At 36.0% G+C, this 55,873-nt stretch carries 74 protein-coding genes (2 of these 74 only partly in view); 13 read left to right on the top strand and 61 right to left on the bottom strand.

The window, feature by feature from the left end; all coding sequences use genetic code 11:
• On the top strand, positions 1-2,202 hold the final stretch of the coding sequence (locus AC2IP4_RS21385) for a primase/helicase family protein (protein WP_486317167.1). 3,096 nt of this gene lie to the left of the window's left edge; only the last 2,202 of its 5,298 coding nucleotides appear in the window; the start codon falls outside the window, past its left edge; its stop codon occupies positions 2,200-2,202.
• Positions 2,203-2,266: 64 nt separating this feature from the next.
• Here AC2IP4_RS21385 and AC2IP4_RS21380 read toward each other — a convergent pair whose 3' ends face one another.
• The 38 genes from AC2IP4_RS21380 to AC2IP4_RS21195 all read right to left on the bottom strand — a co-directional run bounded on the left by AC2IP4_RS21380 (position 2,267) and on the right by AC2IP4_RS21195 (position 26,092).
• Positions 2,267-4,330, bottom strand: coding sequence for a hypothetical protein (locus AC2IP4_RS21380; protein ID WP_486317166.1), 2,064 nt, complete (start codon positions 4,328-4,330; stop codon positions 2,267-2,269).
• Positions 4,331-4,742: 412 nt separating this feature from the next.
• Positions 4,743-5,732: a hypothetical protein gene (locus tag AC2IP4_RS21375; protein ID WP_486317165.1), complete on the bottom strand. Its 990-nt coding sequence runs from the start codon at positions 5,730-5,732 to the stop codon at positions 4,743-4,745.
• A gap of 383 nt (positions 5,733-6,115) precedes the next feature.
• On the bottom strand, positions 6,116-7,072 hold the full coding sequence (locus AC2IP4_RS21370) for a DUF932 domain-containing protein (protein ID WP_486317164.1): 957 nt from the start codon (positions 7,070-7,072) through the stop codon (positions 6,116-6,118).
• A gap of 311 nt (positions 7,073-7,383) precedes the next feature.
• Positions 7,384-7,713, bottom strand: coding sequence for a hypothetical protein (locus AC2IP4_RS21365; RefSeq protein ID WP_486317163.1), 330 nt, complete (start codon positions 7,711-7,713; stop codon positions 7,384-7,386).
• Between the two features lie 79 nt (positions 7,714-7,792).
• Entirely contained in the window at positions 7,793-8,887 is a 1,095-nt protein-coding gene (locus AC2IP4_RS21360) for an LPD29 domain-containing protein (RefSeq protein WP_486317162.1), read from the bottom strand.
• A 227-nt stretch (positions 8,888-9,114) separates the two neighbouring features.
• Complete coding sequence (locus AC2IP4_RS21355; protein WP_486317161.1) at positions 9,115-9,438, bottom strand: hypothetical protein; 324 nt, start codon at positions 9,436-9,438, stop codon at positions 9,115-9,117.
• A 36-nt stretch (positions 9,439-9,474) separates the two neighbouring features.
• Positions 9,475-9,819 (bottom strand): hypothetical protein, encoded by a 345-nt coding sequence (locus AC2IP4_RS21350; RefSeq protein ID WP_486317160.1) that lies wholly within the window; start codon positions 9,817-9,819, stop codon positions 9,475-9,477.
• 26 nt (positions 9,820-9,845) lie between these two features.
• Positions 9,846-10,436, bottom strand: coding sequence for a hypothetical protein (locus tag AC2IP4_RS21345; protein WP_486317159.1), 591 nt, complete (start codon positions 10,434-10,436; stop codon positions 9,846-9,848).
• 8 nt (positions 10,437-10,444) lie between these two features.
• Positions 10,445-10,906 carry a hypothetical protein gene (locus AC2IP4_RS21340; RefSeq protein ID WP_192957924.1) on the bottom strand — a complete coding sequence of 154 codons (462 nt, stop codon included), beginning with the start codon at positions 10,904-10,906 and terminating at the stop codon, positions 10,445-10,447.
• Positions 10,907-11,093: 187 nt separating this feature from the next.
• The gene (locus AC2IP4_RS21335) at positions 11,094-11,462 is read right to left on the bottom strand and encodes a hypothetical protein (protein ID WP_486317158.1); all 369 of its coding nucleotides are present in this window, start codon (positions 11,460-11,462) and stop codon (positions 11,094-11,096) included.
• A 167-nt stretch (positions 11,463-11,629) separates the two neighbouring features.
• Entirely contained in the window at positions 11,630-12,352 is a 723-nt protein-coding gene (locus tag AC2IP4_RS21330) for a hypothetical protein (protein ID WP_486317157.1), read from the bottom strand.
• Between the two features lie 12 nt (positions 12,353-12,364).
• A complete protein-coding gene (locus AC2IP4_RS21325) occupies positions 12,365-12,931 on the bottom strand; it encodes a hypothetical protein (RefSeq protein ID WP_486317156.1) in 567 nt (188 codons plus the stop codon).
• A gap of 210 nt (positions 12,932-13,141) precedes the next feature.
• On the bottom strand, positions 13,142-13,411 hold the full coding sequence (locus AC2IP4_RS21320) for a hypothetical protein (RefSeq protein WP_192957961.1): 270 nt from the start codon (positions 13,409-13,411) through the stop codon (positions 13,142-13,144).
• A gap of 114 nt (positions 13,412-13,525) precedes the next feature.
• Positions 13,526-14,251, bottom strand: coding sequence for a hypothetical protein (locus tag AC2IP4_RS21315; RefSeq protein ID WP_486317155.1), 726 nt, complete (start codon positions 14,249-14,251; stop codon positions 13,526-13,528).
• Between the two features lie 22 nt (positions 14,252-14,273).
• Positions 14,274-14,510, bottom strand: coding sequence for a hypothetical protein (locus AC2IP4_RS21310; protein ID WP_130066507.1), 237 nt, complete (start codon positions 14,508-14,510; stop codon positions 14,274-14,276).
• A gap of 8 nt (positions 14,511-14,518) precedes the next feature.
• Entirely contained in the window at positions 14,519-14,752 is a 234-nt protein-coding gene (locus AC2IP4_RS21305; RefSeq protein ID WP_486317154.1) for a hypothetical protein, read from the bottom strand.
• Between the two features lie 241 nt (positions 14,753-14,993).
• Entirely contained in the window at positions 14,994-15,191 is a 198-nt protein-coding gene (locus AC2IP4_RS21300; RefSeq protein WP_486317153.1) for a hypothetical protein, read from the bottom strand.
• A gap of 95 nt (positions 15,192-15,286) precedes the next feature.
• A complete protein-coding gene (locus AC2IP4_RS21295; protein ID WP_486317152.1) occupies positions 15,287-15,658 on the bottom strand; it encodes a hypothetical protein in 372 nt (123 codons plus the stop codon).
• Between the two features lie 52 nt (positions 15,659-15,710).
• Entirely contained in the window at positions 15,711-16,010 is a 300-nt protein-coding gene (locus AC2IP4_RS21290; RefSeq protein ID WP_486317151.1) for a hypothetical protein, read from the bottom strand.
• Between the two features lie 20 nt (positions 16,011-16,030).
• Entirely contained in the window at positions 16,031-16,270 is a 240-nt protein-coding gene (locus AC2IP4_RS21285; RefSeq protein WP_130066503.1) for a hypothetical protein, read from the bottom strand.
• A gap of 51 nt (positions 16,271-16,321) precedes the next feature.
• Positions 16,322-16,522 (bottom strand): hypothetical protein, encoded by a 201-nt coding sequence (locus AC2IP4_RS21280; RefSeq protein WP_130066502.1) that lies wholly within the window; start codon positions 16,520-16,522, stop codon positions 16,322-16,324.
• Between the two features lie 25 nt (positions 16,523-16,547).
• The gene (locus tag AC2IP4_RS21275; protein ID WP_486317150.1) at positions 16,548-16,994 is read right to left on the bottom strand and encodes a hypothetical protein; all 447 of its coding nucleotides are present in this window, start codon (positions 16,992-16,994) and stop codon (positions 16,548-16,550) included.
• A 9-nt stretch (positions 16,995-17,003) separates the two neighbouring features.
• Positions 17,004-17,492, bottom strand: coding sequence for a hypothetical protein (locus tag AC2IP4_RS21270; protein ID WP_274440667.1), 489 nt, complete (start codon positions 17,490-17,492; stop codon positions 17,004-17,006).
• An 83-nt stretch (positions 17,493-17,575) separates the two neighbouring features.
• Entirely contained in the window at positions 17,576-17,827 is a 252-nt protein-coding gene (locus AC2IP4_RS21265) for a hypothetical protein (protein WP_486317149.1), read from the bottom strand.
• A 1-nt stretch (position 17,828) separates the two neighbouring features.
• Positions 17,829-18,113, bottom strand: a complete 285-nt coding sequence (locus AC2IP4_RS21260; RefSeq protein WP_486317148.1) for a hypothetical protein — start codon at positions 18,111-18,113, stop codon at positions 17,829-17,831.
• A gap of 12 nt (positions 18,114-18,125) precedes the next feature.
• The gene (locus tag AC2IP4_RS21255; protein WP_486317147.1) at positions 18,126-18,707 is read right to left on the bottom strand and encodes a hypothetical protein; all 582 of its coding nucleotides are present in this window, start codon (positions 18,705-18,707) and stop codon (positions 18,126-18,128) included.
• A gap of 180 nt (positions 18,708-18,887) precedes the next feature.
• Entirely contained in the window at positions 18,888-19,493 is a 606-nt protein-coding gene (locus tag AC2IP4_RS21250) for a hypothetical protein (protein ID WP_486317146.1), read from the bottom strand.
• 264 nt (positions 19,494-19,757) lie between these two features.
• Complete coding sequence (locus AC2IP4_RS21245; RefSeq protein ID WP_486317145.1) at positions 19,758-20,087, bottom strand: hypothetical protein; 330 nt, start codon at positions 20,085-20,087, stop codon at positions 19,758-19,760.
• Between the two features lie 18 nt (positions 20,088-20,105).
• On the bottom strand, positions 20,106-20,837 hold the full coding sequence (locus tag AC2IP4_RS21240) for a hypothetical protein (protein WP_486317144.1): 732 nt from the start codon (positions 20,835-20,837) through the stop codon (positions 20,106-20,108).
• 37 nt (positions 20,838-20,874) lie between these two features.
• Entirely contained in the window at positions 20,875-21,105 is a 231-nt protein-coding gene (locus AC2IP4_RS21235) for a hypothetical protein (RefSeq protein ID WP_486317143.1), read from the bottom strand.
• A gap of 26 nt (positions 21,106-21,131) precedes the next feature.
• Positions 21,132-21,746, bottom strand: a complete 615-nt coding sequence (locus AC2IP4_RS21230) for a hypothetical protein (RefSeq protein WP_486317142.1) — start codon at positions 21,744-21,746, stop codon at positions 21,132-21,134.
• Positions 21,747-21,810: 64 nt separating this feature from the next.
• Positions 21,811-22,281 carry a hypothetical protein gene (locus AC2IP4_RS21225; protein ID WP_486317141.1) on the bottom strand — a complete coding sequence of 157 codons (471 nt, stop codon included), beginning with the start codon at positions 22,279-22,281 and terminating at the stop codon, positions 21,811-21,813.
• Positions 22,282-22,613: 332 nt separating this feature from the next.
• Entirely contained in the window at positions 22,614-22,844 is a 231-nt protein-coding gene (locus AC2IP4_RS21220; RefSeq protein WP_486317140.1) for a hypothetical protein, read from the bottom strand.
• A 157-nt stretch (positions 22,845-23,001) separates the two neighbouring features.
• Positions 23,002-23,415 (bottom strand): hypothetical protein, encoded by a 414-nt coding sequence (locus tag AC2IP4_RS21215; RefSeq protein ID WP_486317139.1) that lies wholly within the window; start codon positions 23,413-23,415, stop codon positions 23,002-23,004.
• Between the two features lie 681 nt (positions 23,416-24,096).
• Positions 24,097-24,438 carry a hypothetical protein gene (locus tag AC2IP4_RS21210; protein WP_192957941.1) on the bottom strand — a complete coding sequence of 114 codons (342 nt, stop codon included), beginning with the start codon at positions 24,436-24,438 and terminating at the stop codon, positions 24,097-24,099.
• A gap of 329 nt (positions 24,439-24,767) precedes the next feature.
• On the bottom strand, positions 24,768-25,358 hold the full coding sequence (locus tag AC2IP4_RS21205) for a hypothetical protein (RefSeq protein WP_486317138.1): 591 nt from the start codon (positions 25,356-25,358) through the stop codon (positions 24,768-24,770).
• Positions 25,359-25,383: 25 nt separating this feature from the next.
• Positions 25,384-25,569, bottom strand: coding sequence for a hypothetical protein (locus AC2IP4_RS21200; protein WP_486317265.1), 186 nt, complete (start codon positions 25,567-25,569; stop codon positions 25,384-25,386).
• A 43-nt stretch (positions 25,570-25,612) separates the two neighbouring features.
• Positions 25,613-26,092, bottom strand: coding sequence for a hypothetical protein (locus tag AC2IP4_RS21195; protein WP_486317137.1), 480 nt, complete (start codon positions 26,090-26,092; stop codon positions 25,613-25,615).
• A gap of 320 nt (positions 26,093-26,412) precedes the next feature.
• On the opposite strand from AC2IP4_RS21195, the gene AC2IP4_RS21190 reads away from it, so the two are divergent.
• From AC2IP4_RS21190 to AC2IP4_RS21170, 5 genes are all read left to right on the top strand, one after another.
• The gene (locus AC2IP4_RS21190) at positions 26,413-26,649 is read left to right on the top strand and encodes an HTH-like domain-containing protein (protein WP_274440671.1); all 237 of its coding nucleotides are present in this window, start codon (positions 26,413-26,415) and stop codon (positions 26,647-26,649) included.
• 5 nt (positions 26,650-26,654) lie between these two features.
• Positions 26,655-30,026 (top strand): helicase-related protein, encoded by a 3,372-nt coding sequence (locus AC2IP4_RS21185; protein WP_486317136.1) that lies wholly within the window; start codon positions 26,655-26,657, stop codon positions 30,024-30,026.
• Positions 30,027-30,039: 13 nt separating this feature from the next.
• A complete protein-coding gene (locus AC2IP4_RS21180; protein ID WP_486317262.1) occupies positions 30,040-30,963 on the top strand; it encodes a DUF4391 domain-containing protein in 924 nt (307 codons plus the stop codon).
• 86 nt (positions 30,964-31,049) lie between these two features.
• On the top strand, positions 31,050-32,921 hold the full coding sequence (locus AC2IP4_RS21175) for a site-specific DNA-methyltransferase (RefSeq protein WP_486317261.1): 1,872 nt from the start codon (positions 31,050-31,052) through the stop codon (positions 32,919-32,921).
• A gap of 19 nt (positions 32,922-32,940) precedes the next feature.
• A complete protein-coding gene (locus AC2IP4_RS21170) occupies positions 32,941-36,105 on the top strand; it encodes a type III restriction-modification system endonuclease (RefSeq protein ID WP_486317264.1) in 3,165 nt (1,054 codons plus the stop codon).
• A gap of 527 nt (positions 36,106-36,632) precedes the next feature.
• On the opposite strand, the gene AC2IP4_RS21165 is transcribed toward AC2IP4_RS21170, so the two are convergent.
• The 9 genes from AC2IP4_RS21165 to AC2IP4_RS21125 form a co-directional block, all read right to left on the bottom strand.
• Positions 36,633-37,481 (bottom strand): hypothetical protein, encoded by an 849-nt coding sequence (locus tag AC2IP4_RS21165; RefSeq protein WP_486317260.1) that lies wholly within the window; start codon positions 37,479-37,481, stop codon positions 36,633-36,635.
• Between the two features lie 26 nt (positions 37,482-37,507).
• Positions 37,508-37,936 (bottom strand): ribosomal maturation YjgA family protein, encoded by a 429-nt coding sequence (locus AC2IP4_RS21160; RefSeq protein WP_242509775.1) that lies wholly within the window; start codon positions 37,934-37,936, stop codon positions 37,508-37,510.
• A 108-nt stretch (positions 37,937-38,044) separates the two neighbouring features.
• Complete coding sequence (locus AC2IP4_RS21155) at positions 38,045-38,383, bottom strand: hypothetical protein (RefSeq protein ID WP_486317259.1); 339 nt, start codon at positions 38,381-38,383, stop codon at positions 38,045-38,047.
• The gene (locus AC2IP4_RS21150) at positions 38,380-40,677 is read right to left on the bottom strand and encodes a DUF3289 family protein (RefSeq protein ID WP_486317258.1); all 2,298 of its coding nucleotides are present in this window, start codon (positions 40,675-40,677) and stop codon (positions 38,380-38,382) included. Before AC2IP4_RS21150 ends, AC2IP4_RS21155 begins: the two co-directional genes overlap by 4 nt.
• A gap of 40 nt (positions 40,678-40,717) precedes the next feature.
• On the bottom strand, positions 40,718-41,152 hold the full coding sequence (locus tag AC2IP4_RS21145) for a hypothetical protein (protein ID WP_486317257.1): 435 nt from the start codon (positions 41,150-41,152) through the stop codon (positions 40,718-40,720).
• A gap of 222 nt (positions 41,153-41,374) precedes the next feature.
• The gene (locus tag AC2IP4_RS21140; protein ID WP_192957797.1) at positions 41,375-41,773 is read right to left on the bottom strand and encodes a hypothetical protein; all 399 of its coding nucleotides are present in this window, start codon (positions 41,771-41,773) and stop codon (positions 41,375-41,377) included.
• A gap of 75 nt (positions 41,774-41,848) precedes the next feature.
• Positions 41,849-42,346: a hypothetical protein gene (locus tag AC2IP4_RS21135; protein WP_486317256.1), complete on the bottom strand. Its 498-nt coding sequence runs from the start codon at positions 42,344-42,346 to the stop codon at positions 41,849-41,851.
• 13 nt (positions 42,347-42,359) lie between these two features.
• Entirely contained in the window at positions 42,360-42,812 is a 453-nt protein-coding gene (locus AC2IP4_RS21130) for a hypothetical protein (RefSeq protein WP_274440685.1), read from the bottom strand.
• A 4-nt stretch (positions 42,813-42,816) separates the two neighbouring features.
• Positions 42,817-43,068: a hypothetical protein gene (locus AC2IP4_RS21125; RefSeq protein ID WP_486317255.1), complete on the bottom strand. Its 252-nt coding sequence runs from the start codon at positions 43,066-43,068 to the stop codon at positions 42,817-42,819.
• Positions 43,069-43,265: 197 nt separating this feature from the next.
• On the opposite strand from AC2IP4_RS21125, the gene AC2IP4_RS21120 reads away from it, so the two are divergent.
• On the top strand, positions 43,266-43,703 hold the full coding sequence (locus AC2IP4_RS21120) for a hypothetical protein (protein ID WP_486317254.1): 438 nt from the start codon (positions 43,266-43,268) through the stop codon (positions 43,701-43,703).
• On the opposite strand, the gene AC2IP4_RS21115 is transcribed toward AC2IP4_RS21120, so the two are convergent.
• The 5 genes from AC2IP4_RS21115 to AC2IP4_RS21095 are packed head-to-tail and all read right to left on the bottom strand — an operon-like array spanning position 43,696 to position 45,970.
• Positions 43,696-43,971, bottom strand: coding sequence for a hypothetical protein (locus AC2IP4_RS21115; RefSeq protein WP_486317253.1), 276 nt, complete (start codon positions 43,969-43,971; stop codon positions 43,696-43,698). The two genes, AC2IP4_RS21120 and AC2IP4_RS21115, sit on opposite strands and share 8 nt — an antisense overlap.
• Positions 43,972-44,006: 35 nt before the next feature.
• Positions 44,007-44,234 (bottom strand): hypothetical protein, encoded by a 228-nt coding sequence (locus AC2IP4_RS21110; protein ID WP_486317252.1) that lies wholly within the window; start codon positions 44,232-44,234, stop codon positions 44,007-44,009.
• 34 nt (positions 44,235-44,268) lie between these two features.
• Positions 44,269-44,703: a hypothetical protein gene (locus AC2IP4_RS21105; RefSeq protein ID WP_486317251.1), complete on the bottom strand. Its 435-nt coding sequence runs from the start codon at positions 44,701-44,703 to the stop codon at positions 44,269-44,271.
• 35 nt (positions 44,704-44,738) lie between these two features.
• Positions 44,739-45,074 carry a hypothetical protein gene (locus AC2IP4_RS21100; RefSeq protein WP_486317250.1) on the bottom strand — a complete coding sequence of 112 codons (336 nt, stop codon included), beginning with the start codon at positions 45,072-45,074 and terminating at the stop codon, positions 44,739-44,741.
• Between the two features lie 8 nt (positions 45,075-45,082).
• Positions 45,083-45,970, bottom strand: coding sequence for a ParA family protein (locus tag AC2IP4_RS21095; RefSeq protein ID WP_486317249.1), 888 nt, complete (start codon positions 45,968-45,970; stop codon positions 45,083-45,085).
• 210 nt (positions 45,971-46,180) lie between these two features.
• Between AC2IP4_RS21095 and AC2IP4_RS21090 the strand changes: the two genes are divergently transcribed.
• Entirely contained in the window at positions 46,181-46,621 is a 441-nt protein-coding gene (locus tag AC2IP4_RS21090) for a hypothetical protein (protein WP_486317248.1), read from the top strand.
• Here the strand turns inward: AC2IP4_RS21090 and AC2IP4_RS21085 are convergent.
• Positions 46,603-47,283 carry a hypothetical protein gene (locus tag AC2IP4_RS21085; protein WP_486317247.1) on the bottom strand — a complete coding sequence of 227 codons (681 nt, stop codon included), beginning with the start codon at positions 47,281-47,283 and terminating at the stop codon, positions 46,603-46,605. The two genes, AC2IP4_RS21090 and AC2IP4_RS21085, sit on opposite strands and share 19 nt — an antisense overlap.
• 185 nt (positions 47,284-47,468) lie before the next feature.
• Between AC2IP4_RS21085 and AC2IP4_RS21080 the strand changes: the two genes are divergently transcribed.
• Complete coding sequence (locus AC2IP4_RS21080) at positions 47,469-47,981, top strand: Fe3+-citrate ABC transporter substrate-binding protein (RefSeq protein ID WP_486317246.1); 513 nt, start codon at positions 47,469-47,471, stop codon at positions 47,979-47,981.
• Positions 47,982-48,165: 184 nt separating this feature from the next.
• Here AC2IP4_RS21080 and AC2IP4_RS21075 read toward each other — a convergent pair whose 3' ends face one another.
• The 7 genes from AC2IP4_RS21075 to AC2IP4_RS21045 all read right to left on the bottom strand — a co-directional run bounded on the left by AC2IP4_RS21075 (position 48,166) and on the right by AC2IP4_RS21045 (position 52,867).
• Entirely contained in the window at positions 48,166-49,413 is a 1,248-nt protein-coding gene (locus tag AC2IP4_RS21075; protein ID WP_486317245.1) for a DUF1173 domain-containing protein, read from the bottom strand.
• An 18-nt stretch (positions 49,414-49,431) separates the two neighbouring features.
• A complete protein-coding gene (locus tag AC2IP4_RS21070; RefSeq protein ID WP_486317244.1) occupies positions 49,432-50,502 on the bottom strand; it encodes a hypothetical protein in 1,071 nt (356 codons plus the stop codon).
• 238 nt (positions 50,503-50,740) lie between these two features.
• Entirely contained in the window at positions 50,741-51,037 is a 297-nt protein-coding gene (locus AC2IP4_RS21065; protein WP_486317243.1) for a BrxR family helix-turn-helix transcriptional regulator, read from the bottom strand.
• 93 nt (positions 51,038-51,130) lie between these two features.
• Positions 51,131-52,024, bottom strand: a complete 894-nt coding sequence (locus AC2IP4_RS21060; protein WP_486317242.1) for a DUF4942 domain-containing protein — start codon at positions 52,022-52,024, stop codon at positions 51,131-51,133.
• 66 nt (positions 52,025-52,090) lie between these two features.
• On the bottom strand, positions 52,091-52,309 hold the full coding sequence (locus tag AC2IP4_RS21055) for a hypothetical protein (protein WP_486317241.1): 219 nt from the start codon (positions 52,307-52,309) through the stop codon (positions 52,091-52,093).
• A gap of 70 nt (positions 52,310-52,379) precedes the next feature.
• Positions 52,380-52,598, bottom strand: a complete 219-nt coding sequence (locus tag AC2IP4_RS21050) for a hypothetical protein (RefSeq protein WP_486317240.1) — start codon at positions 52,596-52,598, stop codon at positions 52,380-52,382.
• Between the two features lie 83 nt (positions 52,599-52,681).
• Positions 52,682-52,867 carry a hypothetical protein gene (locus AC2IP4_RS21045; RefSeq protein ID WP_486317239.1) on the bottom strand — a complete coding sequence of 62 codons (186 nt, stop codon included), beginning with the start codon at positions 52,865-52,867 and terminating at the stop codon, positions 52,682-52,684.
• A 436-nt stretch (positions 52,868-53,303) separates the two neighbouring features.
• On the opposite strand from AC2IP4_RS21045, the gene AC2IP4_RS21040 reads away from it, so the two are divergent.
• The 4 genes from AC2IP4_RS21040 to AC2IP4_RS21025 all read left to right on the top strand — a co-directional run bounded on the left by AC2IP4_RS21040 (position 53,304) and on the right by AC2IP4_RS21025 (position 55,724).
• Positions 53,304-53,501 (top strand): hypothetical protein, encoded by a 198-nt coding sequence (locus AC2IP4_RS21040; RefSeq protein WP_130066435.1) that lies wholly within the window; start codon positions 53,304-53,306, stop codon positions 53,499-53,501.
• 31 nt (positions 53,502-53,532) lie between these two features.
• Complete coding sequence (locus tag AC2IP4_RS21035) at positions 53,533-53,949, top strand: DNA-directed RNA polymerase subunit omega (RefSeq protein WP_486317238.1); 417 nt, start codon at positions 53,533-53,535, stop codon at positions 53,947-53,949.
• Between the two features lie 40 nt (positions 53,950-53,989).
• A complete protein-coding gene (locus AC2IP4_RS21030) occupies positions 53,990-54,976 on the top strand; it encodes a DUF6685 family protein (RefSeq protein ID WP_486317237.1) in 987 nt (328 codons plus the stop codon).
• 61 nt (positions 54,977-55,037) lie between these two features.
• Positions 55,038-55,724: a hypothetical protein gene (locus tag AC2IP4_RS21025; RefSeq protein WP_486317236.1), complete on the top strand. Its 687-nt coding sequence runs from the start codon at positions 55,038-55,040 to the stop codon at positions 55,722-55,724.
• 5 nt (positions 55,725-55,729) lie between these two features.
• Here AC2IP4_RS21025 and AC2IP4_RS21020 read toward each other — a convergent pair whose 3' ends face one another.
• Positions 55,730-55,873: the 3' end of a phosphoadenosine phosphosulfate reductase family protein gene (locus tag AC2IP4_RS21020; RefSeq protein ID WP_486317235.1), read on the bottom strand. Its footprint extends 3,309 nt past the window's final position; 144 of the gene's 3,453 nt are visible here — the last part of the coding sequence; the start codon falls outside the window, past its right edge; its stop codon occupies positions 55,730-55,732.

The raw sequence follows: 55,873 nt of genomic DNA, 5'->3' as shown, positions 1-55,873 counted from the left end.
GAAGCAACGGAAGAAACCCAACCTGAAACCGAAACTGAGCAACCTGCCGTGGTGGAAACCACTGAGCCTGAAGCAACGGAAGAAGTTCAACCTCAAGCCGAGACTGAGCAATCTGCCGTGGTGGAAGCCACTGAGTCTGAAGCAACGGAAGAAGTTCAACCTCAAGCCGAGACTGAGCAATCTGCCGTGGCGGAAACCACTGAGCCTGAATTAGCAGAAGAGATCCAGCCTAAAGCCGAAACCGAGCAACCTGACGTGGTGGAAGCTACTGAGCCTGAATTAGCAGAAGAAACCCAGCCTCAAGTCGAGGCTGAGCAACCTGACATGGTGGAAACCACTGAGCCTGAAGCAACGGAAGAAACTCAACCTAAAACCGAAACTGAGCAACCTGCCGTGGTGGAAACCACTGAGCCTGAAGCAACGGAAGAAACTCAACCTAAAACCGAAACTGAGCAACCTGCCGTGGTGGAAACCACTGAGCCTGAAGCAACGGAAGAAGTTCAACCTCAAGCCGAGACTGAGCAACCTGCCGTGGTGGAAACCACTGAGCCTGAAGCAACGGAAGAAGTTCAACCTCAAGCCGAGACTGAGCAATCTGCCGTGGCGGAAACCACTGAGCCTGAATTAGCAGAAGAAACCCAGCCTCAAACCGAGACTGAGCAATCTGCCGTGGTGGAAACCACTGAGCCTGAAGCAACGGAAGAAGTTCAACCTCAAGCCGAGACTGAGCAATCTGCCGTGGTGGAAACCACTGAGCCTGAAGCAACGGAAGAAGTTCAACCTCAAGCCGAGACTGAGCAATCTGCCGTGGCGGAAACCACTGAGCCTGAATTAGCAGAAGAAACCCAGCCTCAAGTCGAGGCTGAGCAACCTGACATGGTGGAAACCACTGAGCCTGAAGCAACGGAAGAAACTCAACCTAAAACCGAAACTGAGCAACCTGCCGTGGTGGAAACCACTGAGCCTGAAGCAACGGAAGAAGTTCAACCTCAAGCCGAGACTGAGCAATCTGCCGTGGCGGAAACCACTGAGCCTGAATTAGCAGAAGAAACCCAGCCTCAAACCGAGACTGAGCAATCTGCCGTGGTGGAAACCACTGAGCCTGAAGCAACGGAAGAAGTTCAACCTCAAGCCGAGACTGAGCAATCTGCCGTGGCGGAAACCACTGAGCCTGAATTAGCAGAAGAAACCCAGCCTCAAACCGAGACTGAGCAATCTGCCGTGGTGGAAGCTACTAAAGCTACAATGGAAAATATAGATAAAAAGCAATTTATCATTCATAAGGATTGGAGTTTTGCATCAACAGCGCCCGACTCGTTCCAAGCAACAATGAGTACTAATCATTTTCAACAAAATGAAATAAATATCATCAAGAAACTTCAACACGATTTGAGTGAAATTAAAAATCAATTAAACGTGATCCAAAAAATCAAACAAAACTCTCCCGTAAAACCTAGTGATAAATCTACGATATCTGAAAACAAATCGAACCAGACCCAGATCCCACAGAAGCGTTCTGCTCAAGAATTACAGCGATTATTTACCCCTGCACAATCCACTGACATTGTAATGGAGCAGAATAGTCAAATTAAACACTCTCTGGAAACAGAGGAGCAACCTACGATAAATGAAGAAAAAACATTAACAGAACTCATTAGTAAGCTAAACAATGACCTTCTAGCTAGCTATAAAGAGGATGAAATCCATAATGTAAAATTTAAACAATTAGATAATGTTCTCAAAGAAAACTTGAAAGCCATAATTGATAAAGCATTCATGGAACACGATGTGAAGTCAATAACTGAACAACACAAATTAGTTGAAAGTATCAATACAATCGCAAGGCAATCTAATTTAAATCGTGGTGTATTGATCAGCTCTACAATGTCTCATGCATTATCTAATTCAACCTCAAATACGTCCTCTTACGCCATTCGTAATGTCATCTTTGATAACCTATCATTTTCAAATGACGGGCCTTTAACTAATGCAAGTATTGAGCATATTAACGGCAATATGAGCCTTGAAGAATATGTAGAATTGGCAGAGTTAACATTACCTGAAAAAGAATTTTCCGCAGCATTTGCAAGTGACTTAGATCGAATTAATAGACACAAAGAAGATAACCAAATAGAAAATAATTCAAGTATAAATATCCCTTCCAAAGAGTCTCAAATTGAAACTAATATTGGATTAAACTAATAGGGATTGAACAAAAAAAGCCTCGAAATTCGAGGCTTTTTTATCTCTTACACCAAGTAAAAAATCAATCTAAATCACTTAAGCCAAACGGATGATATGGGTGTGAAGTGTAACGAGAAAGATTACTTCTAGCGTACTTCCATATAATACTATCTCCAGATGCACCAGACCAAGAATGTTCAATCAATTCATTTACCCACGTTTCAATGTCTGATAAAAGAGTCCTATTACCCTCTTGTACTATCTTCTCATGCAACATAAACCCAGCCTTCAACGCTACAGGATTAATTCTAAGCGACTTTCTACTCGACTTTATATCATCGATTTCAGTTAGTACTTTATGAGACTCTACGTAAGATTCAGACAATAAAACAGCATCTCTAATTGTATTTAATTTAGCTATTTTATTTAATGAATATTCTTCTCTTTCATCTAACTTTGTTAAAGCTGATATAAATTCCTTACTTGTAGAATCATTTTTTGAGAATGAATGAACAAATAAACGTCTCTTTTGGCAGTCAGCAATTCGTTTATTTGAAAAAGAAACTTGCTGTTCAATTAAAGATAAAGAGTGCATATAAAAAGACTTCACATAAACCATTGTTAAATCTTTAACATAATCATCGTTAGTAAAAAGAAAATCAGGATCTTCTTTATTTTTCGATTCTATCTTTCCCCATTTTTCTGAAAAAACCTCAGAATATACATCATGATTAGAAAGTGACCTTTGTTTAATCTCATCAAGAAGAACATATTTAGTTCCCAAAGAATCATTCAATTCATCTATATTCGGCTTTAAATATACAGAATTACGATTATTGAAATAGTTAACATTCTCATCATTTACACAACAGTAACCATCGACTACAGAAAAAAATCCATTATCATTATTTAAATAAATTTTGAATTGCTCAGAGATATAGTTAAGAAAATATTCTTGAGCACTACGCATTGATATTGAATATTTAGCATTATTTTTTTCTCTCTCACTCTTACAATAAGATAAAAAGAATGCATCCCATGCTGACTCATTTACACCATAAATTGAATTATCAACGCCATCGAAATTGATGTTTTTTTCAGTAACGATAATCCCTTCAATATTTGATATAACAAAAATAATATCATCAACACTCAGTAAATAATCTGGAACGATATTATCGACGATATCAGAAAATTGTAGCTTTTCATCTTTTTTAGATTTAACAGTTTTACCAAAGTCAGCATTCTTATTATAGCCACCTTGTTTAAATTTCTTATATTCAAAATAACGTAAGAAGAAATTATATGCGTCATTATGACTAATTTTACCAACGTTATTTAAATACTGTTTTAGTAATGATGAAAACTCAGAGCTAGATGGTTCTTGAGTAACACAAGAAATATCATCAATTATTTTAAATTCAGGCCTAGCAGACAAAATTGAACGAATAAAGCCAACGGTAATTATGTTCTTTCCATTAAATTTAAAAGGGAATGAATCACAAATAGAGGTTAATATTGAAAACCCTATATAACTTGATTGTCTAGATATTTGTCTTTTTATTGATTCTATATGGGAGTTGAATTTTGTTTTATTAATAACATCAGGAAGAAAATAATATACACTTGGTTTTGTATTTCTTTTCGCTCTCTCCACCTTAACGCTAGAATCAATTGGATAAATTGACATTAAAACAGGCTTACAATGAATATTACTCACAGAGTTAATTAAATATTGAATTCCTTCGGGAGCAATCTCACTGGAAATTACATTATTATTAATTAAGTATAAATTTGCTTGTTCATGAGTCAGAGGTAGTAATTTTGATAAATTGCATATTTGTTTCTTATCATCATTACTTATGTCTAACTTTACATTTTGCTCATATTTCTTTGTTATTATACGCAACATTGCTGGTGTCATATAAAATGAGCCAACTAAATGAGCGTCACATGGAAAATATTCATACGGAGTATATGATAATAACTTTTCATTAGTTAAAGATTCAGAGTAAAGAAATCCTTGTTTCAGCATTGTGATGTAAACATCAAACAACACTCGCTTAAATTCCATGTTATTACTAACTGAATTACTATTAAACAATGAAGTGGCTATGTCATTTACTGCCCTATCAAAATCAATCACTTTTATCTCCCGATAAACACTATATTTCCTTTACACATTATAACATGTATTAGATTGCTTACGATAAAAAAAGAAATATTAACAGATTAATTTCAAATACTTGTTGAGCTGCTATATTGAAGAGGAAAATGAAACGGTAGTGTGAGGGTTCTACATCTATTAGAAAATGTTTATAAATTACTTTAAGATTTTCTTATAAATACTATTAGATACCTTTATAAATGGAAATTATCATGAATTTACTTAAAAGTCAAATTGAAGTGTATTGCATTATTGTTCTATAAAACAATGTCTTATTAAAAAATAAAGAAATGTCTTATTAAAAAATTAGGACTGAGCAAGTTATTTTTCTGAAAAACAGACAAAAAAAAAGCCGCTCAACAATGAGCGGCTTATTTGATAATATTGTAAGTTATTCGGCTAGCGCATTTTGAGCTTCAAGCGCACGAGCGTTGTGGTCGTCTTTTTTCTCTACAGCATCAGCCAATGATTTAACTTTGTTAATCATTGCTTCTGGTAAGTGGATATTTCCATCAGCATCAATGCGAGTAGACATATATTTAATTAAAGACTCCATTTCATCAATTTTGCCTTTTGCTAAATTCTTCTCACGTAATCCACCACGGGCGCGAGTAACAGCCGTTTGAGAGTGATCTTTTGCAGCTAGTCGAGTTGGTTGGTTATTATCAGAATCAACCGCCTCTGTATTTACTGGCTCTTGTGAAACAGGTTGTGTACGTAAACCAATATCAGCCAGTGCGTATTGAGTTGCTTTTGTTGAGCCGTGTTTATTAATAAAGTTACGTGCGCGAGTTGCACTGATTTTATTATCTTCAACCAACTGGATTAATTCATCATCACCCTCAAGCAATTTAACTGAATTACAAATCACTGATTTTGAGTGACCTGTTTTATTCACGATTTCAATTAACTCCATGCCCTCATCTTGTAGGCGTTTAAATACGCGAGCGTTTTGAATAACCGTCATTGCTTTACCTTGGTTATGATTAAACGCCATCATAACCGCCTCAGCTTCGTTTTTCGGAAAAACGGCATCAGCATCGAATAAAGAATTTTCAGTAAATACGTTACCCTCTGCGATTAATTCAGTAATTGCAACGTGTGTATGGTGTCCACCAAGTACAGCAAAACGTTCTTCGTTATTAACTAAACATGGTTGAACTTTAAATGGTGCTGGAGCTGTTCCATTTGAGAAAGCATTTTTTAATTGCTTAACATGGTTAGCATCAATATCACGGATGTTCCATTCAGGGCGAATATATAAAGCGTCTAAAGAAACACGTAGACCATCAGGGCGAGAACATGAAATGCCTTGGTCTTTAATTGCTTTAGTGTGTGCCTTAACGTTGCCTTTATTTAGTGCTTGGAATGTAGTAGTCATTTTGTAGCTCCTTAAATTAATGTGCTTTGCTTAACTGACAGTGTCATTATACCGCACTTTACGCAAATAACAAAGTAATTCGAGCTATATTTAAGCTATATGAGTAAATATTTTTCAGAAAAATAAAAAGGAAGAAAAATAAAGAAAAGCTTGACCGAGGAGGACTTTAGTCGATGATTATAAAATAAAGAATAGCTCATTAAAAAATTAAATAATGTCTTATTGAAAAATAGAAAGATAAAAAATCAAATGAGATCAGGTTTAATACGGTAGGTTATTAGCCTAAAAAAATAAGCCACTTGCACATATAACCATTTTTCAGAAAAACAAAAAAAAGCCCTTACTAAGTAAGGGCGTTAAATATTAGGTAATGAGTTTATAAATTAAAGTAGGAATTGTGCGGTTTTATTTACAACAGGATTCCAAATTGCAGGTTTACGCATTAAATTCTGGATAGACTTTTCACGCTCTAAACGAACATTATCAATATTTGAAATATTACTTTCATTTACTTTGTAGTGAGTAGCCCACGCAGTTAATGAGTTATACATAGCCCAATGATTATCACCAAGTGTCTTTTTATGGTCAGTATATAAACGGTCAAACATATCAAACTTACTCATACTTAATTCACGCCCAACGGTAGACATATCAGTAATAATTTTATCCGCATCTTTTCTATTTAATGGTGAGTTAATTAGATTGTCCCAATATTGCCCCATACTTTCAAAGCTAGAAACTGCGGTTGTTACTTGTTTAGTCACTTGGGCGAAATCCATTGTTCCAGTGTGGCGCACATCGAGAGATAAGAATTTTTCGCCAGTGATCATACCGTTGGTGCATACGATACGAAAGCCGCCAGCTTGTACCTGAAAATTGCATGAGCCGTCATAAGAGTTCACAACAACAAGGCGTAAAATAACTTTGTCACCGCTACCGATTTGCACCATGTGAGCAGGGAAGAAATATTGACGAATAACCTTACCGCCTTTATTAACCACAGCGTCTTTAATGAATGCCCCATCCATATTAAGCACCCCATTTTCAGCAAGGGTATTAACCGCCTCATTCACGGAATCAAACGCATCAGAATTTTTAAGAAGAGTGTAACGGCTGCCATGAACAGCAATGATGTGATTAGCTTCTGAATCAAAAACGATCTGGTTATCGTTGTCGGTCATGTTGCTGTTTAAATGCTCTTTGAGTGGTTGGATATTTACATCAAAGAAAATGTTAGAATTAGTGCGATCATCAACAATCAGATCACGCCAGTTGTTCTCAGTAGCCATGCTATTGAAATCAGGTAAAACGCTGTTTGCTTCAAATAATGTCGGTGTCATAATATTGCTCCTAAAAATGAATGTGTATTGCTTAACTGACTCAGTCATTATACCGCAAAACGCCCACCACACAAAGCAGTAAAAGTGATAAAACTCGCTTAGACAGAAAAAAATACCTTATTCATTTTTCAGAAAAACAGAGGATAACAACAGCCTCAAAAGCCACTTATAGTTATTGACAGAAAACAGAACTTTGCCACATCATTTCAAAATAAGAATGTCTTATTAAAAAATTAAAGCCCATCTTCAGAAAAGGAAAAAAGAAGAAAAAAAGAAAGGCCAGTATCTCAACTAGCCCAAATAGAAACGAATTAGCGATCAATCGATAAAAGCCCTGATTTAGTCCACTTCGCTCCCATCTCAATAAGCTTATCAAGCTTCACAAAAAAAGAAGGTGCATTCTTTTTACACCACATATTAAATTCAAGTCTCTGGTTCATCTGGAGTTGATTAGTCAGTGCCAGTGTAATTTCTTTTTGGGTCAGCACCCCGACTTCTGGCGTAGGTAAATCAAGCTTATCAAATTGCTTCTTATTCATGGTCGTCACGCGATCATCACTATCAATGGAAGCAAAGAAGAATTTAGCACGTCTTGATAGGTTAACTTTTTTCATTGTCTCTCTAACGATAGCCTTTCTCATAATGATGCCCTATTACGTTATTTGAACAAAGTAGATAAAAGGCCAGCTTCTCAACTGGCCTAAGTATTAAGGGGAGGTATTAAGAGTGAGCAAGTTGAAAGCGTTGAGCGTCATTCTTAAGGTTAAATATAAAACCCTGTCTCTGATCTGAATAAGAGCCTCGTAAAGATTGAGCATGTTTTAATAATGCGGTTGTGCTACTTACGGCAACATCACCAGAAAGAGGAACAAGGTATTTCGCATGACGATCATGAACAATCGCCTCAAACGAGTTCATTGATATTGAATCAATCAAAACAGCCGCATGAGTATCAGGAGAGTTATACAGCTTCTTGGTTGTTTTTTGGAAAAATGGAATAATGCTTAATTCACAATGAAGTAATTTAGACACATCATCAAACTGGCACTCTTCAAAGAATACTGAATGTAATGCGCCCTTTCTGAAATTATCAACCGTGATTAGGTTAGTTTGATTTGATGAATAAATCGTTGTTAGGCTATCAATTGTTTTTTGAATCGCAGCATCAGAAAACTGGCGAACGGTACTGACGCGATCAACGCCTCCGAATTCTTCATTAAATGGGCTGTATTTGTTCCCTGCTTGATACTTATCCATAATTGCATCAACCGCTTCAATGGTAGGGCCATCAACCCACTCAATTAATACACGGTGATAATCTGACTTAACAGAGAATTTATGACCTAAGAAATTTCGTTTAAGATCTTTGCGTATATTTTTTGCAACGGCTGCACCGCCTGCGTATTTTTCGATTTGAGATAAATGAGAATAAGCTTCATCATTTGAAATCATTTCACGAGCCGTATTAAAAGCAAGCTGCTCTTCTTCCTTCTGAGATAATATCTCTTGGTCACGCTTTTGAGCGCCATAAACCAAGTTATAAATAGTTTCTTCTGAAGCTAATGCTTTGCCTTCAATGATGCCGTATTGAGTCCCTTGGCGTAATAGCGTTTCAGGGATGTGCTTCATCATATGACCAGACAAAAACACAACATTTACATGACCACCACCAACGGTATTTAGTTGGCTTACTGACTCATAAGATGAATTTTCCATACTCACGACAACCCCAAGGCCACGATTATAGAGAGACATTTCAACCCATGAACCACGAGAAATAATACCTTTGAAATTTTTAGCCGCTTGAACTGTCATGATGTAGCTCCTTAAATTAGTATGCATTGCTTAACCGACATAGTCATTATACCGCAATAAGGGGTTTATTGTGTGATGTATAGGGGTTTTAGAGGTAAAAAAAGGAAATAAAAAACTTGAAAAAAAGAGGACTTAGCTCGCATCATTTAAAAATGAAAACGTCTTATTTGAAAATCAAAGCCATGTTACCTAATGGCCCTTATTGGTGGTGGGGGAAATGCCATTATCTAAAATGGCACATCAAAATCTAAATCAACGCTTGGCATAATGATAAGTCGTAAATCACTGATACAGCCTTTTTCAATGTTTTCTTTATACGTGAGTAAATCTGATTTAATGATCTCCAGTTCTGCAATCGCTTCCTTTTCAAAACCAAACCGACACACATTTACTTCATGCTCATAATACATAACATCACTGATAACTTGATCATCAATCACCGCTTTAAACCGTGCAATGCTTTCATTAATCGCCACCACGCCACACATAGGCGCATCATAGAAAGTATTAATAAAATGAGCCTTAAGCGCTCGACTGAGTGAGGTAAACATAATTAATCCTTATAGCAGCTCAAAGGCCAACTAACGCTATTCATCATCGCTCAAACATTCAGAGCATGCATTACATGAAAAACAATAACGACAACCACAATTACCACTACCACAATCACAGCAGTTATACAGATCTGAACATTCCGTTGCTGCATCACTGTTTAAGCTCTCGCACATATTATTTAAGATCTCAACAATAACAGCCTTAACATGGTTCAACGCTTGTTCACTTTTAAACGGCTTAATCACTAGGTTAGTCGGATCCTTAAACATAAGTTCTTTGTTTTGTTTAAGCACATAAGCGCGAATTTGCTTTACCTTCACCGCTTTTGTTAATTCATCGCTTGAGATATGGATAGATAATTCATTTTGATTGCACATAATCATTGTTCCTTTGCTTGTTATCTCTATACGTTAATCAGAGAGATGATCGCTTTAATTTGGTTGTGGTCCAATTCATTAAGGTGTAAATCAAACTTAGGCTCTTTTGATGTAGCTTGAGAATGCGGCACAATCACTTCACCACGCATACAGTCTGAATTGTAAGTCTGTATCCCCCATGCTTTATAACTAACATGATGGCTTTTACCCGTTAATGGTTCGAGAGATAACACCGATTGCAGATCATTAAATAACTCGTCTTGTGCATCTAATACCGCAACACAATCAGAGTGAACGTCTCTTAACTCGTTCAACTGAACTAATGTGCTATCAAAATGAATGAGTAGCTTTTGTTTAATATCGTGCATGATTTTATCAATCGACTTATCTAAGCTGCATCCAATAGAAGCATGACGAATAAAAACATGGCGATTAGTTGGGTCAAAAAAACCAAGTGCAAACGTCGGGATTGCTCTTGTTGTATTTGAGCTAACAAAAATAACAATTCCTGACGTGTGTTTTGCAAAAAAACGATCACAATCATGATTTTCTACACGCCACTCACCACCAAGAATGCTCACCGCCATTTTAAGCGGTTTAATTGATAAATGCCCCATAATGCCCCCTACTTCGCACTAACAACGGTTACACGCTTAAAGGGTGCGCCTGTGACCGCTCCACCACCACTAGAGTTATGATGGCTAATCTCTAAGTGACATGGAATAAAACCTGTTGAGCGCCCCACATAAAAACGACGGGTTTCCCCATAACAGTCCACCACTTCTACTTGCTTGCCCTCTAACCCATTGAGCTGAGCGCTTAACTCCGTTGGGGTCTTAATTCCCTTTTCTTTGTATAAGCCACGCGCAAGATCAACAAGCAGATTATAGAAGTTATACGCTTTCATGGTCCCTTTACGAATAGGCTTTGCTGGCAAGACCATGTTTTGTTTTGTGGTGAAAAATTCATGCATTTCATCAATACGATTTGCTACGACATCAAAACCTAAACAGCTAAATGATTTATTTTGATGACGCATTACATATAATTTTTGTTCACGATTAAGAGTGATTGTTAGTGCTGACATAATGTGTGGCTCCTGAATTTAAGTGCATTTGCTTAACTGACACCGACATTATACCGCAATACAGTTAACATGACGACAATATAACGAATAAAACAGGATAAAATTACAGCTATTTTTCAGAAAAATGAGGGGGACAAAAAAAGGCTTAAGCGCATAAACACTTAAGCCCTTTTTATGTTGTGGTGGTTTAATCCCACATTATTTTTGATTGATTTAGTGCATGTAAAAAATCAATGCGTTGTGCTGCTTTAACTCTTGGCGTGATGAAATTACGAACGCCTGACTTGCTTGATAGAATTTGCTGACTCACATGATATAAGTGGTCGATACCAAATTGATTAAATAGTCCTTTTAGAATCGAATTACGGACCGCTCTCTTTTGCGCTTTCTTCGCTCTGGCTAAATGCGTTTGATAAATGGCTTCTGGCATATTTTCAATAGGCGCATACATTGTGCCACGCTCGGGATCACCATACATAATACAGCTACCTTCGCCTTTATAATCATGGTGAGTTTGTTGATAAATTAAGTTAATGTCGTCTTGATTGCGTTCCATAATGGACCCCTTAAATTGTGTACTTGCTTAACTGACATGGTCATTATACCGCAATTTGGTGAATTAAGTACTTTTAATACAAGTAAAGGTGAAGGAAGTCGCAAAAAAAACCCTCAAAAAAGAGGGCAAAAAGTCAGTCAGTTTTATTATTATCAAGGAGCAAAATTCTATCCTTTTTTACAATACTCAATGGCTTCTAGTAATTCATCAAAAGTCTCACAAGCCCCTATTTCTGAATGATTGGTTTGAAACTCTTCATGGTATGGGTTGTAAGCCAATTCATAACCATTAATGGTAAATACCGTGTCATCAAGGGAGCTCATTACATCCCCATCCCAACGGGCAGAGCCTTTGCTACTTTCACCATAATAAACATTGAAGCGCTCGTTCTTTTTAATGCCATGAGGAACACAAGCACGAGTGATTAATGGGTGGTGGTTAATCGTATAGTCATCGTATCCGTTGGCGTTCTCGACTAAAGTAACTGTGGGCTCAAGTCGAGGCGTGATATTTTCTGGAAAAATGAATTGAGTGAGATTCAGTAAAATACGTTCTTCTTTTTCGAGATCCGTTCCTTCTTCAAAATTAGTCACTACACATTGTTCTTTTAAAAGTGACATCAACGCATTATGGTGGCCTTGCTGAATTTCTTTAGCAATAAGCTCCAGATCATGTGTTGGGTTTAGCTGTGACAATATTGTAGGCCTATTTCCAAAATCAGGGTATTCAAGTAATAACAAATGAATACGACAACGCTTATTAGTTTCATTAAACAGCACAATAGCTTCTTGTCTGTTTTTAGATTTAGGAAACGAACGAGGCTTCAACCCCCAAGCTTGGACCCATCTTTTCTGAATTGAATCAAATTTTACCACTTGAAAATTAGACATGTTCGCGACTCCCTAGCTTGCACACAATAAAAAGGTTTTGATGTCTTCTCGGCTATCAAAGCCCTCAAACATAGAAACAGGTAATATGATTTCAATGTCATATGCATAAACTTCAAGATCATCTTTTGTGATATCTAATAAGTAAGGCTTGCCATTGTTTTCATATTTATCACAAAACAAAGCACCACCAACGCCATACAGAGACAGGAACTGCGATTTTGCCATCTTATAAATAACATCAAACCCTTTAATTGCTTCTAATAAATTCTTTTTCGTTCTGTTTTTGCTTGCTGCATCTAAATCACAGAAATCAAAATCATGAAACTTAACAAAGCGTTCGCCTTGTGAGCATTGAAGAATGGAAATAAATCGAGCGGTTGCATTGCATGGGAATTCAAAATAATCAGCAAACAAGTTCATTTCTGTTGCTGAAAGTAGATCTGAATAATCAGAGTGGGGTTTATCTAGCAATACGGATACTTCTGAAAGTGATGGGCCGTGTTGCTTATGAGCTAATGTTAGAAATCCATTGTCCAGAAATTCGTTAACATCAACCGCCTGAGTAGAGTTAAAAGTCATGGTTTGCATCCTTATGATTACTTGCTTAACTGACATGGTCATTATACCGCAATTAATAACAAGATGGCGCATTAAAACGAAAAATAAAGAAAATAAAAAACTTGAAAAAAAGAGGACTTAACTCGCATCATTTAAAAATGAAAATGTCTTATTTGAAAATTAATCGATATTTGGCTGAACTGATCTCATCAATCAGCCCAGCGCTTAAAACTACTTATTGAGCGCTTCCGCTTCGTGCTTTTTATAAGCGACTTGTAAAGGCGTCATACTCGCGGTTTCTTCAGAGAGTAACAGGGCATTAGTCGTATCACGATAGGCGTTAGACATCGCATAATAGTAAGCCTCTTTTTGAGCTTGCTCTTCTTCGCTGCCGTGTAGCTCTCTGAAAATCGCATGCAAAGCATCGTGGCTGTAAGTCTTATTTTGATGATCATGCTTTGCCAGTGCTTGGCCTATTTTACTGTAATCCGTTGCTCTCATTAAAAATACCCTCAATGTCGTTTGCTACGATCATGAATCAATTCACGTTCTTATTCTATAACAATAAAACCACCACAAATAAAATTACTGTGATGGCCTTTTTATCTTTACTCACTAAGCAACACAGTAGATATCACGATTAGCATGCTCTTTTCGAAAAACCTCAATATCATTCGATCTATCGCTTCTTGTACTCAAACGATCTACGTCTACCGCAATATGCATGATATGCCCGTTAAACAACGCTATATTTTCAATAATGAACAGATCCGATAAATAAGCATGTTCCCAAAATGACGCAGGTTTATTTTTCAGAAAAACAATCAGGGCTTGGTCTATCTTTTCGTTTACTAAGCCGTGCTCTAAGCCATATTTTATTGATAAGAAATCAGGCACATCATCCAATAGACAATGTAAAGAGAATTGCGCTCGTTGGTGTTCACCTAATGTATGTGGATTATTAAACCTTGCTGAGTAGTAAACCCATTTCATGATCAGCTCTCTCTCACTTGGAGATAACTCTGTAAGCTGGCCTTTGCACTCTTTTTTTGTAAGCTTACAATCTACCTTTTTCATTACCCATTCAATATACGCTCGTTTCTGCTCTTCAGTTGCGTCGGTTAAATGGTTTTTTAAATTACGATCTAGATTGTCTTTGGCTTTTGCCTCCAGTGGCTTAATGTTGTCGCATTGAAACTCTGGCTTAATCGTGAATGGTTTTGTGATTAGACGTTTAAAGCTCGGTGAGTAAATCGTGTTGATGATCTTAATCACAAGAATGGTGGCAAGCTTAAAATCAAACGTTGGTTCTGGGTGTGTTTCTGGTAATTGATAAAACATAATAAAAATCCTTTTTTATAGATTAAACAAAAAGTGCTTCTAAATTGATTGGGCGCTGTGGGATATAGCTGTCCATCACTTCCAGCTCATCCCCATTTACATTCACATCAATAAAGACAACTTTCTTTAAGCCTTCGTTAATTTTTGTGTATACAAGCGACACTGACGTTTGAGCGTATTTCTCTTTTAACGCTTGCATCAATTCAGTAAAAGAACTGACTTCGGTGTTGTTACCAAAACTCTTAATTAAAACCGCCATACCGCCCCCTAAATGAACATATCTAAATGAGTTAACACTTCTTGCCACACTTCTTTTTCGTCCAGTGGTAAACCGTTTACGCTGCTATCAAGAACCTCACGCGATACACTGCCATGCTCAAAAAGGTACTTTGTGGTTTTTGCCATTGGGGTTAATCGAATTTTGTCTTCGCCATACTGAATACGTGCTTGCGCTGCGGTATGTAAAAACTGGTTAATTCTTCGTTGCTCTTGAATAGCCATTTTGCGGCTCCTAATAATGATGCGTTGCTCAACTGACATGGTCATTATACCGCAATTTACCTATTAAGTGTGCGCTAAGTACGCATATTAGAGAATTATATAAAGAAAAAAGACTTGCAAAAATGCCGAACCAAAACCTTATAATTTCAAAATAAATAATGTCTTATTGAAAAATAAAGAAAAGTAGTACCGTGGTAGTACAAGTGGTTAGGAGGTATTTTTTAAGGTGAGAGAAGTATGATTAATGAGGGGGATAAGATAATCGTTCAGCTAGGATAGAAACCATTGGTGATGCCATTTTACTAGAATGCTTCCAAGTGACTACGCATCTTAAGCAATGGTATTGTTTTTCTGAAAAACGAGGTTTACGACCAATTAAAGACGTGTAAAGAATAGTCACAGGAAGGCTATTTGCATCAGTAGGATCGATCACTTTCATACCCTCTTTTAAGTATCTTGCTACTAGAGTCTAGAGTCCCTACAATTAAACTTTCCGTGAATTGTCGTTTGGGAGGTCTATTTTTATTAAATTTCCTACTCTGTACAATTAGCTTTTTTAACCTCGTTCGAGAGGTTATGAATATAATTAATCGATTCAAAAAGAGTTTCGGTTTCGGGATAGCAAAGGTATTCATTTAGATGTAAGTGATGCAAACCATCAAAGTCGATTGAAGCCATAAGAATCACATCAACATAGAGTGATTCGGATTTCCAACAGTCACCTTCTACATCAGAAGATGAAAATATAACTAAAACGATTGTTTGAAGATTTAATTCTTCGTTAACAAACCTGTACAGTCTATCGTTTCCATCTTGATGTTCATATACAAGATCCCAATTTTTCACGTAGTTACCGTTTAGTTCGAGCGAGGAAAACTGGACATCATTTTCTACTTTAATTGACATGATTTACTCTCTAGTTTATTTTCTTGAATTCATCAGAAACAATTTTCCTACGTTATATATTTTCGTTTCTTGCATGATAAAAACGAACAAAAAGTTCAGGAAGAGCAACTATCCCGAAAGTTAGCTTGGTTAGTGGATTCCAAAATACCGACAGTAAACTTAACATTGGTAATAAGCCCCACCCTATAAAAAAATAACCTAGTGTTTCTATTTGAGTCAGCAACGATAAACCAATACTTACATAAGCTATCGACAAAAGAAGTATCGGCAGCCAATTAGCCTGCACCCACAACCATGACCCAAATTCCTTTATCTGATCTAATGGCTTTTCCGTTTTGTATTTAAACATCATTCTTCCTATTTAAATATTGGTTAATGTTGAGTTGGCTCTGAAGGGAATTGATAGCTAGTTTTTTTAAAGAACTTAGATACATCCTCTTGAAAAAAAGCATAATCCAAACACTCATGATCAACGATATAAACCACCCCATCATTAACTTTTAAGATTTCGTACAAGTGGCCTTTCTTGTAATACTTGGAAAGGTCTTGATTAGCGTAAAAAATCTGGTCTGCTGTACATTCCAAAGCGTCTTGTGTTGCGTAAGTTTCCAAATGTGAACCCTCTTTAATAAAACCGTTTAACCTTTTGTAGAAATAATTTTCCTACTTCTCTGATTTTAGCTTATTGGCTTTATTTAAAGCCTCACCAAGTGCAATTATTTGATCGCCAGAAAGACGTTCGGTTCGTCTTGGAAACCACGCTAATTCCCCACGGTCAAAGTCATCGAAAACGCCAAAATTCACACCGTCAATTTCGACTTGTAACACACCTAGCTTATCTTCGTTCAATACAACTTTGTTCATAATTCATCCTATCAGATTATGTAATTTAACTGCCTATCTGGACACCTGACTTGCGAAACTCGCTAATTAGTGTGTTTGAGTCCATGTGTTCAAACATTTTTGCATACGTAGCTATTTCGGATCTTATGCTAGGGATATCAGATGTAAAAGTTCTTCTGACTCTCTCCCCCAGCAATGTCTCAATATATATGTAAACAATTTTTTCAACTGCATTAATAGGGGTTTTAGTTTTATTAAAATGATCGTTGAAACACCGTCTTAATCTTTCAGCTTCAAAATAATCATAGGCTAGGCATAAACTATCATTATCTAAGTTGGTGAGTAAGTTCTCAAATAGGGTAAACTTGCACACTGTAAACTTGTAATTATCAAATATATTTATGCCCTCTTCGACCCCTTCTTTTTCAGAAAAATCAAAGCGGTCTTTTGCTAGCCATTGTTCTTTTTTGATTAAAGCCTTAATATCTTCCATGCAAATTCCCTATGTAAACTGAGTTATTTTTTTTGCGATTATTTTAATGTCCCTATGAACCAATCGCTCTGAATTTTCTCGACCTGTGTGTGACCATGAAGACCTCGCGCTGATTCGCCAATCTACAGGTTCAAACATCCATATGAGATGATTTTTATCATTAAATTGACCGCTTATGTGCCAATTAAAAGTAAGACCTTTTTCTTTGTTCAAGTACCCATTGAGCTTTTGCGCTAAATTAGTGCTACTTGAAAACGTTATATATGGCTTCAACCAACATGCTTGCTCTCCAAAGATTACTGAGCGAATGCGTCCCAATCGCCCTGTAATCACCCCTGAGTAATGCCCAGCACAAGAAGCTAATGGATGAGCGCCAATTTCTAACAGAGCATCACATAATGGCTGAATTCCCTCTTCAATTATGCCCTTTTCTTTAGCTGCACTATATGCTGGATAATTTCCAGTTTTCATAATTGTGGCTGCGGTGTTTTCGGCCATAAGTTCCCCATCATTTTTCAATCTGAATTGGATAGAGTTTAGCTACTTTATCCATCGTGGTCTGTGCTGCTTTATTTGCTCATCTAAAAATTAAAAAGCCAATCTACGCCTGTAGGTTGAGTAACATCGTCCGTCGTCCCTTCGATTGTCGCACCATGATAACCACCAACAACGGGATTAAGCGCCCCATTAGCTGCGATTTTGGCTTCCTCTATGCTTGGAAATACTGCGTGTTCTTCTCTAAAATTGTATTGAAGAGTTAACTTACAAGATCCTTTATAAGTATTGGGAACATTACATTCAATTTCTGGTAACACATCATCTAGATTTGCCATATTATTCCTTGGTTTCTATTTTGATAAACTGCGCTCTAATTTCTTTGAACTCAAACGCAGAAATTTCACCATCTACAAAGGCATTATCTAGTATTTGGGTTAGTTCTATATTGTGGTGCTTATCTTTATTGGTTTTGATGATCTGGTTTAGCTCTGCATATTCAGAACTACCTCTATCAATCATCATGCTATTACCAATATAGTTATATCCATTCCATGACATATTGACTAACGATACTAAAACGAGAATGAACATACTAATTTTTACATACTGTTTAACACTCATTACTGTTCCTTATTAAATGTCGTTATCCTGTAACGCAGCTAAAATAAAAGATTTTAAGGCCTCATAATCACAAAGATTGGCTTCTTCACCGTTAAGCTCCCCGACATTAAAGAACCCCAGCTCAATCACTCTCGCGGCTGCTGTTGGATTGAGTATCCCACCAAACCGTTTATCTTCACCTAAAATGAATTCAATTAATTTGGTCATATTGTAGTTATTTATTTGGCCAATTGAACCTGTAATCACCACCACTAGCTCTTCATTTTCAGATAATACGTTTTGCTCATGAGCTTTACGCTCTGAATCCCAAAGTAAAACCTGAGTTTCAGCCTCTTGCCTTTGCTGTCTTTCTCTACGCTGAGTCGCTTTCTTAGGGATAAGCTTATGAAGACATTCAATCAGAGCATTGAGCTCAAGACACTGAGTTTCATCAGTGACATACAATTGGTCAAATTTACGAGCAACATGAAACCCTTTATCTTCAATTAAGGACGTGATCTCTTTTAACTCTTTTTCTGAAAAATGCTTTCCAACCGCAGGATAAACTCTTGCTGAATTGTACGTGCTTTTCTTTACACCATAGCTATATGACATAAAAAACTCCTTCCTGTTTATTGTTTAACTGACCCGTCTATTATATCGAAAATAACAAGGTCAAAACATAATGGATCTCGTTAATTAAGCCGTTGTGGTGGTATTACAATGGTACGACAAATAATAAAAAAGGCCTTGTAATACAGAGGTACTACAAGGCCGAAATATAACTATTCTGTCTTAGGCTTGAATATGCCGAGTAATGGCGCGATTAAGCATATCGTATAAAAGTCCATGCTTCTTATCATCAAAAGGATTGAGTTGATACACACCCATTGAGTCTGCGATTCGGCTGGCCAATTGGATCATAGAATTACCTTTCGTTCTGCATCCTTGACTCAATTCTTTCTGACCTCGTTCAAGTAAATTAATCGCCCATTTCTTATCATTCATCATGGATTCATAAGGATATAGAACAGGCTCTAAGCCAGCATTCATGATCACCATTGAATGATGCTTGTTATGTAAATCAAACTCGATGACCACTGGAACCCCTTTTGGGACAACATGCAATTCAGTGAGTAGGTTAGCGATATAGGAAAAGACATTCTTTGCTGAACAATAAGAGCTTTTCTTCAACGTATAACATGTCATGGATGTTGGCTCTTCAATATGACACAATTCAACCGTGAATTTTTTAGACTCACTTAAAAGCGTACCTACATCTTCACAGTTTGTTTCTTCGATAGAGATATTAAAATATCGACTGATCGAGAATGGACTAGCCGCTCGAAAAGTCACTGAAAAACGATTGGTTGAAAGCGATGTTAGTGAAAGTTGATACATGATAAATCCTTATTTGCTTTATTTAACTGACATTGTCATTATACCGCAAAGTAAAGATAACCAATAGTTTTGGTAAGGTTTGTTTCTGTTAATATTTAAAAAGTAGTACAGAGGTATTACTTTTGTTTTTGTTTGATAGTCAAAAAAAACCACCACATGTTATGTATCCATCGGATGCAAACTATGTGGTGGCTGGGTCGTAATTATTTTTCTGAAAAATAGGAATACTACGAATGAGTATAACGATACGTGACCATGTAACAATTAAACAGATTGGTTAGTAAACTGCTCAAGTGTCACAACCGATGACATCCAATCGACTGCCACCACGTCTTGACCATCTTCAGAAACATATAAAACACTCACTTGTTTTTCGATCCCTATCATTGGGATTAATTCATGCTCTGAACCTGCTTTTTCTCTGGCTTGCTTGATCTGCTCAATAGGCGCATTCCAAAACAAAATTTCACCATCCTGTTCTTGAGTAGCACACGTTGCACCGCTTGGCCATTTTTCGTTGCTATCAACAAGCATCCCAAGAAGTGACTTTGTTGACGCTGGAGCTTTTACATCTTCACTTATTACAATTGTCATCGTATTTCCTTATTTAAGCTATTTAAGTACTTCACATGAGAACTTATTCCAAAAGCGTTCGTGACCTGTTGGGCTAATCAACTTATAACGACCAAACATCATTGAATGACTAAAATCTTCCAAATCCAATCGAAAGTCTTCATTTAAGAAAGGAATAGGGGCATCCTTAAGCGTCAGCTTGGTCCTATTTACTAATTCATTTGTGACCTGTTTTGGCTCAAAGATAAGCTCATTTTTCCCTTCATAATTCCACGAGCCAGAAATAGTACTGTCACTATGAAACCAAACATCTGTAGATTCGGGCTTTCCTTGCAAAAGCAAAGAAAAGGAGTCGCCATTAAATGTCAATGTGGTTCGTTTTTTAGGGGAATCATAATTAGCATGAGAGCCGCCATACCTATCAAACCCTTTGCATGACCATTCTTTATTAAACACATCCTCTGGCTTAAACTCCACCACATCCACATCACAATCAAACGAAATATCATCCGTTATTTCATCGAACGCAATTCCAACTGAAGACGTTATCTTACAAGTCGCCTTTTCGTCTAACAAAACACGATTAACAAATATTGGTGATGGTGAGTCCGAGGTATGGTTAATACACTTGTAAGTAAATGAGGTTTTATCTTCGTTGATAGAAGTAAAACCACACGATGTTAATATTTCTAATTTTGGCTCTGGTGCTTCATCGCTGCACCCAAAGAGTAAAGCAGATAATGGGAGTAAACAAAATAATCCTTTTTTCATCGTATTTCCTTATTTTACTTATTCTAATAATTGGTAGTTAAGTACGGTTATAAGCTTGAGCCAGCTCTGATTCTATAGCCCACATTGGATGATTATGATCATCAGAAAACGCCACATCTAGCGATTTAGAAACCCAATGCCATAAACCATGAATTTCATCGTTACTGAGGTTTGCATCATCAGTTAATTTTAGTTCACTCAATGCGAGTTGAATGTTTCGTTCATGCTCAAAAGGTTTTAAACGCTCATAGATCTCAATTTTTTCCAAATTTGCTATTCCATTAAACCCAATAATCAGCATTCTTTGTCAGTGTATAAATCACGAAACTGAGGGTTAATTAATTCTAAATGAGCTTCGTTCCATTCCTTTACGCTCATCTGAGTGGGTGTTATCTCCATCAGAGTATTCATAACCAAAGCATAGCCATGAAGCATCTCAATATAATAACCAATCGCCTCAATTTTGAGTTCTTCATAGCGAGCACGAGAAATAAGCTGATTATCAATTTCTAATGCATATTTTCTAAGGTATTCCACTCGCGCCAGCTCAATCCAAAAAGATAACGGACGTTCTTCAGTAATGACTTCAATCGGAAGCGCTAAAATATCCCCTATCCCAAAGTCATCATGAATGATAGAACGAAATTCAGAGGCGGAGTTGTATTCATTTATCGTTGATTTACCTAATCGAGCTTGGTACTCCGCTAAAAAGAGACTGCCATCGTAAGCTAACTTATATTGAATGCGCCCTGAAGAGATCACGTTAGTTTCACTGTATGCCCAGCACATAGGCTGCTTAGCATCGAGATTACCCACATTTGAGATCACCGAATTGGCCAGCTTAAATAAAATCGCTTTCGAACCTCTCTTGAATCGAAGGTTATTCAGTAACTCGATATGCTCTTTCATGGCAAAAACTCTTAATATTCTAATGGTAGGGATAAGGCCTAGATTATACCTTATCCCTTTCAATTTATTTGATAAAGTTAGGGTGTTTACTTCTATGATTTAGGTGTTCAATGAAGCCGCTGTGAATCGCGTCTGAATAGCCCATGCTTTTAATCGCACTGACTTCCATATTATCTAAACGATTGTGTTGGATAACATCAAACAAGGTTTTTGAGTCCTTAGCAAAATCAAGCATAAAGGCATCTCTATCATGAAGGAAATCATAAAGGTGATGTAAATTATCCCCTGCTAGATCCACCACACAAATTTCAATCCCTTCACTTGATTGAAGGGGGTTACCGTTCGTATCGTTCCAACGCTCTGCTTTAACATCATAAACCCCTGAGAAAACGACGCCATTGGCTTTAAAAAGAACAAGCTTATTTAAAAAAGCCTCTTCTGTTTTTTTCAATGGTAATTGAGACAAATTACGGTCCCACTTGAGCCCTTCTAAAACCCCATACCCTTGCCCATCCACAAGTAATTTCTTTAACATTCCATGCTCTCACTATAATGATAATCAACTGTTCCATTATACCGCAATACTAGAATGTATAGTGTTATATAACGCTAATATTCAAAGTAATACTGTTATTTATTATTAGCTTATAGAGTAAATACGGTAAGGGCGTTTTTCAAAAAAATGTGACCCAATAAAAATGCCCTCCAATTAAAGGAGGGCTATTTTTTTGCGCTTCAAGGTCAGTTTAAGCGAGCAATAAAGTAAAGGTAGCGATAAGGAGCTGGCAACCTCTTAAATAGTTCCCCCTTACGCATAAGGGGGGGTGCTTTAATGTCAGTCAAAGCAGTGGAGCAAACAATTTCAATTTAAACCGCACAAAGCGATTCAGAGGATTTGAAGGACTGATTACGTAATCGTCCATTAAAATAATAATGATTGTGGAGATCATCAAGCTTATCGACTTCTTGCTCCCAAAAAATAGGGCTACTTACCTTTAATACACCCTCTAATTCGACTTCAGAGGCAATAAGGATCTCACTTGGTTTGTGGCAATACACTTTCTTGGTTACCACATTAACTAAAGCTGATTCAGTCACTCCGTCCCTATCGAGAAGTCGAGTGATTTTCCAATTATGATCTAAGGCCACAGAAGTTGATTTACTCTTTGATTTACACACACCACCACCATTTTTAATATAACTCAGTTACATTAGTATAATTCATTTTAACTCTAATCACTTCGTGGTATGGCGATTAGGTTAAACGGGTCACAAATTCATGTACTTCATTTGGTGCGCCCACTCGCAACGGAGAGAAAGCAACAATGTCATAAGAAAATAGCCACACTAAACAATCATTATTAAGACGTACCACCGCAATCGGAAATAAATCTTCATCACCATCATCTGATTTATAAATGCCATTTTCAACGCGACCAGCGAAAGCCGAACATGGATAACCATAAGCCTCCGAAACCATATCAGGCAATGATTCAAATGAGGCGTTATTTGCATTAAGGCTAGCATTCACAGCGTTAGTAATGACCGATAAACTTCCAAGCATAAAAGAAAGAGATCTTTCATAGTGCTCGATTGACGACTTATTTAATGGGTTAAATACCCATGTTAGCGCAGGAACTTTCTCTCTTAACATCGCATCAATATTCATTTTAAGTTGCCTTTCAGGTTTGCTTTGATGTATCCATAATACCGCAAACTAGAATCAAAGCAACATAATAAACCCAAATTAACCGATTTAATATAAATAGGTTTCTCCATAAAAAAGACAAAAAAAACCCAACTACGAATAGTTGGGTGCAAATGCATTTATTATTGTCAGTTTTTGGTGCTAGGCTATTAATGAAAATAAAGCATACACCTAACGAGTTTATAAAACAAATGGAACATAAGATAATTTAAATAATTCTTTCGCTGATTTTTCAAAAAAACGGTTACTAGTGTCGGCTCTGGCAATTCGACTAAAGAACCAAGCAATAAAAAACCCAGCCACAAGTGACTGGGTTGCAAGTGCATATTTCAATGGTTCAACGTGTAGCTAGGGATTAAGGATTCATGGAGTTAATCATTCAAGACAGGGTTGCTCGAATGAGATTCAATATACACGGAACAGAATTATAAAACAAATAGAAATGTTGCTAATTAAATTTCTTCCGACAAGCATCACTAATCTGTTATTTCATATCAACTAGCCAACATAAACCATGAGGTGTGTATCATAAAATAGAGCCTATCTATTATTCCCCTCCACTATCACCTCACTGATTATAACTTTAACAATACTGAATTTTTTTGAAAAAAAATGCCACCTCGGTTAAAGGTGGCAAAGTAATTATAAGTGGTCGAGTGGGATTAAATTCTCTTCCGCTTTCTTCTCATAAGATTCAATTCTTTGATCCAATCGCTGCGGAGTAAATCGGTTTTTAGTACTTAATCCATGCTTTTCAAAGACTGCCTTTCTGATAGCTCGCTCTGATAGCTTAGAGGCTAATTCATATTCACCGACAACATGGCGAAGTAAACGAACTTCATACATTGCTTGTAGAGCAGTCTTAACATAGCGCTTTTCACCTAGAAAACGTTTAGCTAAAACAAAAGCGGTAACAGATGGAATAAGGGTTGCTAACACACTTAACAGACCTGAGATGATTGCTGCGATAACTTGTGAATCCATAATATTGCTCCTTTGATGTAACATTGCTTAACTGACAGTATCATTATACCGCAATATGAAAATAGCATCAATAAATCAAAAGGGTTCATGGTGTTTTTTTTAAAAGAAAATCTTGTTCAATCATTTAAAAATCAATAAGAAAGCATCATTGTTATACCTTGGTACTACCTTTTAAATCTCATTTTCTCGTGGCCATAAAATGACATGGATTCAGTCCCATTTTTCTAAAAAATAACGATATTTCACTGTATAACACTTGTACTACTTTTTAGATGGCAATACATTAGAACTAATTATTTTTACAACCTGTAAATAATGATTTCACAAAATTATGCAAAGAGTTCAGGCTTCAATTCCGCTACAACTTCCCACACCTTTTTATTACTAGAAGAACGAGCAATGAGGTCTTTCTTCACCAGTGCATTCAAAGCTTTTGTTGCCTCATTTTGAGCAAGTTTTGTAGTATTGAATAATTCAGTCACGAGCATACTCTTTGACTTTAATGCTTTATAAAGACAAGCAATATTATTAAGTTCTGCCGTTGTATATTCCTGATTATTTGTGTTTTTTCCCTGAATTGGTTTGGTATGTATAATTTCACAGGCAATTGAGGCGTGTTGGCACTGAAATTCAAACGCTTGACACAATGAGTTATCATTTGAATATAATATAAACGTGAGTTTCTTTTTCTCATCATATCGCACTTGAGATATCGCCTTGCTCAAATGCGCAATTAAATAAAAATCCGCTTGGTTTTTACCAATTGGATACCCATCCATCATAATAAACATTAAATCATGACAAAGTATTTTGATTTGTTCATTATTAGAGAACACAAAAACCTTATCAGTGATCCTTGTATCTATCTCTTGAATTGTATTCAATCCGACATTTTCTGCATCAACAAAAATGAGATTCATAAACTAGCCTTATTATTTTATTTAATTACTGCAACTGCACATCAATTTTTTGAAAACCCATCTCTCCCGCTTGGTTTACTAAAATATCTATTCGCCATATTCTGGATTCTTGAGCAAGAATTTTCGTCATTGTTTTAGTTTCAGCCAAACGACGAAACTCCCCTTCTTTAACTTGATAAAAAACGACTGATATACATAACATAATGACCATTTGCAATCTACATCCTGTCATTATGTTGTTTTTAAGGGGGAATTTAAAGAACGTTAAATGGCGAGGCGCATTTTTCATAAATCATGTTAAGGGCATCAACAGATCCAGATAGAGAATAAATACTTTTAAATACTAATTTATTTTTAGAATACACTTCAATATCAGCAATATGACCTTTCTTTATCTCTTGCATCAATTTTTGTGGTGGTCTTGTTACATAGATGGTCGATTCATTAGGATGAAATCCAGCTTTAAGATTGTAGCTATCAGCACCATCTACAGAGAGATTAAACTCTAAAACACCCTTTACTTTTGAAAGCTTTTTGCTCTCAACCTTTAATGTTAAAAAATTATTCTCTTTGGTTTTTCCACATCCGATAGCAAAAGTAGAGCTATCATTTTTTGTATAATGCTCATAAGTTTGTAATGTGGGTGTATAGGAATTACTCCATGATAATAAATTAGCTACACTAAAATTAGAATAAAGCAATATAATAAAACCTATTATTTGTTTTTTATTCACTATTGTTTCCTTAACTATTAAATATTTCTTTCTTTATCACACTATAAATCATAGTTCGAATTCAATCATTCAAAAAAGAGTACAAAAAATTATAAGCAAGCTCCCCAAAGAAACCCAATAAATAAAAATTACAAAAATCCATATTAATCAAATGTATAAATGAAAATAATTGTCAGAGAACAATAAGTTTATAGATACAATAGCTTCATTATTAAACGAATTCTTTAATATTCAATAATCATCCCTACGACCATTAATGGCTATTTTTGCAAAATTAGCTAAAATAGCTAAAAGTTGTTTCGCCCTGTATTGGATACGTTATGAACAAAGAAATTATAGAAGAAATCAAGCTGGCACTTACTTCAGCACCTCGTAATCAGTACATGACAGAATTTTGTCTACAATCAATCAAATATGCTGATGAACTAAGCAATCTTACCGCAAGAGAGTTTTGTGAAGAGTTGGGGATAAAACCTAGCTATGGCACAGAGTTTAGTAAAATGAGAAACCTTACCTCACGGCTTAAAGCTGCTGGTTTAGATACAAGGAAGATATAGCCAGTATGCTAATTGATAACGTAACAACTAAAGTATCAGAAACGCTTTCCGCTTCGATTCAAGCTAACGATAAGCTGTCTGTAATGACAGGACTCTTCTCCATCTATGCTTTCGATCATCTAAAAGATTCGTTGAGTCAGTTAGATTCAGCACGATTGTTATTCTCTCAAGCTAAAGGGTTCGATTCATTTGATTCACTAGGTAGTGAATCGCCTTTTGGTGCGTTGAATGGTACAGCATTAGAAAACAAGTTCCGTAACCAGTTAAATCAAAAAGCAATAGCACAAGAGTTTGCTCATTGGTTAGAGGAAAAGGCATCCGTTCGCTTAGTACAACAAGCTGGAGCAGTTCATCAGCACATCACGCACGTAAACTCACATTCAGAATCAATTGCTATAAATGGTGCTCAATTCAATGGTCAAGGTATTGGATTAACAGAGTCGAATGGCTTTGACATGATTAGTCTTGCCAATGCTGATCAAGCTAAAGAGCTTTTAGGGTTCTTTAATAGAGTTTGGGGAAGCAAAGCACAAGTTAAAGACGCAAAGGCACTTCTACAAGCGGAGCTTGCCAAATTCACGACTGATCAAACACCACAGTTTATCTACTTCATTACGTTATATAATATTTTTAAAGATTTTGTGGGTGATCTGCAAGAAGATAAGATCCTAAAAACTAAAACAGGGTTTAAAGATACGATTGTCTGGAACAAGCTGTATAAGTTTCAGAAAGATGGTGTTTTAGGTGCAATCGACAAACTTGAGCATTTCAACGGTTGTATCATTGCTGATAGTGTTGGTTTGGGTAAGACTTTTGAAGCACTTGCTGTAATCAAATACTACGAACTTCGCAATGATAAGGTGCTTGTGCTTTGTCCTAAAAAGCTTCGTGATAATTGGCTAATCTACACGCAGAACGACAAAAGAAACTTACTTTCTAGTGATCGCTTTAACTACGATGTTTTGAATCATACTGATATGAGCCGAAACAGTGGATTCTCAGGTGATATCAATCTTGAAACTATCAATTGGGGCAACTATGACCTTGTAGTGATAGATGAATCTCATAATTTCCGAAACAATAATCCTAAGAAAGATGGTCGAAATCGTTACCAGAGATTACTTGAAGATATCATTCAGGCAGGGGTAAAAACGAAGGTGCTGATGCTCTCAGCTACGCCAGTTAATAACCGCCTAAATGACATGAAAAACCAAGTAGCCTTTATCACTGAGGCGAATGACCAAGCTTTACACGATCACGGTATCAACAGTATTGAAGGAACACTAAGACAAGCTCAGACTCGCTTCTCTAAGTGGGCTGAACAAGATCCAGATATTCGTACATCGAAAGACCTTTTGGATTCGATGAATTTCGATTATTTCAAATTACTGGATATTTATACAATAGCCCGTTCACGCAAGCATATTGAAAAATATTATGGTACTGCTGATATCGGAAAGTTCCCGACCAGACTATTACCTGTAAATATAAAAGCACCAATTGATCTCAAAGACCAGTTTCCACCGTTGGAAGAAGTGAATAAGACAATTCGTAGACTATCTCTTGCATTCTACTCACCGATGAAATACGTGAGAATGGATAAAAAAGCTGAGTATGCGAGACGCTATGACCAAGAGGTTAAAGGCGGTAAAAGTGTATTTAAGCAAGTAGACCGTGAAGAAAGCTTGATCCATCTTATCCGTATCAATCTGCTTAAGCGTATGGAAAGCTCAATCCATTCGTTCACGCTAACATCAGAAAAAGTGCTTACTCAGGTAGATACACTACTAAACAAAATTCATAATTTTAACGCTAATATTAAGCCCCATATCAATAAACAAATAGCTAGTGATGAATTGACAGAAGAGTTTGTTGCTCCACCAATTGAAGAAATTGATGATCTAGAATTTAACTCGCCAGAACTCGCTCCATATCTAATTGGTAATAAAACCAAAGTGCGTATTCAAGATATGGATTTGGTTCGATTCGCTCAAGATCTTGAAGCGGATAGAGTATTCCTGCAAGAAATCGTTCGTGTTTCAAAAAGCATTAATTCAGAACGTGATGCCAAACTTTCTCTGTTGAAAGAAGCGTATCTTGAGAAATGTAAGAACCCGATAAATGGTAATAATAAAAAAGTTATTATCTTTACTGCTTTTGCCGATACCGCAGAGTACCTATATAAAAATCTATCATCTTGGGCTTCACAAGAGTTAGGGCTTCACTCAGCCATTATCACAGGTCAAAAAACAGAAACGACCTTGCGTAGCATTGATGGTAAGAAATTTAAAACAGATTTGAATAGCCTTTTAACTCACTTCTCGCCACGTTCTAAAGAGCGTGAAAAAGTATTCCCTGAGTTTAAAGAAGAAGTTGATATTCTTATTGCTACCGATTGTATCTCTGAGGGTCAAAACCTTCAGGATTGTGATTATCTAATCAACTACGACATTCATTGGAATCCAGTCCGTATCATTCAGCGTTTTGGACGTATAGACCGTTTAGGTTCAGTGAACGATGTGATCCAGCTTGTTAACTTTTGGCCAAACATGGAGTTGGATGAGTATATCAATCTTGAAGCAAGAGTTAGCGGAAGAATGGTATTACTTGATATTTCAGCAACAGGTGAAGAAAACGTTATAGAGCAAGATCCTAAAATCAACAAAGGAATGAATGATTTAGAGTATCGTAGAAAACAGCTTGAGCAACTTCAAAATGCGGTTGTTGATCTTGAAGAAATCTCAGGTGGTGTCTCTATTACTGATTTGACCTTAAATGATTTTAGAATGGATTTGTCTGGTTTCTTAAGCAATAAAGAGCTGAATAGCAAAGAGAATGACAATTCCCCATCCATAAGAGGTCAAGAGCTATTAGAACAATCACCAATAGGTTTGTTTGCGCCAGTGGTTATAGACAAAGAAGCATTTGAATCTGAGTCGAGTCAGTTTTCTGGTCTTGGTGATGAGATTGAATCAGGCGTGATCTTTTGTCTAAAAGACATTAAAGGAAAGGTTCAAGTTGAAGAAAGCTATTCACTTGCACCTTACTATCTTGTCTATGTTTCTGATGAAGAAGAAATTTTACTTTCGTTTACTCAGTCAAAACAAATCCTCGATCTATGTAAAAAACTAGGCTCAGAGTTAACCAATATTGACCAATCAACAGACGCTTACAATCAGTTTGCAAGACGTTCTCAAAACGGTAAACAAATGAAGCATTACCAGAATCTTCTCGCTAAGGCGGTAGAAAACATTGCAGGTAAGAGTGAAGAAATTGGAGCAACTAGCCTCTTCAATAGAGGTGGTACGGTCTTATCTGCATCAAGCACTCAGAACGTCAATGATTTTGAAGTAGTTAGTTATATGGTCATTCTTTAGGAGCTTATCAGCAATGGAGTATATTGATTTTAGAACTGATAATAATCGTTTAGCCGATAAGGTATATGAGCATCTAGCTCTACCAGAATCAACATTTCTTGGTACTCGTATCACTAAGAAGATGATTCTAGAGAACAATGATCTTAGCAGCAGTGATAAAAAACTAGTTACTGATGTTATTCAATCCATCGTTTGGCAAAACACACTTAAGCCAGAAACTCTCAATGTTCCTGTATATGTTACTGAAATGGTTGAATACATTGAGATTGCGGTGATCCGAGTCGTACTAAAGAATGTAGAAAATGAAAATATTAGTCAAAAAAAAACCAAGTTAAAAAATGTAGTAAAACTTTTACATACATTAATTCCTTACCCAATAATCTTACTTTTAGAACTTGGTGATAATGTTACAATTAGTTTAGCAGATAAACGTATAAATCAAGCAGATAAGACAAAGCTTGTCATAGAGCATATCTATAACACAGATTGGTTAGAGTCAGTAAATCTGACGAATAATGATAATTATTTTCTTAATGATTTTTCACTGAAAAATATTTCAAATATAAATTATTTCGAGTTTTATCAAGACTTGATCTCAATGCTTATCGGAATTGAAGCAAGTAAAATCTCAGGTCGGTATGTATCAAAAATTGATTCACCTCAGATGATCTCTGAAAATTCAAATGATAGCGGTTCTGAATTACGAGAAGAAAAGCAGACTTATGATACATTAACAGAAACAGCTTCTTCTTTTGTTGAAAAGAGCAATGAAGATAAAACAGCTTTACTGCGTGAACTGGAAGGCTTAGAAGCAGAACTGAGTAGTATCAGAAGCAAGATAAAAAAGGAGACGCAAATGAATACGAAAATGCGTCTTAATGTGCAAGCAAGGAAAGTCAAACAAGCGATTTCAGCGATTACATCTCAGTTGGCGTAAACTATCTGAAATAGTATTGTTTATTATAATTTTAAGTGTTGTGTAGCAACGTCTTGCGACAATACTGACAGTTAATAGGTCGAAAAATGAGCGAAATAGATAAAATCACGGGCAGTAGCCCTGAAGCAAAAAGCTTAGATATCACACAGCAAAACATTGAACAGCTTAAGCAGATTTTTCCTGATGTTTTTTCTGAAAACAAAATTGATTTTGAAGCACTAAAAGCAGTTTTAGGTGAAAAAATTGACGATTCAGAAGAACGTTACAACTTTACATGGAATGGAAAAACTAAAGCTCGACAAATCGCTCAAACTCCATCCACAGGTACATTGCGCCCTTGTAAAGAAGAAAGCGTCAATTGGGATACGACTGAGAACTTGTTCATCGAAGGTGATAACCTTGAAGTGCTTAAGTTACTTCAAAAGTCATACCATAAAAAAGTAAAAATGATTTATATAGATCCACCTTACAACACAGGTAATGATTTTGTTTATAAAGATAATTTTCACAACAATATCAAGAATTATTTAGATTTAACTAATCAGCTAGATAGCGCAGGAAATGCATTTAGTACGAATATTGATACATCAGGTAGATATCATTCTGATTGGCTGAACATGATCTATCCACGATTAAAGTTAGCAAGGAATTTATTGAATGATGAAGGTGTTATTTTTATATCCATTGATGATAAAGAGCAATCAAATTTAAGAACTGTATGCAATGAAATATTCGGAGAAGATAATTTTATTGCAAATTTTATATGGGAAAAAAGAACGAATAGAGAAAATCGTAAGGTCGTATCATCAAGACATGATTACATTTTGTGTTTTGCAAAAAATATAAATGCTACGGAGCGAGCTCTAAAGCAGCTACCTATGAATGCAAAAGCACTTGCCAACTATAAAAATCCTGATAACGACCCTCGTGGTGATTGGAAATCAGATCCTGCTACAGCACAAAGCGGACATGGAACCAAATCACAGTTTTATACTCTCACTGCTCCAAATGGGAAAGAACATGAGTTAGAAAGTGGCCGATGCTGGTTGTATACACAGCCTGTAATGGCTGAAGCAATAAAGGATGGCAGAATTTGGTTTGGTAGAGATGGAAACGGCGTGCCACGAATTAAAACATACCTCAATGCTAAAGAAAGAGGGCTTACTCCCGAAACAATCATGTTTGCGGCTGAGGTAGGAACAAATGAATCTGCAAAAAATAGCCTGAAAAAATTATTTGATGGTCATGCAGCCTTTGATACACCTAAGCCAGTCGATCTAATTACTACATTAATGCAAATGAGTTTAGATGAGGATGATATTGTTTTAGACTTCTTTGCAGGCTCAGGTACAACAGCACAAGCGGTATATGAATTAAATAAACTGGATAGTAAAAATAGAAAGTTTGTTTTAGTGCAGCTACCTGAAGCTACGAATGAAAAATCAGAGGCAATTAAGCTAGGCTATCAAACCATTAGCGAAGTTACAAAAGATAGACTAAAAAATGCTATAAAAACAATAGATAGTAACAATAATAATGATTTTGGGTTTAAATTATTAAAATTAGACGAAACAAACATTCGTAAATGGGACGCAGACTTTGACAACCTTGAACTGGTTCTTCAACAAGCAACTGAATCAATCAAGGCTGATCGTTCAAGCGAAGATGTTCTGTATGAAATATTCCTAAAGTATGGCTACGACCTAACAATACCTGTAGATACAGAAGTTGTTAACGGAAAGACTGTATTTGTTGTTGGTGCAGGTGCTTTGATTGTTTGCCTAGATGATGAAATTACAGGTGAAACCGTAGAAGGTATCGCCAAGCTAAAAGAAGAGCTAGATCCAGAAACTACCCAAGTTGTATTCAAAGATGCAGGATTTGCTGATAGCAATATAAAAACTAATGCGATTCAGATTTTGAAACAAGCTGGCATTGACGATGTTAAAAGCATTTAAGAGATAAATTATGTCTGAAATGAAGATAAAGTTTAACCCTGATCTTGATCATCAAAAAGAAGCTATTAACGCTATTGTTGGTGTATTTGAAGGACAAGAAACGTTTCAATCTAACTTCACTGTATCAAACGCTGTTCAATCAGATATGTTTGAGAAAAATGATGGTATCGGTGTTGCCAACGCAATTAAGCTACTCGATGAAGAGCTGTATGAAAATACACGTAATGTTCAGTTGGTTAACGGTTTACCTCAAACAGAAAATGCAAAAAAATCACTTACAAGCCTCGATTTTACTGTTGAAATGGAAACTGGTACAGGTAAAACATACGTTTACTTGCGAAGTGCATTTGAGCTTAATCAACGTTATGGATTAACAAAATTCATCATCGTTGTTCCATCAGTGGCAATAAAAGAAGGTGTTTATAAATCTCTGCAAATGACGGAAGACCATTTCAGAAAAGAGTATAAGAACGTTCAATATGATTACTTTGTCTATGATTCTTCAAAACGTGAGCAAGTAAGAAACTTTGCTACGAATGATTATATTCAAATTATGGTAATCAACATTGACGCTTTTAGTAAGTCTTTCACTGATCCAGAGAAAGAGACGAAAGCTAACCTGATTCACCGTACTGATGATCGTCTAAACGGTATGAAACCTATCGAGTTCATCCAAGCAACAAATCCTGTTGTTCTAATTGATGAACCTCAATCTGTTGCATCTACGGACAACCGTAAAAAAGCGATTGCAAGTTTAAATCCACTTTGTACATTCCGATATTCAGCGACATTAACAGAAAAATTTAATTTGCTTTATAAGCTTGATTCGATTGATGCTTATACTCGTAAACTGGTTAAACAGATTGAAGTTGCTTCACTGGAGGTTCAAGACAATCATAACCAAGCGTATATCAAGCTGATTAGTGTTGATAATAAGAAATCACCAATCACCGCTAAAATTGAGATTGATAAGCAGAATCCTAAAACTGGTAAATTACTTCCCCGTAAACCAATTACAGTGAAAAGTGGCCAAGATTTATTTGAAGCTTCTGGTGGAAGAACTGTTTATGAAGGTTATGTAATCAACGACATTTACTGTGAAGAAGGTAGTGAGTATATCGACTTTACGAGTCGTGATGACATCATAGAACTAAGTCAATCCATAGGTGAAGTTGATCAAGATACCTATAAGCGATTACAAGTATCTAAGACCGTTGAAGAACACCTTGAAAAAGAGTTGAAATTCTATAGAAAAATTACGACTGGCGTAGACATAATGGATCATTCCAAGATTCTAAGCCAGAAAGGTATTAAGGTTTTGAGCCTGTTCTTCATAGATAAAGTAGCGAATTACCGTGGCTATTCAAGTGATGGTGTGCCAGTTCAGGGGAAATTTGCCAAGTGGTTTGAAGAAGAATTTACACAACAGCTCAGAAAGCCAAAGTATCGTGTTTTATATCCTTCAATTTGGGATAAGAATGAAGCAGATAAGCCAACCTTAAATGAACATGCGCTCAAGGAACTAGCGAGTTCAGTTCACAATGGTTACTTTGCTCAAGACAAGAAAAAAGATGCGTCAGGTAATCCTCAATTTGCAGAATCTAAACTTTCAGCAAAAGGTGAAGGTGGTAAAACTGCTGCTGATGAATCTGCTTATAACTTGATTATGAAAGACAAAGAAAAGCTTTTATCAATAGATGAAAAGCTTCGATTTATCTTCTCTCACTCAGCCTTGAAAGAAGGTTGGGATAACCCTAATGTATTCCAGATTTGTACGTTGAACGAAACTAACTCTGTGATGAAGAAGCGTCAGGAGATTGGTCGAGGTTTACGTTTAGCCGTAGATCAGTCGGGTGAACGTGTACCGTATGGCTTTGAGGTTAATACGCTTACTGTAATGGCAAATGAATCTTATGATCAGTTTGTTGCTGCTCTTCAAAAAGAGATTGAGGAAGAGGAAGGGATCAAGTTTGGTGCCGTTGAAAAACACCAATTTGCAAATATTGTTATCTCTGATGAACATGACACTAAAGTGTTTCTTGGTGCTAAAAAATCTGAAGAGATTTATCTGCATCTAGCAGATAAAGGCTACATCGATAAAAAAGGCAAAATTCTAGATTCTCTTAAAACTGCTCTGGTTGATAATACGGTTAGTTTACCTGAAAGTGTTCAAGAACATTCAGATGCGATTCTTGCCACTTTAACTAAGGTTGCTAAAGGCTTAAGCATTAAAAAACATGAAGAGAAGAAAACAGCAACACTTCGTGAAGATAATGGTAAGCAAATCGTGCTTGGGGATGATTTTAAAGCTCTCTGGGACAGAATTAAGTACAAGACTACTTACCGAGTGAATTTCAGCGTTGATGAGCTTGTACAGAAATGTATCAAGGAAATCAGAGCGTCAGTTGCGGTTGCAAGTGCGAAGTTTGAATATAAAAAAGTGAAAGTAGCTATAACAGAAGCGGAACTTGAGACTTTTGATGAAGAATCAAAGATCCAATACTACCGTAATCGAAACTTCCAACTTCCAGACGTAGTAACGTATCTTGAATCAAACACGAACCTAACCCGTAAGACAGTGGTAGATATTCTGCTTGGACTAGGTGATAAGTTAGAAGCATTCAAGAACAACCCACAGCGATTCATCGAACTTGCTAGTGAAGTGATCCGTAAGCAAATGCGTTTAGCAATTGTTGATGGTATCTCATATCACAGAATTGGAGATGAAGATTACTACGCTCAGGAGTTGTTCCAAGAAGAAGAGCTTACTGGTTATCTTAAGAATATGGTTGAGGCGAACAAGTCTGTTTACGATTACATTATTTGTGATTCTGATACAGAGTTCGAGTTTGCAGAGAAGCTTGAAGAATCAACGGACGTTAAGCTTTACGCTAAATTACCAGCGTGGTTTAAGATTGATACTCCGTTAGGTAGTTATAACCCTGATTGGGCGGTCTTAATTGATAAAGAAGACGGTATGGGAGATCAGCTCTATTTTGTAGTTGAGACTAAATCTAGTATATTCTCTGATGATTTACGAGCTTCCGAGCAAGCCAAAATTGATTGTGGTATTGAACACTTTAAAGCGCTATCACAAGACAAGAACGGTAAAGCGTTAGATAACCCTGCTAAATTTATCAAGGCTGATAGTTATAATACTTTTACTTCACACTTAGAAGAATAATGCACCTCCCACCCTACGAGATAGCTCAACAACTAGTTATCTCTAGGGTGGACTTTTTCGAATAAGTATTCGTATTTATTCTGATTTATCCATCTCTTCTTACATAATATACCTAAAAGTAATCAAACTTTAACATCCACACTTGTAGAAATAGAATTAAAATTATCATTTTATATCAAGTATTTAATGTATTTCGACAGTTATAATGGGTAGTGAATAACACATTTACCCCATAAACGAACAAACAACCGCCACAAAAAAGCCATATCTATATATTAGTATGGTTTTTTTATACATTTTTCAGAAAAATGACTCATCGTAAGGTTCTTCAGGTAATCTATCTGCATTGTAAAACAATCCATCAATATCAAAAAACATTACAATCTATAGGTGAAAAAATCACAGTAATGGTAATAATAAAAACTTTGCTTTCAGATTCATAATTTAAAATCCATTATAGTGACAGCCCCAACCGTAATTTCAGGAAATTAGTGCACCATAAGAACAAGTTATAACTTACAGCACAATCAATCTACAAAATCATTTTCCCCAAAGGACCAATATTTATATTTTCCATCTTTTAAAATTGTCGAATGAGAATGTTGATAATCTCCCAATAAATTGGATAAATAAGTATCAATGCTAAAATTAACAAATAACAAATCAGTATTATACTTATTATTAGCTACAAACCTCATACGATTTTCTGCCAAAATTACTGCGTAATTCAATGATAAAAAGAATGCAAAAAAATAAGATGCAACTAATTTTAGAGTGATACATTTAACAGTATTAAACCGATAAAGACTCATTCCAACATATGATAAAACCATGCTTAATGGGAAAATAATTAATAGAGGATAAAAACAATTAATATAACTAAACAAATAAATTAATGGTAATACAAATAGCCCATAAAAGCATACAATTGACGCTATTAACAACCAAAACAAAATACCAACCAAAAAACCACGAACATCTGAATAGTCAATATCAAATATTTTATAAGATTTAACTGGGCGCAGCTCAAGAATAGGAGTGCTATACTCCTCACGACTTAAGACTGGATTATTTTTTATTTCCACTTTTATTTTAGATAAAATATCATCTGGATTCGCCCACTCTTCAATATTTATATGATATACCCCATTTCCTCGACGATCACTAGAGGCTGAAACGCCACCGATTCCATCAATGTTTTGAATAGCTACAATTAAAGGATTTTCAAAATATGAGTTTGTCAGTTTATCTGTATTGAATTCAAGATTTACCTTAGCGTTCTTTATCGTGTACTCCTCCGAAAAAATCAAAAGACCTGACAATAATATGATTACTCCCACAAGCAAATTTTTATAGTTAATATCTAGCAACTTCATACAAAGCTCTCCAATAACTAAAAGATTCACTCCCTCTCAACCCAATAACAAATAATCGCTCCCACGGTATAAGCTACCAAGTCTATCCAATCAAACGTCGCACCAAGGATTAAATGCAAGCTTGATGAAGGTTCAATCCCCAAAAAAGCGTTAACGTTAAGAAATTGACCGAGTTCAACAAGGTACGCAATGCCTAGTACCGTGAATGTAAGTTGTTTTGATGGCATATCAATGACGCTTGATAATAAATAATAAAGCCAAATAACGACAAGAACATCCCCACCTATTGGGCGAACGAATTGGTCTTTTACGAATAACGCAATGAATACCAATACCGCAAACATCACGATGCACTTACCTAGCTGATAAGCCGAAAATCGAAAATGAATTCGATGCTTAAAGTCTAGAGCACGATGCCAATTCGCTTTATTCTTAATCTTTGTTAATCCAAACATTAAATTTATCCTGATGATCTATAAAAATGAATCTTTATAGAGAATGTGTACCTATTTGCGACCTTTGCGATTCGTAGAACGGCTGTTATGGTAAATATTTTTTAGAACTCAGCCCAAAAAACCAATACTTGAAGCAAAGCTAACCAAAGTTGAAAAAAACAAAAGAATGTAAGACCCAAACCACCACCAAAGTTTTTTATAAGCGGTATAGATTGCATTAATAAATAAACTAGGGAAATAAATAAATAAATAAATATCTAACATTAGGCCAATAGACATAAATCCAGAGGGTTTCTTTCCGTCACCAGTGTACTCAACAAAGCTGTCATATACAAAATCGTCATAATGATTTAAATATGGGTATACTATCGGACCAAGCCATAAAAATAGCACCCACAAAATAGGGAGCGCTAATAAAAAAGTTCGTATTAAAGATGAATATTTCATAGTTCAAAATCTATTTTAGTTATAAATGGTTTGTATCCATAGCCTTCAAAATGTTGAAGTAAATACCAACTTCTGAATCCCTCCAACTGTTCATACCAACGTTTCGGCTCAGTGATTTTATGATCAATATCTTTAACATCTAATCCAAAATGATCTTGAATTTGATATTTAAATAGGCCTCTAACTTGAGTATCTTTAAATTCCAGATTATCGACATAGACTTTCATTGACCATATACCATGAACAGAGAGTACAGTACCATCAGTAAGGTTCTCATGAATCCCCTTAGAGTCATACGGTAAAAATTGAGGTAAACTAGCCCCCTTACCCTCTTCTTCAGACCTCATATATTGACTCGTTATGTTAGTAATATTGCTTGGTAAGGCTCCCTCATTCACATTCTCACTCAAGCACTTTATTAATTCTCCATGAAACTTAGCAGTGGTTTCGTGATATTTAAGCGCATCGGTTAACAATGGGTGGTCGTAATACCCGCCCTCATTTCTTTGGAGTCTAGCGACCATTTCAGGGTATATTTTACTGGTGTCTCCATTTATAGAAAAACCAACACCAAACAGAAAATCATCAGCCAACCCATTCATCCGCTTAAAATGCTCGCTTGCAGGTAGGGTGAATTGATCTTCTTCTAAAAATTGAACACCCGTAAGTGGATGTGTAAATACTTTATCCTTAAAAGGTGTCATTGCTCCATAAGATTCGATTGTTTCCTTATCTTCATCACCATATCTCATATCTTTTGGGCATATAGTTTCATCCTTACAATCTGAGCTGCCTTTATGATGACAAAATGTATCCATTTTATTTTTAGTTTCAAAAACCAATAATGGAAAATCACCTTGAACGGGTTTCCATCCCAACTCGACGACATCAACTCGATCTGTAGTATTAACCACTAATTCAACACCACCACCTTCCGAAGCATGTCGAGCATTTGGCGATTTAATCACATGAACCTCATTCTCTTCAATTAACGTAGATACTGTGGTTTTCATCTCATCAACCAATGAACTCACATAGTCAGGGCTTTTCTTGAGATACACACTGATTTTATCCAAATATACAGTAAATACCTCAGACGCTAAGTAGGCATAATTACAACGTTCAGCTTGCTCTTGAAGCCAGCTAATTCGATTTTTTATCTTTTGCAATAATGCGTCTATATCTGTATTGAGTCTCTTTTTAAGCTCATTCCAATTGTATTCTTTAAGGTAGTTCTGTGGATTTCCTTTACCTCTGTGTCGCATAAAAGCGAACACATTATTAGCCGTTTCTGATTCTTTAAGGCAAAGCAAAGCAGCAAGGATATCTCCCTCTTCAATAATCGAAGGTAAAATTCTAGCAATACATTGTTTAGTGTCGAGAATAGAACAAACGTCAATTGCAGTAATAACATCATTCGCTAACTCTTTCATTGTTGATTGAGATTGGTAGTGAGAGTAATGCCATTGAACTTCTTGAAGAACTAAATCATTAAAATCCATAGATGACGTTAGCATGAGAGGCATATCCCCCCATGTTGATGCAGATATATTAATGCCTTTTTTTTGCCAAAATCCCGATTTACCCTTGGTCACTAATTCAAAAAAATACCCATTGTCACTGTCAGTTTTATAATATGGATTTTTTTGTCTTAATGGTTCATCTATTTCAAACGGATTGGCGCTTTCTGTTATCTTAATACTGATTAACCCTGACGATAAATCCATCGCCTTACCTTGACCACTTTCATCAATTTGGCCTGACTGTATCTCAGCACCTGATTCATCAAAAATAATAAACGTCGCATTTTTTAATAAAATCCCATCAGGGTGACGGCATTTTATCGTTAAATCATGCAAAAGCTTTTCTACTTCATTATTAGGTATTGAAGGGTTTTGTGCACCACCTAAACACATAGTATTGCCAGAGTTCATCGTCATTTGATCTGATAATCGACAGACCCCCTTTCCTTCAAATAATACCGTAGGTGATCCAGAAATAAACTCAGCCTCACCTTGAATTGTGCCAGAGGAAACCCCTTTTTTATCGCCACCTTCATCCCCCGTACTTTTAGAGAACTTAGATCCCTTAATCGCAATAGGATGCCCACCATCAGCGGTAATAGTTGTTGTCCCATTAACTAAATCAGATGATTTCGCATTATTTCCATAAGCAATATTCACCGTAGACGATCCCATTGTTGTTGCGCATACATCAGGTAAAGTAGCATTCGCTTCTCCTCCTGATCCTTTGTGAATAATACTTAATCCATTTGCATTAATTGTAACGGTCATTGTTATTCCATTCTGATATAGATTAATGTAAGGAAAAAGATCAATTCAAACTGATCGTCTTTCCTTTTATCTTATGTGTACGCTCTGCTTCTGAGTTGATATGGGATGCCGATGTAGTTACGTGACCATTTTTCGAGTGATATACCGTCGATGTTGTTCCGCTTTTTAAAGTGAGATTTTCCTCACCTTCCAACACAATAGAGCCAGCTTTAATTCTTAATTCTTTTTCTTCAAAAATAGAAAAATAGATATCTGTTAATATCGGTAAGGTTAAATCATTAGATATAAACTCAATACGGCAAACTAATTGATTATCTATCGCCAAATTAATTTCTTCAGTATGAAACAATCGTCCAATTTTCCCCCAAACAGGTTGATTTAATGGATTCCCTTCAAAATCTATTTTTAATGTGTCGTTTTTCTTATTGAACGCTAATATTTTTCCGAAACGAGCTACACTAGATTGATCCATCATTACAATACCCAATGAAAATTAGCTAAAATAGTATCATATATAAAAAAATCAAACTGCCTGAATAGGCCAGTCAAAAATACTATTTAACTAGGCATAAAAAAGTCTCCTAAAATTAGCCCTCCTTTCAATGAATAACACATTTACCCCGTAAACGAACAAATAACAGCCATAAAAAAAGCCATACAATATTGAGTATGACTTTTTATACATTTTTCAGAAAAATCACTCGTCATTAAGACCATATTTATCAAGACCTAATGTCGTTCGAGCGATAGCAACGCTATCAGAACTTAGCTCCCCCGTTTTCAAAATAGCTTCAAGTGCTGCATGCGCTTTATCTAACTCGGTTTCTGCATTAAGTAGGGAGGGCGTTAGTTCATAGTAATCTTGATTTTTATCACACACATTATCAATAAGAGTTTCACATCCCATAACAATTCGAGTAAAACCACCCGTTCCAAGTTGCAATAAACGCCCGATAGTCACCTTATTCAGTCGTTCCTCTCGCAGCTCTGAAATTTGACCACTGTTTTCGATTTCTTGAAAAGCATCAAAAACTTTCCACATGATTTTAAAATCATCTTCCGTTGCTTTCGCTAACTTAACTTGATGTGTGGACATACATTCTCACTTATTATTTTGAACTTAACTGAAACCTGAAGTGCTAATTTTTGAATTAATGCCAACAAATATTTATTATTCTTCAGCCAATATTGCATCTTCAAACTTCACACTTCGACGATTTGGGCTGCTCTCAGGAAAGCCATAAATGAGCACTTCATAAGTTGCTGCCTCTTTTTTGGATATGCCTGTAATCGTTCCTTTATCCAATTTTGAACCTACTGGATATGGTGGGGTAATGGCATTACTTTGATACCATTCTGTTAAGATAACTAAATAAGCGTCATTCAAGTGATCACAGACAGCAATAAGCGCTGAAACTAAAGCGTCCTGTTTTACATTAACGCTCAATTCACCGACGTATTCAGCAAGCTCCTCTTCATCACCAGCGTAATCCCAATGCTCATTAAATATCTTAATCAGTGCGTCTTTTTGCTTCGGTTCGAACACTGGCTGTTTTTTAGAAAAAAAGGAGGATAAACCACGCTCAATGATCGCTTTTTTTACCTCCACATCAGAAGCCTTTGGTCGCTTAGGTACTTCACTTCCTTGATCATTAAATAGTGGTTTCATATTCCTTTACCCCTTATTCATCTATCACTAAACCATGTTTGATTCGGCCTCGTTGCCACGTTCTGTATGGCAAGCCACGGTATTCACTTTTCTTTCGCGCTTCATCAAATGGCATTTGCCAATAATAAAGCCCAAGAATTTTTTTTGCTTGGTTGTTCTTACTGCATAAAATAGGTTGCTCAAGTGGCCAAGGCTTACGATGCTTTTCAAAAACGCCTTCAGCATGGAGCATATTTTCGTGACGATAAGGCAAATAATGTTCACGAAATAACAACGCCTCTTCTTTTGTCATTTCTTTTCCCGTTAACACAACAAAACCATCATCTAAAACGACAACACGAGCCGAGTCATCACTTTTGAATGCCGCATGGCGCATGGCTGAGCGTGATGATTTATACGCATCTCCGTTAGCTGCACGGTGTTGAGTGATCCCTAAGTTCATCCATTCATTGTTTTGTACTACCACGGTACTACCTCACTTCTTCTGTATAACGGTGCTCTAACTCATCAAAAGGGACATTTTGAATATCAACTTTAATCAGTAACAATTGACCTGATCTTAATTCCGCCTCTATTTCATTATCAGAGACAAGCTTGATATTTTTTACCCGAGCAAAGCGATAGCCTTTTACATCTCGTAAAGCACACGTAATATCCAGTGCATCAAAGTTAGAAATATTTAACTCACTTTCTTCTTGGCAAGATAATGTTCCTTTCGCCAAAAATATTCCCAACAGATAGAACTCAAAAAAAACATTGTAATTACATCCCATAAATCCACCCTAAATCATCACCTTTCAATGAATTTATTATACCGCAATACAGGTAGGATTTAAGGTTGAATATTGCTTAATTAACTATCAATTTTAGTTATTTTCATTGTATTATTAATAATCAATCATGCTTAAAAGGACGTTTCATGAATAACCTAACTAGCGCTTCATTCTGCATTCTTCTATCGCTAACTAGCCTTAATGTGCTGGCCTCACAACAACCAAAAGAACTAACCAGCTATCTCAATTCGGTTAAAAGCACTAGCCTTCAATATGGAACATTACTTCAAAATTATGCCGATAATTTTTCTAAAAAATGCCGCAGAAATATCACAGTAAAAGAGCTTCAAAGCCCTGTGGTAAATAAACTCATAACAGCGATGTTTTCAAGTCATCGTTACGGCCATGAAACCGTCACAATGGTTAATCGAATTACAACCAATCATTTCAACTGTATGCAATTAGATAAACCATTTAAAGCCCTTCTGAATGACCAACAGCTACGCAAGCAATCACCAAGTTACGTAAAGCTGCTTAACATGATGGGGGATGTAAAATTAAATGGAGATTCAGAGATTAACTAACACTATTTACCTTTAGCTCAGATACAGCATTAAGCCCTTTTCGTGTTAGTGAATAAAAAGAGCTATAAACAATAAACTTGTGGCTAATCATTCCATCACCGAGCAAACAATCACACTCAGAAATTACAGAGGAAGATTCTAGCTTGGTTGATACTCTATTCTTTACCAAAATAATCAGGTCCGACAAAGCTAGCTTCATCACCCCTCGGTTGTGAGCAGAGGCCAAACGGTGTAAGACCTCTTGCTGTAATTCACTATAATTTTCCATACCACCTATCACTTAAATCAAAACAGAAACCAGCATCATAAACATTTTATTTTTACCTTAACCTTAACCTTATCTTTTTGAAGATCTTCGCTTGCCTTAAGGTGAGTGGGCTGAACCCATCGGCTTACTCTTTTGTCTTTACTTATTCGAATTAAATAAATGACGACTAATAATGCAAAAATAAATAGCAATATGTTCTCTTGTTGTGGCGTAACAAGTAACCTTGCTTCTAATAACACTGAATTCCAATATTCACGTAACATTGATAGTTCCTTTATATATTTGATTGGTAAAAGATTAATTAGTCAGGACACGTTGAACAGCGATACCTTTAGATCTTATCGTTTCGATACTCACTGGATTTAAAAAACTATACTCTTTAGATAAATCCGTACTCGAATCAAAATGACTCACACTGGTATCAATTACATACTCAGCACAATATGTTTTTATATCAGCATTGGTGGAGGTTAAATTATTACTTACCAATACCCCTGCACTTAATACATATTGAACACAAAGCTCATCGTTTTTTGATAAATACCTAATCAGTGAAACACTACTATCTTGATAGTATGAAAAGGATTCAATATCGATAATAGTACCCACATCGGGCATATGATGGTGTGTAAGAGAATCTTGATTTACAAGTTCTGGTGTACTTGCTACACATCCACTTAACATTAATGCCATAGCCATTATCCACGATGAATTAAATGGTATTTTCTCCATATTTATACTGTCCTTATTTGATTATGTATAAAAACTTAAAGATCTCTTATCGCATCGATCAGCTTTTTGGATAACACTGGATCTTGTAAGATGTCATCTTGGCAATCGATCAGTGCAGAAAGAAGCTTTCCTTCTGTTACTTTACGTTTAGTCATTGCCCCAGCTTTATTCACAAAAGCCGCCATTTTGGGCGCTCGCTGATTGGGGTTAGTTAATCGACAGGTAAACGGGCGAAGCTTAACCCCTTTCATTTGCTCTGATTGAATTGAATCGCTTTCATGGGTCGCGGTATTTAGATGAGGCAGCGAAGATATACCCGAATCTAGATCACCAAAAAAACTAACTTCTTCATTCATTCTATCTTTTGACATTAGTTCACCTAATTATGTTGAGAGAGCTTTAATGAAGATGAATTAACATGAGAGCTGCCACTATGAGCCCTTTTATGCACACTTTTAGCCAGCGCTTTATAATCAGAAAAAGCTAGGCAGCCACTCTTGTAGTTATAAAGTAAATGCACTCCCATCGTCGCATTTTCAATATCTTGTGAACGACGGATCCTGACAGGTAAAACATGACTTTCAATTTTGGACATGTTTGAAGAAAAGCACCCGTTTACTATCGACGTCGTTTTTCGATATTCATTACATAAAACCCAATAATCTAACTCCTTCGGTGACTTGTTTAAAATTTGCCCCATAGCCCCAATAAGAAGACGCAAACCAGAAAGACTAAATCCCCCTCTATCCAATACAACTAAATGATGATCAGCCGCAAGTATTGCGTTAGTCGTGGTTAAACTCAGATTTGGTGGGCAATCCAGAAACACATAATCAAAATCATGAGCGGCCAACTCTTTTAGCTTATTTCGAAGGATCGACTCACGACGAATAAGAGTCAAACCTTGTTCAATAACGCTACTGAGACCGATATTTGAGGGGATATAGAACAAATTTGGTATTGTTTTATAAACAAGCCCACTACCGCTAACAGATTTATCTTTACCACGCACCTTTGCTGGGCGAATAAGATGATTAAGAGGAATTGCTCTCTCTTCAGCAGACAGAGAAAAAACAGTTGAGATAGTTAGTTTTTCAAATTCTGGATGTTCTCCGCCAGACAACAGAAATGATGAATTAGCTTGTGGATCAAGATCGATAATAAGGCTCTTCTTTCCATATAAAGCCATCGTATGAGCCAAGTTACAACAGGTTGTCGATTTTCCTACTCCACCCTTTTGATTCGCGATTGCGATAACTTTAGTCATTGCGTTTATACCTATATTCAATACTGATTGTTGTAATACACTTGTAGTACATTACAAAACATCACCCTCAATAACTACACTTTTATTATAATTAACTAACAATAGTTTTTACATCGAGACATATATCACATAGCATTGTATAAGGTGTTTTATACAAAACCGTTTTTTAGAAAAATGGAAAGTGAAATAATACAAAGGGAGTGGTTAGTAATGAATGGATTAAGATGTCTAATTGAATGGATAAAACTAAGTAATATAAGTATTCCTAACGTAGATGATAAATATGAATACCCTGATTTTTTTATCATTGAAGAGTTTTTGGCATATTTGGCAATGGTTTTATTTCTATCTACCACGATAGCTCTTCTTGTCCCTTTTTTTGAATACGTTGATCTGATTGCATTAGAAAAGACACACCATTGGAACTTGTTCTATATTGCTGTAACTTGCCTTAGTATCGGTATAGGCCTAATATCAACCGTTCATACTTTAGTAAAAAGACCAATAACACAAGAGCATTTTGAATGGGTATTGGGGGTTCATCGAAAAATAGAAATGCCATATCCAAGTAAAAAAATGACTAAACAGGACATGGCAATTTACATTGATAAATCACTTAAGCTCGATAAAAATCAACTTTCTAATTCTTGAGCTATTTCATTATAGATTGGCATAATTGAAGATAAATGAAAACGCTCAATATATACTTTAATATCAGTTAGTAATGAGCGACATTCATCTTCATTTCTAAATGAGTTAATCTTTTTGAATCGCGCACGGAATACTTTAGTTCTTTTTCTATTTTCATAAGTGGTTAGAAGCGATGGTAATTGTGACTCTTTCAATTCGATAAGAGTGCGAACCACCTTATCAACTAAGTCAAACAATTTGCTTGATTCTTCCACCTTACATTTAATTAAGCCTCTAACTGCATTATCCAAACTACAAAAAGAATAAGAAGAAAATAACCAGCGAGGATGACCCTGAACCTGAATAAACAACTCGGAAAGCTTATAATGATTACATTGATTATTATATACCTGAGAAAATGAAGTTGCAGAAGGGAATAACACTAAAAGCCCTTTCGCTATTTTATCACTCATAGTAATTGTCTTTGATTCAACTGGTAAAGTCTTCGATTCAACTGGTAAAGTCTTCGATTCAACTGGTAAAGTCTTCGATTCAACTGGTAAAGTCTTCGATTCAACTGGTAAAGTCTTCGATTCAACTGGTAAAGTCTTCGATTCAACTGGTAAAGTCTTCGATTCAACTGGCGCTAACTCGGAAAATTCAAAACCTAATTGGCAACTCATACCTTAACTCCCTACTTTGATTAACTGACAATGTCATTATACCGCAAATAGCAAGCAAGCGAAACAAGTTAGTTTAATAAATAATCATTTATACATCTTAAATATCAATATTATAGATTGAGTTTTTCAAAAAAACGGATTATAACTTAAACAAAGTCACACGACACAAAACATACGGTAAGTGCATGAATAAAAAAAGCAATCTAAAAACAAATACAGGGCATCGGTTTATTTCAAAATCAGAAAGGAATACCGCTTTTAAAGTTCACATCCACACCCCTGACGATAAGCTTTTAGAGAAAAGTGTAGGTTATAAATATCTTGGTGAAGAAAAAGCCTTAAAAAAAGCGATAAAGCTACGCAACCAACTAGGTCGCGAGATGTGGAAAAAGCATTGGACTCGCATACTAAATGATGAAACTTTGATTACTCGCCTCCCACATACGCTTGAACCTAAAATTATCAACAAGCCATCACCAACAATGGCCGACCCAGATAAAAAAACACCGTATTACATGGCTCGATGGACAGAATATGTGGATGGTGAAAAGAAAATAAAATCAGTGATTAGAGCGATAACAGATGGGTGTAAGCTTCAGGCATACACAGAAACCAAAAGAGTATTACTTGATGCGCATGCAGGTGAAATAGAGATCTTAAAATTTATGGGAAGAATAAATTTTATTGACTTAAAGTAGGCTTAGATGAACTAGATTGCAGAGCAAAGGAATGGGTAAAATGAGTTGGGGTATGGAACCATGATCAAGCTATTACTTCGTGAAATGTCAGTTAAACAAAATTACAGTCAAAAAGGAGCCCATACCCCGAAGGCAATAGTCCGTGATATGACATTGAAAGTCAATGCTACTTTGAGCTGGACGCTTAAATGTAGTCGTGTTCGCTGAAAAAACGCGCAACATCCTTTTCATCTTCTGCGTTTATTTCATAAATAGAGTTAGCTCTCCATGCTTCTTTCATAATAGGAAGAAGTTGAGCTTTACGGGAAACATAATCTGAATCATTCAACATGCCCATTACCTCAATGACCTCTGTATAAGTGATCTTCCCTGTATCAATAGATTTTCTTCTTAAAATGAAATCAGGCAAGACAGCTACAGAATTTGAGCGATCATTTTTTGAAAAAATAGGTTTTTGTAAGGACCAGCGAGCCAATTGATTTTGACTGTTTGAAATAAGGCTCATAAGACCTGAAGCAATAATTCTTTCATGGTGACTATCAACTGGCATTAATGACGTAGGGGATACAATTGGCTTAATAAAAATATTATAAACAAGGATAGCGTTCTCAACAGGATCATCAGCCAATGACAAAATAACCAAATATGGTCCTTTTGTTTTTCGACCAGCTCTAATCACTCTTCTAGCAGTGTATTTAGCCCCATCCAAATCAATACAGCCATTTGAAGTGCTTATCTGCTGTACAACCATGAAAACCAACGCATGAGGACGTCCAGCGCCTTTATACGAATTATTTGCCTTCTCTCGCCTCAACGTATTAAATGCAAATGAATACCCTTTATCCCCATAGAAACAATACTTGTGCAGCATTGAATCACCAAATGAGATTAAATTTGCAGGCTCGATGAGATTACGAAGTGCAACTAAAGGGCTTTGGTTCTTGTTCTTGTGGTGGAAATTTGAATAACTTTTCTCGCACAAATGACGAAATAGCTTATCAAGTGAGTGCTCGCGATTTGAATGATGACTTGCAGAGCCTTCTTGTTTAGCACTTGGCTCTGTAGCTTCAGATATTGAACGATGAATAACAAAACTGTCCAGCTCTACCGATTCTTGATCTTTGGTAGTTACATTATCTTGACGATCATTATATCCGTGGATAACACTAAATAACTGACAGTTATCCGAATGCTGCCCCTCCGTTGGGTGATTTACAATGGTAAAATTATCATGGCAAAAACGAACGAACATGCGAGCCTTCGCTTGTGTACAACTGCATCGTAGTTCTTGATTACTTTCACGAACACGAGCGAGAAGCCGCTGGGTTTCAAGTGAGCGTCGGTTAATTTCCAACAAACAGGTAGGATTAGAAACAGGCTGAGATACATCATCACTAATTGCTCTTGGTACAATATAGACTGCGGATAACATACAAAGCCCCTTGGGTAATTACATACTAGGTCCAGATAAATCAGATTCACGCTTTAATAATGCGGCTAAATCTTGAGATGGTTTATCCGAAATAGCAGAACGCTTTAAACTTACGTTAGGTAAACTATCAATTGTAAATTCTGATATTTCAATTTGCTGACGATACACTTCTTGGTGTAATTCAGGTGAAGAAAGATCCACTCTTTCACGTTGATACAACGCTCCAAACTCAACAGCCGAATTAGGTAATTCAACTTGAGATAGATCGCCAAAAACATCATTACTTGGTAATGATGAAATCGAAGCCATATGAAGATTCGAAATCGACGTTGGAACCTCTATGCCTTGCTCATGAACCTTAGTAATAAAACGTTGCAAATCATTTGGATTAAGCGAAGTTTGAGAAAACTCTTTACCACGGTTATACCAAAATTCCTGATTTTCTCCAGAATAGTCCGTTAATATCTCGTGCTTCACACGATTCATCGCTAACAATGATACAGCTAAATCATTTTGTTGCTTGATGCTTCTTTCTAAAGGATCTGTTATCGCTTCATTGTAATGTTTTAAAACGGTTTTAAAACTAATATTAGTTTCATTGTTTCTTCGAGCTTCAGTACAAGAAGACATTGCTATTTCACTGCATTTAGCAAGCATCTCAGCGTTAACTTGATTCACGAGCATATTCTGAGCTATCTCATGTGCTTTGTTGTTTTGAGAAGCAATATCAAGCTCCATTGAATGCAATGGATTCGTTTTGTCTGCACGAGCGATAGCGACCACACGAGACATATCATAGTTGGCTGACTGATCTACGGGATCGTAATAATTAACATGGCGATCAAATTGAAATGAACTATCTTTCAGTAATTCTTTCAACGGATTCATGCCTTGTTGCAATGAATTATGAATAGAAACTGCTAATGCTGGTACATCATCCTTACGGCTAAGCTCTGCCTCTTCACGCATTGAATCAGAGACATTTCGAGTAGTTTTTGATAAAAAATTTAATGCTTCGTGTCGTACAAATGCATCAAAATTTCCAGTCACAAACAAGTGACGATTGAGACTTTTTTTAGGTGTTGTCATGCGCCCCCCTTGCACTACAATCCATACGCAACCGAATTATAGTAAAAATACATAACTAAGTATTTCTCAAAAAACAAGAAACAAAAAGCATTGTTTAAAACAAGCCTGATATGAAAATATAATTATATATATGCATATAATTTATACTAAAACATTGAATAAACAAATAATAGAATATAAAAACACATGAAAAACGAACGGATATCTCAAAAATAAAACACGAAACATTATTTTACAGTCACTTTGGGCACCCATGAACCACCTCAACTGAATTTAAAAAAAATAATGAACTATCATCGAGTAAAAAATTCTTTTTGAACGTCGCAGTTTTGACATATTTAGCTTTCCGCTCATCGAACCTTAGATTATTTCCATTCAACTCATGCTCTTTGTATTGGGTAAACACTTTGCTTGCTTTGGTGCGGTGCATATGAAATTGGTTGGTTAAAATTACGGTATTAATCTCTCCATACAGATCGACATACGCATCAATAAATTTATACAATACCAAATCAAACGCTTCTTTTTGTGTCATTAGAATGCCTCAAAATAATTAAAGCACTCATAGTAATATAGTGCTTTGTGGTAATATAGAGCAATGAGAAAAATAGTACAGTGTATAAATATACTACACGCTTGGTAACATTCGAGAGCTGGCTAATCTATCGTTAAGAATAGAAATCATACTCTCTGGTAATAATACATGAAGTGTCCGTTTTTTAAAAAAACGAAACTCAATGCCCAGCAATGTAATGGAATTTAATTCCTCAAGATCACCCTTTGAATTTTGAACTTTTTCTTCAAGGCTACGCCATAACCCCGATTGTTTTACACCATCAGTTTCAATGACCGTTCGATTAACCAATACCCATCGCCAAATTAATGTTAATAAACTTTGTAGCCCTTCATGAGCACTTAATTTATAAGACTCACCATAAGGGGTAAACGCATTTTCTATAATGATTTTCTTAGTAAACTGCTGACGGTTATTATTAACATAGGCAGTGGAGAATTCCTGTATTGTGTCCAACAAACTTTCTAATAGGATTGGCTCTTGATTATCAAATAGATTACGCAAGGTTCCTTCAACATGCTCGCGGTCAAAGGGAAGCGTGTTATCCTTACATTGCTTTGTAAATTGAGTAATTTGTAACTGAGACATACTGCCAAAGATGCCGAGACGATTAAAGACCAAAACCCAAAGACTACTGTCCACGGTCTTTATCACTAACGCTTTTAATTCTTTTTCCGATAAACGAACAAGGTTTCCATTGCGAGGTAAGCTGCGACCCCGAGAGCTCTCCCCTAATGCAGACGCTAGCTGAATAAAAATATTCGAAAAGTCATCAATATACCCAGAATTAATCGTTGGAATATCTTGATTGATCTCATCGGCAATTTTCATCGCCTTAACTTGTAATTCAACTGCTTGGCAAAAAGTATCAATAAGTAATTTACGCTTGATAATAAGTTGATCGATAAGTTTTAATTCAATTAGTGCTTGGTTGGCCTGACTATCCATATTAACAACCTATATTTTTCTAAAAAATGCCGTGAGTATTAAAAACAAAAAATGGGCTGTAGATTTTTATGCACTGGCTTCAATGGTTGTCGCTCTTAGCGTCCCACACTCATCTTCCAATAATGATTCAAGCTTTACACGAAATTCGGTAAGCCCACTTGCATAAGATCCAAAATGTTCCGCTCGCGATGGGGTTAAACTCGCTTGTACAGCACAGTATTTTTCTTCTTCTTTTGCTTCAACAATGAGGCATTTAATTTTGTTGATTAACTTCACATCATTCATATCGATATTCCTTATCAATAAGTGAGTAGTCCTAATTAAATTAAAACTACTCTAAATAATACTTAAACGATTAAGATTTTTGGAAGCACTCTTGTAATAACGCCTTAGTTTTATCGTCATCTTTCAAAAAATATTGTTGAGCATCACCAGCCCAGCCACCGATCATGATGTCATTAACGTAATAGTGAAATGATTCATCACAATCACTCTCCTCAAATTCTTCTACGTTTTCTTTACACCAATCGAAGAAGATCAGCATTTCAGCTTGCGTATATAACTCTGATAACATGTTAAAACTCCATTAAAACAAAAGATGGTTAATTATACCTTAGCTTACCAAACTGATTGATTTAGTAAGCTTACAAAAAAGACCTATGACTCAAACATTTCAACCAAACTATCCTCGATAGGCACAACGCTTAATACACTGCCATCATCAAGTTTATATGTAGACTTGTCTGAATGTTCATTAACACTCACAATGTGCTTATCAAGCATTGTAAATGCGGCATCTAAATTCATTGTTGCTTTCATGCTGATCTTGCTTGCGATAGTCATAGTCAAATCCATTGATATATAAAATAAAACATACCCTTATTATCTATTGTTACGACAAAAAGTAAACACAACAAACTGTTATTAAGCTTATGATTTCGTTATTTATTTCACTGTTTCGTTTTTCTGAAAAATAAAAAAATTTGACAAGTATTTTAAAAAATATGTATGTTTTAGATAAATAAAAAACACTATGCATATTACTGACTTCATCCTGTTAATTGACTCAATAACCAAGCTCGTCATAGCGATATATCAATGCCCCCTCCTATTACAATTAGTCCTTGTCTTTGGAGCAACAAGCAAGCTATGCACCAAAATAGACATCATTCATAAACTGCTATCTAAACTAAAACTATAAACAACGACATTGCCGCTACAACTTCCCTCAAAAAAAAGATAAATTGTGGTGGCAATAGTCATAACAAGAGTAAATATCATGTTTGAAATAAAAGACTTAAATGCAGTAACCCATGCCATTGCTATGTATGATGAATTAATGCGAAATGGCGCAGAAGACCCTCAAATTGAAGATACTCACCGAGATCTACAATTATTAGCTCAAAAAATAAAACAGAGTATGAAAACGGAACAACAGCCTTACCTTAGTGCAGCAATACAACGGCTTCACTCATAAGCTTGAGCGGTAATAATGAAGAGAATAGATAATGAATAATATTAAAAAAGCCGATGTCGAAAAGATAAAAACAAGTCATGCGGCATTAGAGCAACAAAAGCTCAATTACAATAATTTGGTCACTCAATTACAAAATCAAATTAAAGATGTGATCACTTCTTTTTCAGAAAAACACGCCACTGAAATTGAAACGATAAGTAATAAACATGATGAGCATCAGCAGCAATTAAACTGCCTTATTGATACTCAAATTAATAAAATGGAGGACTACATAAATGATCGTTCTCCTCAGTGGCAAAGCAGTGAGCCAGCAAGCAAAATGAATGATTGGCTAGACGATTGGAAAGACTATCAATTAGAAGTAAGCAGTGAGTTAGAGTTTCATTATTTCGAAGACATTGAGCTCTTACAAGCGGAATCCATCACGCTCCCCTCAATCAAACGATAATTTTTCTAAAAAACACAATGAAGGCAAAGGACGACATTCAATGATTAAACGGATTTTAAATTATTGCCATCAACAAACAGAGCAATGGCAACTAGACCAATTACATCAAATTCACCTCAATGACATTGAGCTCTACACCCCGACCGCTGACGGCAATACAATCATAAAATGGAATGAATTATTTGCCCTGTATAATGTAGAGGACCACCAAAAAGAAGTAACATACGCCTTAATCAATTCAGTATCAAAAGATACTCGCTTAACCAATAACTTTGATTTTTCTAAAATACAAAGTCTCACTAATTCTAAAGGATTCGGAAGAAGATACAGCATCAATGGTAGCTGGTTTAAAGATATAGCTGAATGGGGTAAGGCTATGTATTCAGGAAGGCACTTATCAAACCTAAATGAACATGATTGGGCTAATAACATCGCACATATTGAACAAGAAGGCTTCACGAAATCACACCCGTTGCATATCTCGTATTATGCATGGTATGAGCGCTTTGAATGTGGAAATAGTGGTGGTTCTCATCATGCCGCAGCCGTTTCAAGCCAAATTAGATACCAACAATTTCAATATTATAGACAAGCCGAAGTAACCGCACATACAACCAACCCTGAATATATTCAGGAATTAGAGCAACGAGGGTTCTATCTATTCTTAATTTCTGGATTTGGCTACGCGCATAAAATCAGCCATGAAAAGATAACAAGTGATCACATCATAGGTGAACACATCACTGAGCGGTTTTATACCATCCCTCTTAACGGCTCAACCCCCAATAACACACAAATAATGATTATCCGTAAAGAGGATTTGAAAATTAAAGCAAGAACGTTTGAGAAGTGGTATCACACACAATTAAAAATGGGAAAATTAGTTAGACTGCAAGAGGTTATGGAAGATACAAGTAAGTACTGTACGACACCTTACCTACATGAATTTAATTATTTGAAGCTAGGCGACCCATCCAATACAAACGATCTTAAAGTCAAAGAAATGGAAAAAAACACCAGTGATTAATTATTGGTATTTTAAGTCATATTAACTATATTTAGTTCATCTTTGCGTATAGGAAATGTAGATGCATTATTACACTTATCAGGATGAATATGACATCAATTCCATCATAGCTTCTTATTGCCAATTTAATGTAAAAGTCCCATACATTAGCAAAGCACTCTCTCTAAATAAAAGCAAATTTCTAACATTTATAGTAAATGATGCAAATGTAAACCAATTACGCAACATAGGCGATGCCTTTAATATCTATGTCAAAAAAGAGCTCAGAAAAGATAACTACTACTGTACATTACTGAGTGACCTCAAAACATATAATATTCCTATCCAAGTAAATCTAATACCAGCCAATGTACCTCTAGCTATTGTATATTTATATTTAAGCTCTTACTTAACCGACGTTACATGGAGTGGTGATACCTTACAAGAAGAAGGCGGTACGTTTACTATATTAAAGTTCAAGAAGTACGATATTTATCTACTACATAATGAATATCTTACCGTATTCATCATACCTTCAAAATATTCAAAGTGTTTATCAAAAAGCAATAATATTGAACCACTTATTAAACTAGCCAGCGTACATGATTTAAAAAACAATCCAACATCAGATATCACTATTATTTGGGAACTATTTATATCTGAATTAAAACGCCATTCCAAAGCCTATTTGGACCCGTTACCCTTAGAAATGAAAATTTCACAGTGGTTCTATAACAACATCAAAGTTGATGACCAGACGTATTTATAAAAACCTTAACTTCTAGCATGGCTTACAATCGCTCTTAGCTCTGCCAGCGTCGCTTTTCTTTCACTGCTCATCACCGCCACTCGGTCTATTTTAGAATGCTTACTTAATAATGAGCGCTCCAATGCCCCAACGGATAGACACGATAAATC

This window comes from Aliivibrio thorii (assembly GCF_057368585.1).
The sequence above is the reverse complement of the archived record's forward strand: the minus strand, read 5'-3'. Positions and strand labels throughout refer to the sequence as shown.

Excerpts from the sequence above, each read along its gene's own strand:
- AC2IP4_RS21375 (WP_486317165.1), bottom strand. The coding sequence starts at position 5,732 with ATGACTACTACATTCCAAGCACTAAATAAAGGCAACGTTAAGGCACAC.
- AC2IP4_RS21370 (WP_486317164.1), bottom strand. The coding sequence starts at position 7,072 with ATGACACCGACATTATTTGAAGCAAACAGCGTTTTACCTGATTTCAAT.
- AC2IP4_RS21365 (WP_486317163.1), bottom strand. The coding sequence starts at position 7,713 with ATGAGAAAGGCTATCGTTAGAGAGACAATGAAAAAAGTTAACCTATCA.
- AC2IP4_RS21360 (WP_486317162.1), bottom strand. The coding sequence starts at position 8,887 with ATGACAGTTCAAGCGGCTAAAAATTTCAAAGGTATTATTTCTCGTGGT.
- AC2IP4_RS21355 (WP_486317161.1), bottom strand. The coding sequence starts at position 9,438 with ATGTTTACCTCACTCAGTCGAGCGCTTAAGGCTCATTTTATTAATACT.
- AC2IP4_RS21350 (WP_486317160.1), bottom strand. The coding sequence starts at position 9,819 with ATGTGCAATCAAAATGAATTATCTATCCATATCTCAAGCGATGAATTA.
- AC2IP4_RS21345 (WP_486317159.1), bottom strand. The coding sequence starts at position 10,436 with ATGGGGCATTTATCAATTAAACCGCTTAAAATGGCGGTGAGCATTCTT.
- AC2IP4_RS21340 (WP_192957924.1), bottom strand. The coding sequence starts at position 10,906 with ATGTCAGCACTAACAATCACTCTTAATCGTGAACAAAAATTATATGTA.
- AC2IP4_RS21335 (WP_486317158.1), bottom strand. The coding sequence starts at position 11,462 with ATGGAACGCAATCAAGACGACATTAACTTAATTTATCAACAAACTCAC.
- AC2IP4_RS21330 (WP_486317157.1), bottom strand. The coding sequence starts at position 12,352 with ATGTCTAATTTTCAAGTGGTAAAATTTGATTCAATTCAGAAAAGATGG.
- AC2IP4_RS21325 (WP_486317156.1), bottom strand. The coding sequence starts at position 12,931 with ATGACTTTTAACTCTACTCAGGCGGTTGATGTTAACGAATTTCTGGAC.
- AC2IP4_RS21320 (WP_192957961.1), bottom strand. The coding sequence starts at position 13,411 with ATGAGAGCAACGGATTACAGTAAAATAGGCCAAGCACTGGCAAAGCAT.
- AC2IP4_RS21315 (WP_486317155.1), bottom strand. The coding sequence starts at position 14,251 with ATGTTTTATCAATTACCAGAAACACACCCAGAACCAACGTTTGATTTT.
- AC2IP4_RS21310 (WP_130066507.1), bottom strand. The coding sequence starts at position 14,510 with ATGGCGGTTTTAATTAAGAGTTTTGGTAACAACACCGAAGTCAGTTCT.
- AC2IP4_RS21305 (WP_486317154.1), bottom strand. The coding sequence starts at position 14,752 with ATGGCTATTCAAGAGCAACGAAGAATTAACCAGTTTTTACATACCGCA.
- AC2IP4_RS21300 (WP_486317153.1), bottom strand. The coding sequence starts at position 15,191 with ATGAAAGTGATCGATCCTACTGATGCAAATAGCCTTCCTGTGACTATT.
- AC2IP4_RS21295 (WP_486317152.1), bottom strand. The coding sequence starts at position 15,658 with ATGTCAATTAAAGTAGAAAATGATGTCCAGTTTTCCTCGCTCGAACTA.
- AC2IP4_RS21290 (WP_486317151.1), bottom strand. The coding sequence starts at position 16,010 with ATGATGTTTAAATACAAAACGGAAAAGCCATTAGATCAGATAAAGGAA.
- AC2IP4_RS21280 (WP_130066502.1), bottom strand. The coding sequence starts at position 16,522 with ATGAACAAAGTTGTATTGAACGAAGATAAGCTAGGTGTGTTACAAGTC.
- AC2IP4_RS21275 (WP_486317150.1), bottom strand. The coding sequence starts at position 16,994 with ATGGAAGATATTAAGGCTTTAATCAAAAAAGAACAATGGCTAGCAAAA.
- AC2IP4_RS21270 (WP_274440667.1), bottom strand. The coding sequence starts at position 17,492 with ATGGCCGAAAACACCGCAGCCACAATTATGAAAACTGGAAATTATCCA.
- AC2IP4_RS21265 (WP_486317149.1), bottom strand. The coding sequence starts at position 17,827 with ATGGCAAATCTAGATGATGTGTTACCAGAAATTGAATGTAATGTTCCC.
- AC2IP4_RS21260 (WP_486317148.1), bottom strand. The coding sequence starts at position 18,113 with ATGAGTGTTAAACAGTATGTAAAAATTAGTATGTTCATTCTCGTTTTA.
- AC2IP4_RS21255 (WP_486317147.1), bottom strand. The coding sequence starts at position 18,707 with ATGTCATATAGCTATGGTGTAAAGAAAAGCACGTACAATTCAGCAAGA.
- AC2IP4_RS21250 (WP_486317146.1), bottom strand. The coding sequence starts at position 19,493 with ATGTATCAACTTTCACTAACATCGCTTTCAACCAATCGTTTTTCAGTG.
- AC2IP4_RS21245 (WP_486317145.1), bottom strand. The coding sequence starts at position 20,087 with ATGACAATTGTAATAAGTGAAGATGTAAAAGCTCCAGCGTCAACAAAG.
- AC2IP4_RS21240 (WP_486317144.1), bottom strand. The coding sequence starts at position 20,837 with ATGAAAAAAGGATTATTTTGTTTACTCCCATTATCTGCTTTACTCTTT.
- AC2IP4_RS21230 (WP_486317142.1), bottom strand. The coding sequence starts at position 21,746 with ATGAAAGAGCATATCGAGTTACTGAATAACCTTCGATTCAAGAGAGGT.
- AC2IP4_RS21225 (WP_486317141.1), bottom strand. The coding sequence starts at position 22,281 with ATGTTAAAGAAATTACTTGTGGATGGGCAAGGGTATGGGGTTTTAGAA.
- AC2IP4_RS21215 (WP_486317139.1), bottom strand. The coding sequence starts at position 23,415 with ATGAATATTGATGCGATGTTAAGAGAGAAAGTTCCTGCGCTAACATGG.
- AC2IP4_RS21210 (WP_192957941.1), bottom strand. The coding sequence starts at position 24,438 with ATGGATTCACAAGTTATCGCAGCAATCATCTCAGGTCTGTTAAGTGTG.
- AC2IP4_RS21205 (WP_486317138.1), bottom strand. The coding sequence starts at position 25,358 with ATGAATCTCATTTTTGTTGATGCAGAAAATGTCGGATTGAATACAATT.
- AC2IP4_RS21200 (WP_486317265.1), bottom strand. The coding sequence starts at position 25,569 with ATGGTCATTATGTTATGTATATCAGTCGTTTTTTATCAAGTTAAAGAA.
- AC2IP4_RS21190 (WP_274440671.1), top strand. The coding sequence starts at position 26,413 with ATGAACAAAGAAATTATAGAAGAAATCAAGCTGGCACTTACTTCAGCA.
- AC2IP4_RS21185 (WP_486317136.1), top strand. The coding sequence starts at position 26,655 with ATGCTAATTGATAACGTAACAACTAAAGTATCAGAAACGCTTTCCGCT.
- AC2IP4_RS21180 (WP_486317262.1), top strand. The coding sequence starts at position 30,040 with ATGGAGTATATTGATTTTAGAACTGATAATAATCGTTTAGCCGATAAG.
- AC2IP4_RS21175 (WP_486317261.1), top strand. The coding sequence starts at position 31,050 with ATGAGCGAAATAGATAAAATCACGGGCAGTAGCCCTGAAGCAAAAAGC.
- AC2IP4_RS21170 (WP_486317264.1), top strand. The coding sequence starts at position 32,941 with ATGAAGATAAAGTTTAACCCTGATCTTGATCATCAAAAAGAAGCTATT.
- AC2IP4_RS21165 (WP_486317260.1), bottom strand. The coding sequence starts at position 37,481 with ATGAAGTTGCTAGATATTAACTATAAAAATTTGCTTGTGGGAGTAATC.
- AC2IP4_RS21160 (WP_242509775.1), bottom strand. The coding sequence starts at position 37,936 with ATGTTTGGATTAACAAAGATTAAGAATAAAGCGAATTGGCATCGTGCT.
- AC2IP4_RS21155 (WP_486317259.1), bottom strand. The coding sequence starts at position 38,383 with ATGAAATATTCATCTTTAATACGAACTTTTTTATTAGCGCTCCCTATT.
- AC2IP4_RS21150 (WP_486317258.1), bottom strand. The coding sequence starts at position 40,677 with ATGACCGTTACAATTAATGCAAATGGATTAAGTATTATTCACAAAGGA.
- AC2IP4_RS21145 (WP_486317257.1), bottom strand. The coding sequence starts at position 41,152 with ATGATGGATCAATCTAGTGTAGCTCGTTTCGGAAAAATATTAGCGTTC.
- AC2IP4_RS21140 (WP_192957797.1), bottom strand. The coding sequence starts at position 41,773 with ATGTCCACACATCAAGTTAAGTTAGCGAAAGCAACGGAAGATGATTTT.
- AC2IP4_RS21135 (WP_486317256.1), bottom strand. The coding sequence starts at position 42,346 with ATGAAACCACTATTTAATGATCAAGGAAGTGAAGTACCTAAGCGACCA.
- AC2IP4_RS21120 (WP_486317254.1), top strand. The coding sequence starts at position 43,266 with ATGAATAACCTAACTAGCGCTTCATTCTGCATTCTTCTATCGCTAACT.
- AC2IP4_RS21115 (WP_486317253.1), bottom strand. The coding sequence starts at position 43,971 with ATGGAAAATTATAGTGAATTACAGCAAGAGGTCTTACACCGTTTGGCC.
- AC2IP4_RS21110 (WP_486317252.1), bottom strand. The coding sequence starts at position 44,234 with ATGTTACGTGAATATTGGAATTCAGTGTTATTAGAAGCAAGGTTACTT.
- AC2IP4_RS21105 (WP_486317251.1), bottom strand. The coding sequence starts at position 44,703 with ATGGAGAAAATACCATTTAATTCATCGTGGATAATGGCTATGGCATTA.
- AC2IP4_RS21100 (WP_486317250.1), bottom strand. The coding sequence starts at position 45,074 with ATGTCAAAAGATAGAATGAATGAAGAAGTTAGTTTTTTTGGTGATCTA.
- AC2IP4_RS21095 (WP_486317249.1), bottom strand. The coding sequence starts at position 45,970 with ATGACTAAAGTTATCGCAATCGCGAATCAAAAGGGTGGAGTAGGAAAA.
- AC2IP4_RS21090 (WP_486317248.1), top strand. The coding sequence starts at position 46,181 with ATGAATGGATTAAGATGTCTAATTGAATGGATAAAACTAAGTAATATA.
- AC2IP4_RS21085 (WP_486317247.1), bottom strand. The coding sequence starts at position 47,283 with ATGAGTTGCCAATTAGGTTTTGAATTTTCCGAGTTAGCGCCAGTTGAA.
- AC2IP4_RS21080 (WP_486317246.1), top strand. The coding sequence starts at position 47,469 with ATGAATAAAAAAAGCAATCTAAAAACAAATACAGGGCATCGGTTTATT.
- AC2IP4_RS21075 (WP_486317245.1), bottom strand. The coding sequence starts at position 49,413 with ATGTTATCCGCAGTCTATATTGTACCAAGAGCAATTAGTGATGATGTA.
- AC2IP4_RS21070 (WP_486317244.1), bottom strand. The coding sequence starts at position 50,502 with ATGACAACACCTAAAAAAAGTCTCAATCGTCACTTGTTTGTGACTGGA.
- AC2IP4_RS21065 (WP_486317243.1), bottom strand. The coding sequence starts at position 51,037 with ATGACACAAAAAGAAGCGTTTGATTTGGTATTGTATAAATTTATTGAT.
- AC2IP4_RS21060 (WP_486317242.1), bottom strand. The coding sequence starts at position 52,024 with ATGGATAGTCAGGCCAACCAAGCACTAATTGAATTAAAACTTATCGAT.
- AC2IP4_RS21055 (WP_486317241.1), bottom strand. The coding sequence starts at position 52,309 with ATGAATGATGTGAAGTTAATCAACAAAATTAAATGCCTCATTGTTGAA.
- AC2IP4_RS21050 (WP_486317240.1), bottom strand. The coding sequence starts at position 52,598 with ATGTTATCAGAGTTATATACGCAAGCTGAAATGCTGATCTTCTTCGAT.
- AC2IP4_RS21045 (WP_486317239.1), bottom strand. The coding sequence starts at position 52,867 with ATGACTATCGCAAGCAAGATCAGCATGAAAGCAACAATGAATTTAGAT.
- AC2IP4_RS21040 (WP_130066435.1), top strand. The coding sequence starts at position 53,304 with ATGTTTGAAATAAAAGACTTAAATGCAGTAACCCATGCCATTGCTATG.
- AC2IP4_RS21035 (WP_486317238.1), top strand. The coding sequence starts at position 53,533 with ATGAATAATATTAAAAAAGCCGATGTCGAAAAGATAAAAACAAGTCAT.
- AC2IP4_RS21030 (WP_486317237.1), top strand. The coding sequence starts at position 53,990 with ATGATTAAACGGATTTTAAATTATTGCCATCAACAAACAGAGCAATGG.
- AC2IP4_RS21025 (WP_486317236.1), top strand. The coding sequence starts at position 55,038 with ATGCATTATTACACTTATCAGGATGAATATGACATCAATTCCATCATA.